Here is a 56,925-nt window from a genome sequence, read left to right on the forward strand (position 1 = left end):
TTTATGCTGTACTACAACCGATTGAGGTGGTGTTTGTGTTAAGTGGACAGGTCCGGTAATTATGGGAATTACTCGAATATCAAAAGATAATCTCAAGAGACTTAATATTGCCGCCACAAGCACAGTCCATAACTATTTTTGACGCTAAAAATGAACATTATCACCATTAACATTTTTAGCGAAAAATTTTAATAATTTAATTATGCATCATAGACCTGTGAGATCAATAACGCTCATACTGCTAATCACCGTGTTGAGTTTTGCCGTCGTTAATGTGGTTGAGGCGAAGACTTATACGATAAATTTTGCTGGAATCACCCAGTCCTATCCATATTTTAACGCTTATGAATACGATCACGAAAGCGGCACACCAAAAGGTAACCCCTCATCGGAAACAACTCCTCCTGGAACCTACGATGAATTCACCGATGCCGAGTATCAGCAGATCTGGTATCAGGACGGCGATATGGCTGATCCGGGTTACGAGACGCACTACTTTATTTTTAAACTACCGTCAGAGGAAAATGCAATTGATAGTATACGCATAAGGTGGTACGGGCGGGCAGATGATTCAAATGACGATGTTAGACTTTTCATCTACAACTGGAGTGTTGGGAGCTGGTTAAATACTAATGCTTACATTGATGGCACTTCTTCTCAGTGGATAGATTACACCCTTGCAAGTCCAGAGCATGATCCAGACAATTATATTTCACCCAATGGCTACCTCCACTTAGCATTTGTGGGATATTCTGACGGATGGTTTGATGGCGACGGCCAACCCCAGACAGACTACATCGAACTCATCGTAGAGGTTAACGATGCATACGTTCAGCAAGCGTGTGTGGATTACGATGCTTCAACTGTCCCGCGTGACTGGGATGGATTTTTTGATGACGATGCAATACGCGTGCAGGCAAGAGCAACAACCACAGAAGGCACACCAATTCCCTACTACCCGTCATTTTATCTCAAAGCAGAATGGGACGGTGGTAGTGGAACATTTGGAGGGGGTGCTATGGATTCGACTGGCTGGGCTACTGTTAGCGGAAGGCCGATTGATGGTGGAGTGACTGATAAGTGGCGTGTGACGCTCAATGTTGGTGTTGGCGATGGTATCGCTAACGGAGTGCCATATGAGGCCAGTTCTGCATGTAATGAAGAGGATTTTGCCAACAATATAGCCATAACCCCCGGAAGTTACGACATCACATTAATTGGCCGCTATTGGGACGTTGGTGGTGGGGATTGGGTAAGGATAAGATGGATTGCCGAACCGGAAGATGTTTCTCACGTTAACATTGGAGGATACAATATACCGGTAGCTCAGCACTTCGACAACTGGGACTTTTTGCTGTGGAAGATGGGCGTGGTTGACCCAAACAACGATAACGATGGTGAAACTGAAGGTGTCAACGGTAACACAAACGATATGGATTCTGAATGTTATCCTGCATGTGTAGGTCCCGACGACAGTCCATACTGCCCCGGAATGGATAGCTGCAGAAACGGTAGAGGGATAATCATAGCCACTTATCCTGCAGGATGCTGCATCAGGGAGCGTGATGGCAATGTGAGTGCTCATGACTGTGGAACTTATATGAGCGGATACAGGTTTGGACCACTTTTGCAATTCAACCTGCCGGATCACGCCCTAGGTGAAGTCGGAAAGTCGGCTATGTTTGTATGTAAGGAATACAACACTTTAAGCGGATTGCTTAGTACGACAGAGTATAGCGGTCATGAGGGTTGTGGAGGTGGAAATTGTAGACTTCATTGCACTCTCTTAGAGATATTAGGTGCCGATATTGGAATGTCTCCTGGTGCTACAGAGTATCTTGCAAAAAACGGTCTCACGCTTATAATACCTGTAATTAGACCCTGGCCCAACGGCGGCCTTGGTACCCTCAGCTTTATTGGCTTAGCTGCTGACAATCAGCATGTCGTTGGGCTGGTTATCGGCCATCGCTGGGGAATTCACCCATTTACAGCACTCGTTACATCCATGCCGAGCGGGAGTTATCCGGCAGATGATGATGTAGATGGCTGGCAGAACTTCTATCCAACGTGGATATACTACTTACTTCGCAACTTGGCCTACAACATAAAAGTCATAGGAGAGGAACTGTGGCACTGGAAGGATCGGTATCCTCAGAGTGGTGAAGATAACATTATACTTGCAAATAGGGCTTTTAACAAATTTTTGCTGGACTTCATACCTTACCTTGATGAGACACTATGGATACTTCAGGCCAGTGGAAATAACACAATTCATCCTTTTATCGTATCAATGTTTACCCAGCTATACGATAACGCAAGGATTGTCAAATACATAGTAACAAATTCCACTCTAAGGTCAGAATTTGCAAACACTGTAGGAACAGCCTTAACATACTTGCCAAACATAACCGGACCTGTGGATGGGTCAACATCTCTGAACTACTTCCTCAAGTACAGAGTACAGATGCCTTATGACGAGAAGGAGTCCGTAAATTATCAGTTGATGAAATTGCTAGATCAGATAACTTCCTTCGTTGTAACAATCCTGCACCACATCCCGATTATGGAATATGTCCCCAATTCACCCGGCTGGAGCTTCGGAAACTGGATATCTGACTATTAACACTTGCTTGCTAAGACATGTAGTATATTAGGTAGCCCACCAAAATTGCAACAGTAAGCAGAAAAACAGCCACTACTGGAGACGAGTTCGGTTCTTTTTCAACTATGTATGTGTTCGAGATTTTGACATTGTCCAATCCCTCATAAGTTTTTTCCCAAATCAGCTTTCCATCAAGGCTAAGTTTCCCAAGCCAGATGCAGGTAGTTCCATTACACTCCTTGCTACTCACAACCAAATACCCATCAGTACTATTTAGAATTCTCACAGTTCCAAACACAAATGATAGAAAAGTGAAATTTCTTTTTATTGTTTTATTCCATTCACCCATCGCACTAACCCAGATAAAGCCACTCTCATTCCCTCCAGAACCTGCAATAACCTTATCATCTTTGTTTGCAGTCACCGACCAACCGGCCGTAATCCTACCATACTTAAAAAATTTTTTCCAGTCCAAGTTTCCGTTTTTATCGAGTTTTAAAGCGATGGCTTTAACAGGAGTGGTCGTGTTTGCAAAATTCTCTACTTTTACATTCCACACTTCCCCAACGATTATGTATCCATCCTCTACTTCCGCCACATCCCATGCAATGTCGTCAAAGCCCGAAATCAAAGGTTCTGTTCCACTCCACTTCTCCTTTCCTGTTAAACTTCACCACCAAGATGTCGTAGTTGCCGTAGAGCCTAAGCCCTCCTCTGTAATCCCCCACGCTTCCAACACCAATATATCCCCCGTCTGCCGTCTTTTTAACTCGCTTGATACTGTCATAGTCTCTGTAATTAATTTCATTCTTCCACAGCTCTCTACCTCTCTCATCAAACTGCACAAACCATACATCCTCATTTATACAACCATCTTTACACGGTGCTATTGTAATCGATGCGATAACTCTCTTTCCATCTCCTACTATTGAAGTTGCGCTGTCTCCCTTACCACCGTAATCATACTTTTTCTGCCAAAGAACGTTGCCAGCATCATCTAACATTATAATCCAGGCATCATTACCATGACAACCCGTAACACCTCCAACCACATACCCTTTATCAACTCTATCAATATTCCACACCTGCGACCTGCACTCTCCAACATATGTTCTATTCCAGATCTCATTACCTTGCGAGTCGACCTTTATGAGCCATGCATAGCTCCACTTATAGTTCAGCCCGGTAGCACCAGCTATAATATATCCGCCATCGGGAGATTTTGCTATATCAAAAGCCATACTCCATCCTGAGGCAGGTATGGCAAGGGCCAAGACTACAAAAGGTAGCAGTAGTCTCACAATTTTATGCAGTGTGTTGAACAATTTAAATTTTCTTAACTTTCTGGATAAAGATTCGCTCCAACCGGTAGGGCGTTTTTGTGAAGTAACAACAATCAAAACACCACTTCCTACCAGAACTAAAAATATAAACCCCCAAGAACCAATAAACAAACATGATGCTGTACTTCTTCGACCCGATATACATGATGCTGGCGATGGTGGGCTATCTTGTGATGCTGCTCTTGGCCTCCACCATAGCCCCCAAGGTTGCCAGCAGAGTCTCGGGAAAGTTCTCCCTTTTCACGTCAATGGTTCTCTTAGCTGCGATGATTCTCTCAATCTCAGCCGCCATCATATACCTGATACTCGCCTATTCCGGAGTTTACATCAGCTTCTACGGCCTTATAATCTTCCTGCTCGCCATCAACCTCCTGATGTACCTTTTCTCCCCCTACATCATCAACCTGAGCTACGGGGCTGAGAGGGATGAAAGGCTCCAGATGGTCGTAAACAGCGTTGCCAGGAGGTTGAACATGAGGCCACCAAAGGCCGTCATTGTGAGAGCACCACCAAATGCCTTTGCGTACGGCAACTTCCTGACAGGCAAGTACGTTGCAGTCTCAGAATCATTGATGAGAATGCTCAGTCAGGAGGAGCTTGAAGCAGTAATAGGCCACGAACTCGGCCACCACAAGCACAAAGACAATGCGGTAATGCTCCTGTTCGGCTTGCTGCCCTCAGTAATATTCTACCTCGGTTACGCTCTGATTCACTCCTCATTTAGAGACGACAGAAGGGGTGCTCAGCTTGCGATAATCGGCATAGCGGCAGTTTTAATTTCCTTCATCGTGCAAATACTCGTTCTCGCCTTCAGCAGGCTCAGAGAATACTACGCGGACTTTGAAGGAGTCAGGGCGACGAACAAAGACGCCATGCAGAGGAGCTTAGCAAAGATACACCTCTTCTACCACCGCTACCCTGACTACCTCGCCCCTATACAGGACAGCAAGTTCAGAACTCTCTTCATATATGCATTCACCAACGCTGTGGCTGAGCCGATAACGAGAGCGGACATCGAGGCTCTTAAGAACATGAAGATAAGCCCGATACAGGAGTTCCTGTCAACACACCCACCACTGCCGAAGAGGTTAAGGTTTATTGAGAGCATCAGAGTTTTTTAAATTTTTGGAGCTTGTTGGGTTCAAAATTAGGAAAAATCTCAGGCACCCAGGCTGAAAATCGCCTGCCAGATTCTTTGCTCAATTCCGTATTCTTCCTCCTCTTCATATAGGTCGATTGCTGTAACAATTGCGGATATTTCCTCCCTTGAGAGGTCGCTCTCCATGAATATTTCGTCAAGCCTGGCCTTGATGGGTCTGAAGGCGGCCATGTATTCCTTGACATTCTCTGCTATGTTCCTCTCCTCCACGAATTTTGTGTGGATGTTGCCCTTCACATACTCCTCGTCGTTCATCACCGCAACGTGGAACGGTATGTTCGTCTCCACACCCTCTATGATGTACTCGTAGAGAGCCCTCTTCATCCTCGCAATAGCCTCCCTCCTTGTCTCGCCGTAGGCTATCAGCTTGGATATCATGCTGTCGTACTCCTCTGGAATTCTGTAACCCATGTGGATGCCACTATCAACTCTCACCCCTATCCCACCGGGACTTCTGTAGTGCACAATTCTGCCACTTCTCGGATAGAAGTTGACCGGGTCTTCAGCGTTTATTCTGCACTCAATCGCATGTCCCCGTATCTTCACATCTTCTTGCTTGTGCCTTAGTTCCTCTCCGCTGGCAATCAGAATTTGGTACTTAACGATGTCAATTCCGGTGACAATTTCCGTTATTGTGTGCTCCACCTGAAGCCTTGAGTTTATCTCAAGGAAGTAGAAGTTCCCGTACTCGTAGAGAAACTCAAAAGTCCCTGCGTTGGTGTATTCTATCTCCTTAGCACCCTTTACCGCCAGTTTCCCAATCCTTTCCCTCATCTCGTCATTCAGCGCCGGAGATGGGGCTTCCTCTATGAGCTTCTGATGCCTCCTTTGAATGCTGCACTCCCTCTCGCCCAGATGAATAACGTTTCCGTGATGGTCTGCGAGAATCTGCACCTCTATGTGCCTCGGCTTTGCAAGATACTTTTCGAGGTAAACGGTAGAGTCCTTGAAGTACCTCTCACCCAGCTTCTTCGACTTCCTGAACGCATCCTCAAGCTCTTCCGGGCTGTTAACAACAACAATGCCTATCCCGCCCCCTCCACCGGATGCTTTAAGGGCTACAGGATAGCCAATTTTCTCAGCCCACTCCCTCGCCTCATCAACACTCTCAACTCTCGGCGAACCCGGAATCACAGGCACTCCTGCTTTCTGCATCATCTCCCTTGATTTCACCTTTGAACCTGCGATGCGTATTACCTCAGGAGAGGGGCCTATAAATACGATCCCTTCCTCCTCGCACCTCTCCGCAAACTCCGCGTTTTCTGCCAGAAATCCGTAACCGGGATGAATTGCCTCTGCCCCGGATTTCTTCGCAACCTCGATAATCTTATCAATGTTGAGATAGCTGCTCCTCGGATCTGCTTTGCCTATGTAGTAACATTCATCCGCATAAACTCTGTGAAAGGCTCTTTTGTCTGCAGAACTGTAAACTGCAACGCTCTCTATCCCAAGCTCCCTGCACGCTCTCATCACTCTTACTGCAATTTCCCCCCTGTTTGCCACCAGAATTTTGCTGAACATCCAGTTTTAAGGCTAAAACCACCGGTTTAAAAACCTTTTTTCAAATAGAAGGAGAGAAATACGTAAAATGCAAGTAAACGCAACAGGAATACGTATTCAGTTTGTAGTAGATGTTCAGAATTTTATTTATCTCAATAAATTGTTATGTTGGATACCGAAAACAATTTACAGCCTGGCTTAGTTTCAACAGTGATGAACACTATCAAAGTTTTCGACACAACTCTAAGAGATGGAGAGCAGATGCCAGGAGTGTCGCTCCCGCAGGAGTACAAAATTAGAATAGCAAAGCAGCTCGACAAGCTCGGTGTTGACGTTATTGAGGCTGGATTCCCCTCAGCAACCAAAGGCGAGTTTGAGTCGGTTAAGGAGATAAGCTCCCTCGGTCTTAATGCAGAAGTTTGTGGTCTCGCGAGAATCGTTAAGGAGGATATCGATGCTGCTCTCAAGGCTAACGTTGATATGGTTCATATTTTCGTCCCAACTTCAAAAATTCAGATTGAACACACCGTAAAAATGTCAAGAGAGGAAATTATCGAGAAGTCGGTTGAGTGTGTTGAGTACATTAAGTCTCACGGCGTTAAATGCTTGTTTTCTGCCATGGATGCCACAAGAACGGAGGTTGAATACCTGAAGCAGATTTTCAAGGCCGTTGAGGAGGCAAAGGTTGACGTGGTGAACGTTCCCGACACCGTAGGTGTGGCAACCCCCTTCAAATTTTACGAGTTAATCAAGCAGCTCAGAGAGCATCTGAAGGTTCCGATAGATGTCCACTGCCACAACGATTTTGGTTTGGCTGTTGCCAACACCTACGCAGCGGTTATGGCTGGAGCTAATGAGGTGCAGGTTACCGTGAACGGAATAGGCGAGAGAGCAGGAAATGCAGACCTCGCTCAGGTAGTTATGATTCTTCACGCCATTGAGGGAATAAAGACTAACATTAAAACTGAACACCTTTTTGAAACTTCAAAGCTTGTTGAAAGGCTCACCGGAGTGAAGATGCCACCAAACCACCCCATTGTTGGGGAGAATGCTTTCAGCCACGAAAGCGGAATACACGCACACGGAGTGCTGAAAGAGTTCTCAACATTCGAACCGGGAGTTGTTACTCCTGAAATGGTTGGACACAGGAGGAGAATAGTAATAGGGAAGCATGCCGGGAGATACCAGATAAAGAAGATCCTTGAGGAGGCCGGCTACCACCTTGACGAGGAGCAGCTTAACCAGGTGTTCGAGAAGGTAAAGGAAATGGGAGATAAGGGTAAGAGGGTAACAGACCTGGACTTGTTCGCCATTGCGGAAGTTGTCATCGGTGAGCTGAAGAAAGAGGAAAAGGCAATTCTCGTTGATGAGGTTACGGTTCTGACAGGAAACAAGATCACTCCGACTGCGGTTCTGAACGCAGAGGTTTTTGGAAATAGGAAGGTGACGTCTGCTATCGGAGTTGGACCGGTTGACGCATCCCTCAAAGCCGTCACCTCGCTTGTAGGAGAGAGCATCAGAATAACGGAATTCAGGATGGATGCTATAACCGGAGGAAGCGATGCTTTGGCTGAGGTTTACGTTACGGTTGAGGATGATGAAGGACACACCTTCACCTCAAGAGGTGCTGCACAAGACATCGTCATGGCCTCAATCAATGCAGTCATTAATGCAGTTAACTACCTGCTGAGAATGAAGAGGAGAAAGCCTTGAGGTGGTAGATGGAATACATTCTCGTTTCGACTGGAGATAGAGCGGCAAGAATAGCCTCAAAGCTTCCCGACTGCATAATTATTGATAGAGATGCGAATTCAGCCAAGAGACTCGCTGAGAGGGGATTTGAGGTTTTAAACGAAGATGCCTCAAATCCAGAAGTTCTTGCAAGGTTTGATACAGATAGCAAGATAATTCTCGCAGATGATGATGAATTCAACCTGAAGGTTGCAAAGGTTGCCAAGCTACTCGGATTCGAAGTTTTCGCCATTGCGAGAGATGAGGAGAAGTGCTGGCTTTACGAATCAGAAGGAATATCGAGAATCTGTGGTTCAGTCGAGGCTTTGCTCTCGACAATTTTTGAGAAGAACAGATATTTCGAAATAAAGGTTGGAGAAGAGATGGACGGCAAGACGCTCAAAGAATACGATGCCGGCGAGGATTGCATGGTTATCTCCATTTTTCGAGATGGGAAAGTTCTGCAGCCCTTTCCGGAGCTTGAGATGAGGGCTGGGGACACCTTAGCGCTTGTCTGCGGTGAGCAGGTTAGGTTGACAAAGAACCCTTTCGACAACATACTCCTCCTCAAAAGTGAAATGACGGAAAAAGAAATAAAAGAAGCGGAGATGGTGGCAGAGAGGTTCGGAGCTAACCTTATTGTCTTCGAAAAGGTTGGTAATGCTTACGCCTGCGTTCTCGAAGGACGTTCAGATAGCGTGAACCTTGAAGAGGCTGTTAAGATTCTCAAGAGGAGCGATGAGTTTGACCTGATTGCAACTACGCTGAAAGAGAAAAATGAAGACGTTTTGAAGCTGCTCGTTTCGAGTTTTCCGACACTCATTTTATCGGGAAAGGAAGACTACAGGAAAATCCTTGCTCTGGTGAACAACTCAAACCCGGATGTGATGATAAACATTGCAAAGGCGTTCTCAAGGTTTTTTGGTAAGGTGAAGGTTCTGTTTCTCGATGAAGAGCAGATAAAGCATTTCTCGAAGTTCACAGAAACTGGCCTTGAGGTTGAGGTCTCAACTGGAAATCCGATGGTTGATGCGGTGAGGGAGTTCAAAAGCGGATACAACTTGGTAATTCTCTCCCTCACAAACGATGTTGGGAATATTGACAGAGGTATCCTCTGGAAAATTATTCTGGATAAGGAAACATCGGTTGTGGTGGTGGAGTGAGTGAGATAGAGCAGTTCACAACCATTGCCCTCATCTCCGTCATTGCCTTTATATCGCCCATAATAGCCGAAAAAATCAGAGTGCCGGCTGTTGTTCTGGAAATAATTCTCGGCATGGTTTTTGGTGTGAGCTTTCTTAACGTAATCTATTCTTCTGAGTGGCTCTCCTTCCTCTCCCTTTTTGGACTAATATTCCTCATGTTCCTTGCTGGACTTGAGATAGATGCTGAAACAGTTTTGAAAAGTGGACATCTTAAAAAGGTGGTCGCATTCTTCATCCTTTCACTCTCCCTCAGTGCCGCTTTTACCATTTTAGCAGGATTAAGCTTTTTTTACGCGATAATTCTGACCAATGTTGCCGTCGGTGTGGTTGTTTCGGTGTTAAGAGAAATTGGAACTGATAAAGAGGAGTTCGGCCAGCTGAACATCGTTGCAGCCCTCGTTTCTGATTTCTCGACAATGTTTCTCCTCTCGATTTACTTCCTCACTGGTTATTTGCAGATCGCTTTCGCGTTCGCCATAATTCTGGTTTTCCTCGCAGCATACAGATTCGGCAAGCTGGTTATATGGTACTTCCCGGAATTCATATCAAAGTGGTTCTCCGACGAGCCGTCTGAGATTGGTGTGAGGGGGAGCTTGGCAATCATGATTCTCTTCGTCGGTCTGAGCTCTTTTCTGGGAGTTGAGGCAATTCTCGGAGCATTCCTTGCCGGAGTTCTGCTTTCGATAACATTCAGGGGTGGGAAAAAGCTCTACGACAAGCTGTACGGCATGGGGTTCGGCTTCTTCATTCCCATATTTTTCATCAAAACGGGCAGTGAGCTTAACATCGCTCAAGCCGAAGAGGGTTTGGATCTTATTCTGCTTCTTCTTGCCGTCTCTTTTGCTGTTAAGATCATCCCATCAATGATTTTCATTCCGAATTTCGGTCTGAGAAGGGCGATGTCCATGGGTTTTCTCCAATCAACAAAACTAAGCCTCACAATTGCCGGTGTAGCGATTGGTATAGCATCTGGAGTCATCTCCGAGCTGGAAGCTACAGCACTCGTCTCATTCACGATAATATCCTGTCTGCTGTCTCCAACGCTATTCCGCCTGCTTTATCCCAGATACCATAACGGGTTGTAAGCTTCCATGCAGTTTGCTGTATCCAATTTGACACATGATAGTAAAATACTTATATCAGAGATAACAAGTCAATGTGGTGATTACATGTGGAAGAGAGTTTGTGTCTTCTTAGTTGCGCTGGTTGTGTTGAGCTGTACAGCGAGAGTGGTAGCTACCGACGTAACGAGCATACACAGCGCAGAATCGGTTTCAAAAACGGCGATTTGCATTCACTTTCACTATCCCGAAGGTTGGCATGCCGGAGATCCGCTACCTCAAAAAGACGTTCAGATGATCCAGAAAGCCAAGGATCTGAATGCCAAGTACATTCGATTCGATATTTGGTGGAAGGATATTGAGCCTCAAAAAGATCAGTTCAATGAGAATGCGATTGCTTACTACAGAGCAATAATAAACAAAATTCATCAGGAGGGGATGGATGCCATCGTAGTTCTTGGAAGCAGTGGAGGATTTCCCAACTGGGTTAGGAATTTGCTGGTTTCAAAATCTGGAACGATTGAAGCAAAGATAAATGGAAAAACAGTTAAAATTCCAAGAGGTGAGGTTGAGGTTAATGAGACGATGAAGCTGGCAAAGGAGAGCAAAATACCAGTAAGAAACCTTTACGTTGTGAATGGAAAGGCAATAATACAAGCTCAAGTTACCCAGGGCTTCTTGCTTGAAGCAAAACAGTATGCTGCCAAAATAGCTCAGGAGTACTGGTATCTTCTCGTGTATTATCAGCTCGGAAATGAGTTGAACCATCCAACTGATCCAATAGACTGGTACGATGACCACGAATACATTAAAGCTTTACACGACGGGCTTGATGAATATGAAATTTACTACAAGACAATAGTCAATGGTTTCGCAGACTGGTCTGAGTGGGACTACTGGCTTGAGTACTGGCTTGATAGGGCTGGTAGTTGCATAGATATAATTGCTATCGACCATTATCCCGGAACTTGGAGTGATCAACCATACAATCACTGGAATGAGCTTGATACATTGTTTAACATAGCGGATCAACATGGAAAACAGGCTGCAGTGATGGAGACAGGGTTTTCTACATACTCTGACTTAGTAGGTCACGGAGAAGACGAGCAGCGGAATTTCATTAACTCGGCTTTACCAGCAATAAGACAGAAGGCGCAGCGACATTATTTGGCTTTTGTTACATGGTACGAGTTAGTTGATGAGCCTTGGCAATCACCGGTAACAGTAGAGTGGTACTTTGGAATTTGCAGGGATAACCTGTTACCAAAACTAGGATACAACGATTTGAAGTATCAATTTAGCCTTTTTGGAGGGTGAACGATGAAAGGCAAGCTACTCTTCATTTTTAATAGGGTCTGCCTTTATGGATACTTTGTAGGCATTTTTATTTTGGTAGTATGTCTGACTCCATACTCTCTGTTGGACTGGATTTTAATTCTCCCAATCTTTGCAGCTTTCATTTTTCCGCTCGGAAGCTTTGTAGGTGTTATCCCCTACGGATTTTTTCGCTGGAACACTCCAATTTCATATCAACAAATATTCTCCAGTTATTCTTTGTATTACCCGCTTCTAACAATTTCTATTGCCATGCAGACGTATATCGCCTTTCAAATATTCAAAAACAAATTAGATAAAATCTATTTTATTGTTGTATTTCACCATTTTGGCGTGGGTTTATTTTATCTTACGAACTTTACAATTATCCCCTTGATCACTCACGAGGCACGCATATCTGGAATTTTACTCGGAATCTATGGGTTGTTGCTAAACCTCTTGGCTGTGTTCTCCTTTAAACGGGGAAAGAATACATTTCTGTGATCCGCAATCGTTTTTTGTTTTAGTTACCGTTTAACCTAACGAGAAGCAACCACACTACCCCAGATACCTTCCAAAAACAAGATAGCCAGTATGCCAGACCTTTGTTGAGGTTCTCGTTCCAACTCTTTTAATGTCCAGATCAACTCTCAGAAGCTCGAAAGCCTCAAGCTCCTTGAATCCCTGCTTCTCCATCTCCCTGTATACATCCCTCGCCGCCTCAATGTATGGGTTGTAGACCACAACATGACCTCCGGGTTTCAGTATTTCTTTCGCTTTCCTGATAAAGGCCACATCATCCTTCATGTCCAGAGTTATGAGGTCAAATTTGACCTTAAGGCCATCTGCCACCTGCAAGGCATCTCCCACAATCTGGTGGATGTTCTTAAGCCCCGCAGTCTCGAAGTTCTTCCTGGCAATTTTCGCGAAGTCTGGCCTTTTCTCCACCGTAACAACTTCACCGTACTTGTTGAAGTAAGCGAGGTATGCAGCGAGAATTCCACTGCCGGTTCCGGCATCAAAAATCAGCGAGTCGGGAGAGAGGCCGGTATAGGTGATAATAGCACCTATGTCCTTTGGCATTATCGGTGTAGCTCCTCTTTTGAAGTGTCTGAAAAAATCTGCGGGGTTGAAAGGGACTATGCGGTACTTAACGCCGAGATGCGTTCTTACCTCTTCCCCGTAATTTTTCCCTTTAAGCTCCTCAAGGTCTATTATACCGTGATGGGTGTGGAGCTTTCCCTCAAACTTTTCAACGAGAAAGCTGTGCTTTCCCCTCGATAAGACGACTGGGGGCTTCATTCTTGCAGCTTCATCAAAGCCTCAGCCAAGTCTCCTCCTGCCTCTTCAAGAGCTTTTCTCGCAGTCTCCTTGTCAACATTTGCCTGCTCCATGATTAGCTTTACATCCTCCTCGCTGATTTTCGGTGGTCTTTTTACTACCTCATACTCCCCAACAACCTGGAAGGTCTCAACCCCCCTCGCCGAAATCTTGGAGACCGTGGGACTGCGGAAAATGAGTTCTTCATCGCTCGTTCTGATGATAACCTCTTCAGCGTCAATCTCCTCCATCTCTATGCCCATCTGCTTCATCATCTTTTTCATCTGCTTGGGATTCATTGGAAGCATGAGGAAAATAGTAGAGGAGGTTAAAAAAGTTTTTACTGCTTTCTCCTCTTCCGCACAATTGCTGCAGCTATCAGAAAGCCAATTGCAGCAATAAAAATCGCAGCATACAGTATGTAGGGTGGGGAAGGCTTCACATCCAGCGATATCACAATTGAGTTCGATGTGTGCTCGTAGTTTGATTCATCGTAGTACCTTACTTTGATCGAAGCGGGATAGCTCCCTTCGCCTGCATCCTTGTCAACTTCAACCCTGAACTTAGCTGTAACTGTCTCTCCAGGATTCACAGTTCCAACGAAGTACTCTCCGGGTTTCGATTCTCCAAGCATTCCGCCAAAAGTACCTGTCCCTGCAATGCTAAGCGGTGGAGAAACTTCCAGCATCACCACTGCGTTGTATATCTCCGCGCTTCCAGCATTCTTAAGCTCAATCACAACTTCTCCTGTAGAGTCGGGCACCAAATCGCTCTTCACCGATACAACCTGAAATGCCGCAAGCTTCGGAGCAATGTAGATCGCAAATTCCTCAACACTGACAAGATCGCTTGCATACTCATCATCAAAAGTTTCGACGAGGTAAAGGATGTGCTTACCTGCAACAGCGTCATCGGATACCTTTACTCTGAAGGTCGCGGTGTCACCAGAACCTTCAACGTATGATGAAGACGTTGCGGGACTGACGGTTGAGTCCGGAGAGAGCAGGTATAACTTGACGTTTCTCGCATCAGACTCGGCAAAGCTGAGCTTGACCTCTCCAACAAGTCCGATGCCGAGATTGGAAGTCTTAACCTCCGAAACACTCAAAGCAGGCTCCGGCTTCACCTCAACATTAATGTAAATTTTCGGACCGAAAGCCTCATCTCCGTACTCGTCCTTGTATTTTATCACCACATAGCCGAGATAGCTTCCCGGTGGAGCGGTGGATGTGATGTAGAACACAACATCCCTGCTCTCCCCCTTGTCCAAATCTCCAAGGTACGGTGTGCTCGTGGATTTCAACAGAGGGTTGTCGAAGGTCAGCATGGCAAACGCATCCCTGATTTTTTCGCCTGTGTTGGTTATTCTCAACGCTATGTAACCTCTTGAAGGAATGGTAACAATGTTGCTCATTTTTTGCTCTGAGCTTTGCTGAAAGCTCTGCTGAAGCATCGGAATAGAAGGGATCTGGACGCTCTGCTCAACTCTCAGAGTTTTTGCAGGGCTAAGAAATTCTCCAATCTTCTCGACCTCGAAATAACCAACGCCCTCGATTTTCAGTCCGACGGGTTTTGAAACCTTATATGGCATTCCTGAAGAAGTTCTGAAGACCGCTACAACCTCAGCGGGATAAGACTGCTGGAAAACGCCTTCAGGAACATAAACCTTGAACATCGCCTCAAACGATTCTCCAACGTCAAGATTCCCGGCATAGACGCTCATAGCTTTTGGCTCAACCACCAGCGGAGGTGTTGCATTCAACATGAATACGGCATTTTCCAGTGGCTTTTCTCCGGTGTTTTCCACCTTAACTTTAAGGACTCCTTCTCTCCCTGTAACAAGGTCCGATGAAACTGAAACGACTTCAAAATCGTAGTCTTTCTTTTTAATTTCGAATTCGACCTCCACACTGTCCTGCTCCTCAGAGTAGCTTAGAGTATAGTTCTTTCCATCAAAATTAAGTACTGTTTTTGAATAATCCACATCGAAGTGTAGCTTGTGCTTTCCTTCGTAGGCGTTCTTATCAACCTCAACAACAATGTTTACCGGCCTCACAATTCCGCACGGCAAATCGCCAACAAGTATTGTTTCACTCTCGACCTCAATTATCGAGCTATGAGGGTCGAGAATAACCGATTTTGCTGTTGAGAGCATTGGAATCATTTCAGATGTGTTCTCGTTTATCGGGAGGCTATCAAGTCCTCCTGTAACCTCACACGAGAGCAGAATCGTCACCGCTTTCTTATCTCCTGGATGTAACACGTTGCTTCCCGCCACGCTTGCGTGAAAATCAATGTTTGCCGAAATCTGCTGAGCGCTTGCTACTGCGGGATACATGAGCAGAGATAAGAGGGTTAAAGTAAATATCAACGCACGCATGTTTCATTTCAAACCAAAAAAGTTTATAATTTTGTTGTTACCCTCGTAGTAACAATGGATGAAACTGTGGAGGTTCTCAAGAAGCTGGGATTCAGGGACTATGAGGCAAGGGTTTACGCAACTCTCGCGATGAAGGGAGAGGCTACGGCGAGTGAAATTCACAGAATGAGCGGCGTTCCCAGAAACAAAGTTTATGAGGTGCTCAGGTCGCTTGAGGATAAGGGTATGGTAGAGACGGTAAAGAGTTCTCCAGCCGTTTTCAGGGCGATTGATCCAGAAAGTTTTCTTGAGGAGTACAAGGAGCAGTTTGTAACTGCGGTTGACACTGCAATCAGGAGCATAAAGGAATCCGAGGACTTTTCCCTCCTTCATCCGGTGTGGTGTGTGAGGGGGGTAGCAGGAATAAAGAACAGAGCAAAGGCGATGCTGCAGAAAAGCGACGAGGTATTCGTTATCACATCAAAGAGAGCTTACCTTGATATGATTCTCAAAACTAAGAATCCTGAGGAAATCACGGTTGTTACCGATGATGTCAAGAAGTTTTCTGGGCTAAATGTAAAAATACTTGAGCTTAAAAAGGAGTTTTCGGGGATTTTTAACGATGCGGTCATAGATGGAGTGTGTTACAGATTCGAGCTCCTTCTAATATCCGGTTACGAGTCTTTTGGAGTATACAGGGCTGGTGATGAGCTTCTGGGTGTAAGCATAAACCTCCCCATAATCATACTCTTCCAGAAAATGATATTTCTCGGACTTCTGGCAAAGTGATTTATTCCCCTACTATACTTAGACCATGCAGGAAATCCAGAAGTTGAGGAGCAGAGTCAACATTGACGATTACATTGAAAGAGTGAAGCCTATTGTTGAGGCTGTAAGAAAAGAGGGAGATAAGGCCGTAATTCGCTTTACCAAAGAGTTTGACGGCGTTGAGCTTGAACAACTGAGAGTTGCAGAGGAGGAGTTTGACAGGGCATACGACGCCGTTGATGACAACCTCATAGACGCCCTTGAGGTCGCGAAGGAGAACATCCACAGATTCCACTACGTCACCACCGTTGAGAGGGAGATGAAGGTGGAGTTCGAAGGCTGCGTTATGGGGAAAATCTACACTCCCATCGAGAAGGTTGGTGCCTACATTCCAGGTGGGAGAGCCAGCTACCCCTCAACAGCCCTCATGATAGGCGTTCCCGCAAAAATAGCCGGAGTTGAGAAGCTCGTTGCCTGCACACCTCCAGATAAAGACGGCAGAATTAACCCTCTCACCCTTGTTGCTCTCGACATTGCCGACTTCGACGAAGTTTACAAAGCTGGAGGTGCACAGGCAATAGCTGCGATGGCATACGGAACAGAGACTGTGGAGAAAGTTTACAAGATTGTGGGACCCGGAAACATCTATGTGACAGCAGCGAAGCTTCTTGTGGCGAAGGACGTTGCCATAGACATGCCAGCCGGCCCTTCAGAGATTCTTGTCATTGCTGATGAGACAGCCGATGCGGAGCTCATAGCCTACGACTGCCTAGCCCAGCTTGAGCACGACCCCATGGCAGTTGCGGTGGTTATAACCAATTCCCAAGAAGTTGCCAAGAAGGTTAAGGAGAAAATCAGCTCTGTGGGTGAATTTGAAAACTTTGCAGTTCTTTTGGTTGAAGACCTTGCTGAAGCATTTGATATCGCCAATGAGTTTGCCCCGGAGCATCTGACCGTTGCAGTAGAAAAACCGGAGGAATGGCTGGGGAAAATTAAAAATGCAGGGAGCGTTTTTCTTGGAAACTTCTCTCCTGTTGCTGCAGGAGATTACGCCTCAGGAACCAACCACGTGTTGCCAACTGCCGGCTATGCAAAGATGTATGGTGGGCTGAGCGTTGAGAGTTTTATGAAGCACTTCACCTTTCAGATGCTTAGCGAGGAGACAATGAAAAGAATTGGCGACGCCATACTAAAAATTGCAGAGGCTGAAGGGTTGAGATGTCACGCTGAGAGCGTCAAAAAAAGGCTGGAAAAAATTTAGTACTCCAAAACCTCCTCGTAGAATCTTTTCACCATTCTTTTGTCTTCCAGCAATTCTTTCTCCTTGAGTATTTCTCTTTCGAGCTTCTTGAGTGCTACATGTACAGCATACTCCACTCCCCAGCTCTCTCCGCTCACCATGAAATTGCCTTTCTCACTTGCAAGCTTTAACCTGACGTGAATCAGAGGCAGGTTGCGGAAGTGCTCCTTGTGCCTCTTTATGTAAACGAACAGGTAGGACTCTCCAAGGAAGTCTGCAAACTTTCTCATCAGCTTTTCAAAGTCCTCCATTATCGCCTCTCTGTCAAACTCATCCAGAGATATGTCAGAAGTTGTAATCTGAACATTGAACTCCTTCTTCGACTCCTTCCTCAGGTAGTATTCAAGAATGTCCTTCTTTATGACTATACCGTCAGGTAAGCCGTCTCTCGTAACAACGACGCTTGAAATTCTGTTTTCCACCATAAGCTCGATAACTTCTGCAACGGAGTCGTTTCTCGTAACTGAAACTACGGGAGCACTCATTATGCTTTCCACCATGATTGAAAGCGTCTTTTCCTTCTCTCCGCTTGAGTCTCCCATTCTTGCTCTTTTTCTCGGTGAAATAACTCTGTCAACAACATCCTTTCCAGTCAAAATGCCTATTACCTTGTTGTTTTCATCCACAACAACGACTCTGTCTATTCCGTGGTTTCTCATCACTGAGAGAGCCTTTGCAGCACTGTCGAACCTCCTTACTGTTATCACCTCAGGATTCATCACTTCTCTAACCTTTACATCCTTAAATTCGTCCTTTATGGCGTTGAGGAAGTCGTTAATGTAAATCACCCCAACCTTTTTCTCGTCAAGCTGAACAATCACAAAAGGAGTGGAATCCTCCACAAACCTTCTCGCAACCTTGAAGGGGTCAATCTCATTCAAATCAATTTTTCCGGTTCTTACGAGAAGGGACTTAACCTTCGTTTCGTGAGGGTTTTTCAAAACACTCCCCCTAATCAAATCCTTCTCCCTTACAACACCAACTATCTTTCCATCCTCCTCTACAAGTATTGCGTTTGCCTTATCCCTGTCCAGCTTCTCAAGCAATGGGAACAGTTTTGAAACCGTTTCACTTGCGTTAATAACCTCGAAATCATCCCTGATTAGCTCTTTTAATGTCTCTGCGTCCATAACAATCACCTCCTTTTAAGCAATGAATCTCAACATTGTGCTTAACAAATAGTTTGTGGCTGCGAATGCTAAAAAGGTTGCGATGAGTCTTCTTGCCTTTTTCTCAACAGCCACCTCGCTATCCCTCAAAAGTTTCTCCCCCATCACCTTTATTCTCACTCTCTCTTCACTGTAGCTAAAAACTGTCTCTTTAAGCTCAGCATTCCTGCAGCTTTCAACAAGTCTTTCTGCAATCTCCCAGTCCTTAGAGTCCCCACCTGCGGGTTTGTAAGCCAGCTTAGCCCTAACACCCGTTTTTGCATGGTTGTCTGTTGAAACAACAATGGCTCTGTATCCGATTTCACCGAAAAGATTCTCGACATGCCTTCTGAACTTCAAATCGACGTTGTTGGCGTCGAAAACAACAATGGCATATTTTTCTCCGGAGTAATCAAGCAGGATGGCTGCCACATAACCACACAAGCTTTCGGTCTCAGCATCAATCCGAACTAAGGCTGATTTTACCTCCGCTGGCTGAGAAGCTCTTTCTTCGGCTTCCCTGACGAGGGACTGTATCTCTTCCACATCCTTGTTGTCCGGGTCATAGCCCTCCTCGAAAGCGTTGTGGCAGTCAACGACGAAACTTTTTGAGGTGACAATAAAATCATCGATGTGCTTTTTCCCGCTAACGAGAATTATTCTCTGCTCGCCGAATGGAAAACAGTAAACCTCGAAATTATCGCCCTCAATCCTGAAAGGTTTTTTGGGGGTGAGGCTTTTTCCTGAGCATTTAACGCTGGAAACTATTTTCTCCACCTCTCCAGAACTCACGGGATTCCTCGCGTGGGATGTTGGGGAATGGAGATAGACGGCATTGCCAGCAGATAGCATCTCCACAAGCCTCGCACCACCGACGTTTCTGAAGGGTCCGGGATGAAAGTCTGTCTGGACAACTCTTGCATTGTTTACAGTAAGACACCTCACTCTGCCCTCAAACTCCTCAGCAGAACCTTCGAGGAACTTCTCCATATATTTAGGATTGGATGTGAGCCAGAAAAGAACGAAATTCTCGACGAAGTCCCTAATCCTGACAACACCAACTTTCACATCCAGCATTTTGAGATAAATCACCACGAATATGGCTGAAATCAGCAGTAGAAGCAGAGTCGAGATGTTTGGAGAGAGAACAAGGTATGGGACTGACGCAAGCGGGATTGAGAGCGATTTCTTTTCAGAGCAGAAGTAATATACAAGGAATAAGAGGAAGGCTGTTGCCGTCACACTTCCATTCACGAGAACTGCTGGTAGAGTGATGACGGTAATCAGGAATGAGAGGAACGAGATTCTCTTCAGGACGAATTTCAGGTTAATGGCTTTCACAGCAACAATCGAAACAGCAAATAACAGAGCCCAAAAGTATAACAAGATTTCGTCGAGTAGAGAGAGCATGAGAGCTGACAAAAAGGAGACTGCTACCATTATTTCAGCTCTCGGAATCGAGAAAAGCTTCTGGTAAAGGCTCTCGACACCCTTCATAAAACCATATTCTTTATTTCGCTCCAGAACTCATCAACCCTCTTCTTAACCTCTGCATCCATCTCAACAGCATCGGGCCATTCTCGATCGTAACCCTCCTCCTTCCACTTTTTGGTCGCATCTATCCCCAACTTTCCTGCAAGGTTGGGGATGTAGGCAGCGTGGTCGAGAGAGTCGGTTGGAGAGGGTGGAAGGAGAATGACATCTCTTGCCGGATCAAAGCGTGATGTAACGGCCCAGATTACCTCTCGGATGTCATGCACATTGACGTCATCATCCACAACCAAAACGATTTTCGTGAGGGATAGCATTCCCGTTCCCCAGATTGCGTACATTACCTTCTTCGCCTGCCCCGGATACCTCTTTCTGATTGAAACGATTGCGAGGTTGTGGAAAGCTCCCTCAACGGGGAGGTTCATATCAACTATTTCTGGATGCATCATGCGGATTATCGGCAGAAAAATTCTTTCAGTGGCTTTGCCAAGCCATGCATCCTCCATCGGCGGTTTTCCAACCACAGTTGCGTGGTAGATTGGGTTTTCTCTGTGGGTGATGTGGGTTATGTGAAAAACGGGATAGGGCTCAGGAGGCGTGTAGTAGCCAGTGTGGTCTCCAAAAGGCCCCTCTATCCGGAATTCATCAGCTTTAACGTATCCCTCAAGGACGATTTCAGCATTGGCAGGAACGAGGAGGTCGACAGTCTCGCATTCCGTCACCTTCAGCCTCTCCCTTCTTATGAAACCTGCAAACATCAGCTCGCTTATGCCAGCAGGAAGAGGGGCTGTTGCAGCGTAGAGGGTTGCGGGGTCAACTCCAATAGCTACAGCAACCTCTATTTTCCCCTCAGCTTTCTCCGCCATCTTCCTGAAGTGCTCCGCACCGTGCTTGTGAATCTGCCAGTGCATTCCCGTTGTTTTACCATCAAAAACCTGCATCCTGTACATTCCTGCATTCATCTCGCCAGTTTCAGGGTCTTTTGTTATCACAACTGGCAAAGTTATGAACCTGCCCGCATCCTTCGGCCAGCACTTCAGGATTGGGAACTTATCCAAGCTTTCAGCTTCTACCTCCTTGCACGGAGCCCTATTAGTCTTCTTGGGGATGAAGGACATGAAGTCCTTGAGCATTCCAACACCTTTCAGCGCATCCATAAAAGAGGATGGTTTGAACTCCAGTGCGGACAGCAGTCTCTCCCCTATCTCCTCAAATCTCTCCACTTCAAGGGCGAGCTTCATCCTCCTCTCAGTCCCAAAGGCGTTGAGCAAAACTGGAATGTTATAGCCCTTAGGTTTTTCAAAAAGCAGAGCTTTACCACCAGCCTTTACAGTTCTATCAGCAATCTCAGTCATTTCAAGAGTTGGGCTGACTTCATGCTTTATCCTTGCCAGTTCCCCCTCTGCATCAAGCCTGTCGATAAACTCCCTGAGGTCCTCGTAGGCCATCGCTCTTCATAGCCTTCAGGTAAAAAAGTTTTATTGGTTTATATAAAGACCTAAATCTTTCCAAAAAGATGTGGCAGTTAAGCTTATTAATAATTAATTACACTTATAACCATAATGAGTATCTACTTAATGACTGCGCTTTCACTGTTTGAGCTGATGCTATTCGCCGTAAATTACTACTACGGTTTGCCATCGCATATATTCCTTACCATAATATATATATTCATTATTTTCCTTACAATACTAGCCTTCATCACCTCGGCATTCTTGGCAAGGGCATCTAAGGGTGAGAGACGGACATTGTTTTTTACTGTTGCATTTTTCTCTGGATTTCTGCTACTTTCAATATTTACAGTCGGTCAGATGGTGTGGCTAACGAACGACTTTGAGCTGAAAGTTGGACATTTTGATTACTTTGTTCCAGTTTACCTTGTGGCATTAACTCCAATTCTCGGATACTTCATCTGGAAAACTTTGAGAGAAGTAAGCTATTTCAATGTAAAACACTTCCTGCCTGCAATAATTGCCCTCCCCATTCTGATCTTTTCCATCTATGAACTGGTAGGCATCGAATTCAAAGACTTATCTACCTTTATACTTCTAGAAACTCTGATTTGCGACATGGCAATCATACTTTCTCTTTTAACGCTTACTTCGGCATATATGAAAACAGAGTCGGCTGTCTACTACGAATCTTTTCTTTTCTATTTTATTTTGAAATACATCAGTGACATTGCTTTTTTGGCGTCTTTCAAGGGCATGTTGGACTTTGAATACTTAATTGCAGTCTTTACTCTTTCAAATATCGTACTTTTTACGATCCTTTACAGGTTCTACACCACAGAAATAACCTTGCTCAGCTACCACGAACTCGATGCGGAGAGAAAAAGATATGCAGAGCTTTATGCTCAGGTTAACGAATTGCAGGAGATTCTCAAGCTAATAAACAGAATGCTGAGACACGACATACTGAACAAGCTGCAGATCATCTCAGGATACGTCGAGACGTATCGTATGACGGAAAAAGAGGAGCTCCTTGACAAAATCATGAAGGCCGTGGACGAGAGCGTTGCCTACATAGACAAAATTAGAGAGCTTGAAAAAATTGTATCAACGAGGAGTGAAAAGCTGAAACCTGTAAATCTGCGGAAAGTTGCAGATGAAGTGGCAAAATCGTTCAACATTGCAATAAACATAAAGGGCGGATGCGTTGCATTTGCAGACGAGGCAGTTTACTCGGTTATTGAGAATCTCCTGTCCAACGCAATCAAACATGGAAAGGTCGATAAGGTGGACATACTGCTGAGTGAGCTTGAGGACGAGTGCGAGATAAGAGTTGTTGACTACGGCGTCGGTATACCTTCAGAAATCAGAGGGCAGATTTTCAACGAGAGCTTCCGATATGGAGAGGCAGGAGGAACGGGTCTGGGCCTTTACATAGTAAAGAAGCTTGTGGAAAGGTACGGTGGAAAGATCTGGGTTGAGGACACTAAACCTCACGGAGCAACTTTTGTGATAAGATTAAAAGCTGCAAGGGTAAAGCTTGATGAGCGATGATGAAAGGGCCCCTCTGACAGGTGATGAGGGTTTTGAGTTCTGAGCTCAAATCTGCTCTAAAAGGGTGTTGCAGGCAGCTATAATCTTTTCATTAGCTTTTTTAACTGCCTCAAGCGGATTAACGCCGCTGGTTTTTATGTAAATCTCTGGCTCGCCGATGAGAGGGTGGGGGATGTTGTACCTCGCAACAATAACGTCGTCATCTTCAACCAGGTAGTGCTGAAGGAGATTGAGGTATGTGTGTCCTTCTCCTTTAATCACGAGCCTTACATAATCATCTCCAATGTCAACAATCTTTACCTCCATACTACCACTCACCTTTGCCATAATCTCTCGAAAGTTTTCTCTTCTCCACCTTACCACACTCCGGACATTTAAGGGTGTCGCCCTCTCTCACCATTTCCGTTTTGCAGTTACTACACAAAGCCCTTAGAACGCCCATTTCCTCCTCTTTCGTTGAAAGTCTCAGGTTGTCGCCTATGACTCTCGCCTTCAGGATGTCGAGGTAGCCGACAGCTTCCGAAATGTCCTTAACGTATCCCTCATCAACATTTGAAACGTGCAAAATACCAATCCCTCTGTTGCTTGGCCCTCTCTCCTCTCCCTTTTTGTTTGAAACTTCTATAAGAGCAATTGAATTTCTGAGGTCGATGACTCTACCAAGAACGACATCCCCTTTGACTATTTCAGGAATTGGAGAGACGCTCTCCACCTTCACGACTCTGTCTTTAACGATGAGCTTTCCCGCCACTGCGGCAAATAGCTCTCCTTCTTCCTCATACACTCCTTCTCCCTTGATGTATTCTTCCGCAGAACCTATCCTATCTCCCGGCATCACGAATTTCATGTTTCTCAATCCTGAACACTTCTACGGGTATATACTTAAATGCTTTTTCGTGGAATGAGTATGTTTTCTTGAGAGGTATTGAGAAGTTCCACTGGTGGGTGACAGTGAAGCCATGTTCTTCAGAAAGCCTTCTGACGAATTTTGAGCTTCCTGCGGAATGGATTGTGTAAATGACCTTTGAAATTTCAAATGCTTTGAGAAGAAAAGGTCTGTCTGCGTGTTTCCTCTGTATGCCAAAAGGCGGGTTCATTACCGTCGTAACTTCTTTCTTGCACTGGAATTTGGATACATCAGTTTTTACGAAGTCTGCTTCAACACCTAGCTTGATTGCGTTCTCCCTTGCTATTTTCAAAGCCTCGATATCCAAATCCACTCCAACGGAGTAGTGGCCGAGCAAAGAGCACGCTATCGTCAGAATCCCAGTCCCGCATCCCAAATCCACAACCAGCTCCAAATCACCGTTAAGCTCTGCGGTTGTTGCTATGAATGCAGCAAGGGATGGGGGGGTGGTGTACTGCTCAAGCTCTATTTTTGGATTCTCAAAACCTCTAAGTTTTTCCAGAACGATCTCCAGTTTCCTCTTTTTCATGCTCCAGACCGGCAGTCAAAAAAGCTTTGACCTCCTCCACATCAACCTCTGTATCTACACAACCTGTTTTTCGCAGAGGGACGCACTGATGCGGGATATCCTTCAGCGATAACCTCTCACTCGCCTCACACAGCTCTGGAAGACATGCAACGCCGAGACAGGCAAAGGAATCCATATCGAGGTTTTTCAGGATTCTGTAAATCATGCTCCCTCCCGGAACTATGTAGATGTGCTTGTAACCAAGACTTTCAGCCTTCTCCACTATCTCAGCAATGTCGCAGCTCCCACATTTCTTGCAAACGTATCCCTTCTCCGTCAACTCTGCCTGACAGTTCTTGGAGTTCCTGAGGCACTGGGGAAGGAAAACCAATCTCCTGTCAACCGGAAGCTCGGCCCAATCTCTCCTGTAAGCCCTATTCTTTACAAGAATGTAAATGTAATCTGCAAGACCCTCATCCTCCCCCAGAATCTTGAGCGCCCCTTTTATTGCATTCTTTGAGCTTAAATCTGCCCCCGTCGAGATTAGCCTTGATATGATTTTGTCTATCATTTGATAGGGATTATTTGTTGAGGATTTAAAGTTTGCTTTTCAGGAGGTTGTAGAGCAGGCAGACTGAAGGAATCCGCCTATCCTGTATGCCTGTAAAAAATAAAATTCTGAAAACTTATTTTAAAGGCTCAAAGTAAAGAATGTCAGTAATCTTCCCCTCTCTTTCCTCCTTCCACACCGCTTTAACTCTCGTTCCCGGCTTAAAGGTTTCGTGGACTTTCCGCCATTCTGAAAGGTCTACCCCTCCGAGGAAGCAGAGCATTCCTGTATCAGCCCCATCCAGCTTCACAACTCCGATAGCGTAGGGAGGGTCAGGAAGGCCGGTAAACTTCATGTAGGTCACTGTTAAGGTTTCAACCACTCCCTCATCACTCACCTCAACCCAGTCGTTAGTTTCAACATGGCATCTCTCGCAGAAAGCTCTTGGAGGGACGAGGACTCTTCCGCACCTCTCACATCTCACCCCAAGAATCTTTCCATCCTTCAACCCCTCAAAGAACTTCGTTGCATGCAAACCAGCGGAATGTTTGAAGGGAATTTTCCACCAAATCTCAAACTCCTTAACTTCCATTAACATCACCCCAGCTTTTTCTTCGATGATAGCACAGCGAGGGTATGGAACTGTAGCGTCCCACCCCATGCATGGGCTAAAGCAACTTCAGCACCATCAACCTGATTCACAGCCTCACCCATCACCTGAAGAGCTGCTTCTCCAAACCTCACCAATCCTGTAGCCCCAATCGGATTTGTGCACAGCACTCCCCCTGAGGGGTTGGTTGGCATATCCCCATCGATAAAAGTTACACCCTCTCTTGCGAGCTCCTTTCCTCTGCCTTTCTCCGCAAATCCAAGCGCTTCAAGCTCCAAAATCTCCTGAATTGTGAAGGGAGAGTAAAGCTCTGCTACGTCAATGTCCTTAACAGGATTCTCTATACCTGCATCCCTGAAAAGTCTCCTTCCGGCAATAGCAAGAGAATCCCACTCCGCAAAGCTCAGTCTGTCCCCGAGGTAGTAGCTGTCACTGATTGTGGTTTCTGCAACAATCCATGCCGGGTTATCTCTTATCTTCTTTGCCAAATCCTCGGAGGCAAAAATCACAGCAGCGGCCCCATCACTCCTCGGACAGCACTCCAGAAGCTTCAGCGGAGAGCAGACAACCCTGCTTTTGAGAACATCATCAACACCCAAATCCATTTTGATGTGCGCATAAGGGTTTTTCAGTGCATTTTTGTGATCCTTAACACTCACCCACGCCAGATCCTCCTCAGTTGCCCCATACTTTTCCATGTAGGCTGTTGCCTGGAAAGAAGCAATGTGAATGGCCCCTAATCCTGAATGCCTTTCGTAGATGGGATCAACAGCCGTATTTAGCACTGGCTGCGCATCAACGCACTCACCAACCCTTTGAACGCACACTGCCATGACCAGATCGAACAGCCCACTGGCCACATGCTCGTAGGCTGCCAAGGCAGTGGTCATCCCTGTCGTTCCACCCGTGGAGATTTTCATCATCGGCTTTTCAAGACTGCATGCAGTAGCATCCCATCTTTCAGGGCAGTAGATACCATCAAAGGGGTCCATAGACCCATAAGCTACAGCCTCTATATCCTTCAACTCCAATCCAGCATGCTCCAGTGCAGCATTAACAGCCTCAAAGGCGATTTCCGGGTGGGTTTTATCCTTCCTCTTCGTTCTGAAATGTGTCTGACCGAAACCGACAACTGCAACACTCATACTACCCCTCCAGAATTGCAACGCATGACCTCTGAGCGTAGCCGCTCATTGACTGAACAAGGCCGCAGTCTATCTCACCCTTCCTGATCCTTTCCACGATGCTGGCGAGCAGAAAGGCTCCCGTGGAGCCGTAGGCGTTAGTGCAGAGGGCACCCCCAGAATGGTTCACGTCTCCATTGTAGTCCCACCCCCTTCCCTCTTCCGCAAATCCAAGAGCCTCCAGAATCATGCAGTGGTAATCGGCAGTAAGATCGCAAATTTCAAGAGCTTCCACATCTCCCCTATCCTTTCCTGCCATTTTGAATGCCATCTCGGCACTTTTGGCTACAAAAGGAAGTTTCTGAAATTCTCTGTCGAAGTAGTAGTTTTCCAAACTCCAACCTAACCCGCTAACCCATACAGGGCTGTCGGTAAGCCTTCTTGCAACAGTTTCCTCAGCGAGAATAAAGGCAACGCATCCATCACACCACTCTGCAATCTCAAGCCGTCTTAGTGGTGAGGAAACGATTTCAGAGCTTAAAACGTCCTCTACTCTTACCTTATCCCTTACAAAGGCTCTGGGATTCTCTGACCCATTTTCCCTCTCCTTCACCACCACCTCAGCTATCTTTTCCTCATCAACACCATACCTCCTCCTGTAAGCGTAACTCTGCATGGCGAAAAATGCTGGAAGAGATAGGTTGAGGGGGCGGTGGAAGAAGGGGTCGAGGCTCTGCAGCTCAACAAGCTCAATCGGTGTTTCAGAACTGTGACCGAAAGCGAGGAGCATCGTTACATCCGACCTGTGCCTCAGCCTCATGCAGGCTAAAGGCAGGGCAAACAGGGCATCATCGCTCACCCTGATTTCGTGCCTCAGATACGCCCCTGCCGCTGGAGCGGTGTACATGTTTGAGATCGTTCTCCCCACTCCAAGATTGTCGTAACCGCCAAGGATGAAGCTGTCCACCTCCCCTCTTTCAATTCCCGCATCCTCCAGAGCCCTTTTCGCCGCTGTGAATGCAATATTGTAAAAGGGCTCCTTATGGATGCCAAACTCCGTAAAACCTACACCAACAATACCGATTCTCAAAAAATCACCTCCTGTACATCTCCTCAATAAATTTCTCGTACCGCTTCAAAATCACGTGTCTTCGCTTTTTCATCGTTGGAGTGACCTCTCCTTTCTCTATTGTGAAAGCCTCAGGCAACAGTTTAAACTTCTTAATCCTCTCATGAGCTGCGAATTTGCTGTTAACTTCTTCAACAATTCTACCGTAAATCTTCAAAATCTCTGGGTTCTCCACAAGCTTCTCGTCAACTGCAACAACTTCTTCTTCCCCGGAAATACCCCTCACAGTGCTCGTCTTGGTTCTGTCGTAGTCTATCTTACCTTCCTCGGCAATATTAATAAGCATTTCAAAGTTCGGAACTATTAAAGCAGTAATGTATGGCTTCCTGTCTCCAATAATGACGGCATCTGAGATGAGCGGATTTTTGAGCAGCTCCTCCTCTATGGGAATTGGGGAAACGTTTTTTCCTGTGTCAAGCACTATTATGTGCTTCTTCCTTCCGAGAAAAATGAGATAACCATCTTCATCAAACTCACCCAAATCACCAGTCTTCAACCACCCATCGGGAGTGAAAGCTTTTTTTGTTTCATCATCTTTCTTCCAGTAACCTTTCATCACGTTTTCTCCCTTAACGAGAATTTCTCCATCCTCCGCAATCGCCTCCTCCACACCTGGAATCGGGGGCCCTACTGTTCCGGGTTTGAACCTGCCCACCGGGTTGAGATTGGATGGCGCAGCGGTTTCTGTCATACCGTAACCCTCTATGACGGGGATACCCATTCCGTTGAACATGTAAGCCAGTTCCTTCTGGAGCTCTGCCGCAGAGGAACAGATGAACCTGACTCTCTGGAATCCCAGATTTTCTCTTATCTTGCTGTAGACGAGCTTGTCAGCCAAAAAACTCTTTAAGCTGAGCCATAATCCATATCCTTCTCCCCTGCTCATCATCCTCCCGTACTCTATCGCAACGTTTCTCGACCAGTAGAACAGTTTTTTAGCAAGCTTGGATGACTTCTCAACCCTTTCAATTATGCCCGCGTTAACCCTCTCAAGTATCCTCGGCACAACCACTAAGCCGACTGGTTTTACAGCCCTTGAGGTTTCAAGAAACTGCTGAGGAGTGCAGAAAACTGCTGTTGCAGCTCTTGAAATGCCCGCAAAGAAGACGAGCCGCTGGTAAACATGGCTGAGGGGGAGATAGCAGATGTGCGGTTCGCCGGGATAAAAAGGAGTGATGGACATCACGGATAAGGCATTAAATCTCCAGTTCCAGTGTGTGAGCATCGCACCTTTCGGCTCTCCGGTTGTTCCCGAAGTGTAAACTATGCTCGCCACGTCATCCGGCTTTATACTCCTCCACCTTTCCTCGTATTCCTCATCCGCTGCCTCTTCTCTGCTCAACTTGCTGATTTCATCAAGAAAAAACACCTCAACATCCTCTGGAAGGTTGTCAGCATACTTTTTCTCTGTGAAAACCAATTTGCTCTCTGAGTCTCTCAAAATATATTCAACCTGCTGTCGGTTAAGCACGCTGTGGACTGTTACGACAATCCCACCGGCAGTCAGAATTGCGAGGTCTGCTATCTCCCACTCGTATCTTGTGTCAGCGTAAATAGCCACTCTGTCTCCCTTTCTAAGCCCGTAGGAAATCAGAAACTTCGCCAGCTTTCCGACTCTACCACCGAACTCCCTGTAGCTGATGTACTTCAACTCTCCGTCACTCCAGTATCCAATTGCTGGCACATCTGAGTGGTCAGCAATTACGCTCCAGAACATCTTATTGAGTGTCTCCTTTCGCTCTACTTTGAGTTCCTCGCCTTTAGCTGTCTTTCTAACTCTTGTCATATCTCTAAATTCTGTAACTCCTCGGCATTCCGAGTATGTGCTCTGCTATGTAATTAAGAGCCATCTGCTGTGTTATTGGAGCCAATCGGAGCAGATTAACCTCTCTCCACCACCTCTCAACATCATACTCCTTGGCATATCCGTATCCACCGAAGGTCTGCATCGCCCAGTAAACTGCCTTGAGAGAATTCTCAACCGCCACAGCTTTAGCCATGTTTGCGGCATCCCCTATTTCTCTGAAAACTTCAGCCATCTCCACCCTTTTCTTCGGATCCTTCACATCCTCGCTCTTAAACTTTGTATCGTACAACCAAGCAGCCTTGTACATCATAAGCCGAGCGCACTCCAATGCTGCGTAAGCTTCAGCCAATGGAAACTGCAAGCCCTGATAGCTCCCAATTGGATCGGCAAAAACTTTCCTCTGCTTTGAATACTCAACCGCCTTGTTTATCGCCAGCTTTGCCCCGCCAACCGCACCTGCAGAAGCACTCATCCTCTCCGGATTCAGAACATCAAGCAGGAGATACCATCCCAAGTCCTTCTCGCCGAGAATGGCATCCTCCCCAACTCTCAGATTGTTTATGCTCACCTCACAGGTTTTTGAGAAGTTTATGGCGTGTTTTGGAATTGGGTTCCATTTAACCGCATCGTTTGGCAAATCTACCAGAAACAGTGTTATGCCGAGAGTTCTACGCGGAGCTTTTTCTGGAGGAGTTGTTCTCGCAACAAGAAGCATTCCCTTCGCCCTGTCAACTCCGCTGATGAAAATCTTGTTCCCGTTGATGATATACTCTTCTCCATCCTTTTCGGCAAAGGTCTTTATCCTGAGCGTGTTTGTCCCTGCATCAGGCTCAGTTAAGGCCATGCAGAACTCCATCTCACCTTTTGCAATTTTCGGCAAATACTTCTCCTTCTGCTCCTCCGTTCCGTATCTCACTATGGGCAATGCTCCGAAAACTTCAGTCAAAACGAAGTACCACACCCCACCAGCTCCACAGCCATTCGCTGCAAGCTCCTCCATCGCTATCAGCAGCTCGGTTATTCCGTAGCCTCCACCACCGTACTCCTCCGGAATCACTATGCCCATGAAGCCCGCATCGCTTATTGCCTTGAAGAACTCCTCAGCAAACTCCCCATTCTCCTCCTTCTCCCTCCAGTACTCAGGCGGGAAGTCCTTGGCTATGTCCCTTGCAGCGTTGGCAATCATCCTCTGCTCTTCGTTAAATTCAAAGTTCATGCTATCACCTTCTACTCCTTTTTCTTCACAGCCACCCTCAGAATGCAGTTCAGAACCACGTCTCCGGTCTGCTTAGCCAAGTTTGTCTCAATCTTCACGACTCCAAACTGCCCTCTGTCCTGTTTCTCCACAACCTTTACCCTCGCCTTTATCGTATCTCCAATAAAAACAGGATTGGTGAAGCGAAGTCTGTCAATGCCGTAAAAAGCAACCACAGTCTCCTCTAAAAAGCCGAGCCTCATCAGTAATCCGCTCATAATGGAGAGAGTCAGCAGTCCGTGGGCAATTCTCTGCCCGAAGATCGTGTTTTTTGCATACTCGGCATCAACATGTATGGGATTCCAGTCTCCAGTTAAGGCAGCGAACATCACAATATCAGCTTCTGTTACAGTTCTGCCGGCAGTCTCAAGCTCCATTCCCTCCTGAAAATCTTCAAAATACAGACTCTGCATTTAACTCTCCTCCAGCTGCTCCACGTAGGGCTTTGCAGCTTCAACAACCTTGAAAACGGCATCAGGATTCATGATGCTGTCCAGATTGACCGCCTTATCCACCTCCCATCCAAGGAGAATCTTTTTGGTCGGCACCTCCAGCTTCTTGTAGTTGAGTGTCATCGGAATGTCAGGAACCTGAATTATGTAGTCGGCAACAAAGTACGCTCCCAGGTTCTCCCTCAAAGCCTTGTTGATTTTTTCCTTAAGCTCCTCAGTAAGCTCCAATCCGTGTGCTAGGACTACGAACAGGAATATCTTGCCTTTCACCTCAACCACAAGGCTGTTTATCACTTCATCAAGCCCCTCGACAACCTTGTAGAAGTCGAGAGTGCCCATTCTGACTCCCTTTCTCTTAATCGTTGAGTCTGAGCGACCGAAGATTATTGCTGTCCCTCTGTCCGTGATCATCAGCCAGTCTCCATGCCACCAAACGCCTGGAAACATGCTGAAGTAGCTTTCTTTATACCAGCTGTAGCCCTCATCATTCCAGAAGTAGAGAGGCATTGACGGCATTGGCAGCTCTACAACAAGCTCCCCCACCTCGTTTATTACCGGCTTACCTTCGATGTTGTAGGCCTCAACTTTCGTTCCGAGCCACCTGCACTGCAGTTCTCCACTCCAGACTGGAAGAATTGGGCAGCCTCCAACAAAGCCCGTCATCACATCCGTTCCTCCACTTGAAGAACTCAGCCAGACGTCCTCTTTGACCTTCTTATAGACCCATTCAAATCCTTCAGGCGAGAGTGGGGCTGCAGTTGAGCCGATCATTTTAACACTGCTCAAATCGTATTGTGAGCTAGGCTGAAGTCCAAATTTCATGCATCCATGCAAGAAAGGAGCACTCGTTCCGAAGATGTTCAGTTTCTCCTTCTCACAGAGTTGCCACAATGGCTGAAGGAAGTTGTAAAGTGGACTTCCGTCGTAGAATACAATTGTAGCCCCAGCTAACAGACCACTCACAACGGTGTTCCACATCATCCAGGATGGTGGAGAGTACCAGAGGAACCTGTCTCCCTCCTTGAAGTCCATGTGGAAGGAACCCTTGAAGATCTCAACTGTAATCCCTCCATGCCCGTGCACAATTGACTTTGGAATTCCCGTAGTTCCTGAAGTGTAGAGAACCCAAAGCGGATGGTCAAAAGGCAAAGGCTCAAACGTCAGTTTCTCTTTTCTATCAACTGTCTCCTGCCAGTAGTGGACGGGAATGTTCAGCTTCAAATCGTGGGATTCATAGAGGTTAGGGACTAAAACAACCCTTTCAAGGCTCGGAATACCATTGGCAACCGTCTCTATGTCCTCAAGCTTGTTGAATTCCTTTCCGTTGTAAAAGTGTCCGTCAGATGCGATAAGAACCTTTGGATCAAGCTGCTTGAACCTGTCAATGACTGCTCTTGGCGCAACTTCACCACCAACAGCTGCCCATATTGCACCGATGCTTGCGGTTGCCAGCAATGCAACTACTGCTTCTGGCACCTGACTGCAGTAAGCAACAACTCTATCTCCCTTCTTAACTCCCATCTCCTTCAGCCAGGCTGCAAAGGCTGCAGTCTGCTTCTCCAGCTCACTCCAGCTAAAAGCCCTTCTCAACCCATCCTCCCTGACATATACAACCGCTTCACCCTCTCCAGCTTTTAAAAATGCGTGTTCAGCGTAGTTCAGCGTCGCTCCCTCAAACCACTTCGCTCCCGGCATCTTCCGCTCATCCAGCACAGTCTTGTAGTCGCTGTAACTCTTGACCTCAAAGAACTCCCAGATGCCCTCCCAGAAGTCTTCAAGCTTCTCCACCGACCAGTTCCAGAGATTCTTGTAGTTCTCAACATTCTCCCTCGCATTTTCCGAAACTACAAGGTCCAGTCCCTTGTTTGCGGAAAGCCATTCAGCGAACTCAGCCAGATTCGAGTTCTTTATGAAATCTGAATCTGGCTCCCACAAAATTTTCGGTTCCATAATCTCACCTATTTATAACATTTAATGAGCATATTTAAATCCATTATCATCTTAAAAAATGAATTTATGCTCAAGGTATGAGCATTATGGAAGCACTAAATCCTTGTACTTCTCCCTTATCGCTTTCTTGTTTATCTTGCCAACAGTTGTTCTTGGCATCTCCTCAACAACAAAAACCCTGTCGGGAAGCCACCACTTTGGAATCTTTCCCGTCTCAACGTAGTTCTGCGTCAGGAAGTCAATTATCTCCTTCTCGGTCACGTTCATTCCCGGTTTGGGAACAACCACTGCAATTGGCCTCTCACTCCACTTCTCACTCCTCGCAGCAACCACAGCAGCCTCTCCAACAGCAGGATGCTCCATAATCAGACCTTCAAGCCTAACCGAGCTTATCCACTCGCCACCGCTCTTTATCACATCCTTTGCCCTGTCAAGAATTAGAATGTAACCTTCTTCATCCCACACTCCCAGATCTCCTGTGTGGAACCAACCCTCACTGTCCCAGGATTCAGCGGTTTTCTCAGGATTCTTCCAGTAGCCCTCTGTTAAGCCCGGGCTGCGGATGAGAATCTCACCCATCGTTTTGAAGTCCCTCGGCACCTCCTTGCCCTCATCGTCAACGATTCTGACTTCAACAAAGGGGGCAGGCAGTCCAGCCTTGTTTAAGTACTCCACCTGCTTATCCCAGTCCCAGTCGAGCATGTGGTCCTTAAGCACCGCAAATGTGAAGCCCACCCCCTCAGACATCCCGAACGCCTCGATCATCTTGATTCCAAGCTGCCTCGCCCTCTCAAACAGTACTCTCTGCGGATGCTCACCATCACACACATACTTGAACTTTGACAGCGCATCCTTGTAGTTCTCCACCTCAGGATAGTCGAGGAGCATTTTCAGAAATACAGGAACTCCACCTGCATAAGTGACACCTTCGTTCTTAATGAGGTCGAGCATAACCTTCGGTTCGTATCTTCCTGGCAGAACTTGCTTCATTCCTAGCATTGTCGCCAGATACGGAAATGTCCAGCCCATTCCGTGGAAGAATGGAGGAATGTGCATGATCACATCTGTAGAACTCATTTTCGCTGGAGACTCGTTTACAGAAAGAGGAAGGCCGTTGATTATGCACTGCATTACAATCTGCCTGTGAGAGAAATATACAGCCTTGGGCAAGCCTGTTGTGCCTGAAGTAAAGTAGACGATTGCCGTCTCATTCTCATCAAGCTCTGGGAAGTCATAATCGGAGCCTTCTTTAATCAGATCTTCCCATATGTAAACTGGTTTCAAGCTGGTGTCAACCTTGTCCACATCGTCTCCTGTCACAATCCATCCTTTAACTGATGGGATGTGGGGTGCGAGTTTCTCTGCCAGCGGGAGAAATTCATCCCTTATCACAACAAAATCGTCTTCTACGTATCGCATTGTGTAAACTATTTCCTCTGGAGCCAGTCTCAAATTGATGCAGTGCAGAATGGAGCCCATCATAGGAATGGCGAACATCCCTTCCAGATACTGGTGGGTGTTCCAGTCAATGAAGGCAACCTTTGCTCCCTTAGCCCCTATGTTTTCGAGAGAGTTGGCTATTCTCTGCAATCTCTCATAAAATCTTTTGTAGGTGTACCTGTACACGTCTCTGTAGACTATCTCCTTGTTCGGATATGCATGCAGGGGGAAAAAGAGGGTTTTCTTAATTGAGAGGTTGTACCTCATACCACCACCTCATTTTTCTTGAATAATTATTTCATATGAGTATTCTTAAATACTTTATCATCACAGATAAGTTTTGAATGCTCAGAACTTGTTCATCAAATTGCACCGGTCAGAGTACATAGAAGCAAGGGTTCTTGGAGCATGTGGCTGAAGTCGTTCATTTTCGTGTGGGTAGATGTGCTCCTCGTGTGGCTGAAGGCAGAGTGTTGTGAAAAAGGAAAGGAATAATAACGACTTATATCATAGTCTTTTTTGTTACAAAACATAATTAAATTTTCGAATGGAAAATTTTTAAAGTTGCTAAATGAGGGAACATCATGCCAGAAATTCTGATGTACGGGCTGTCAACCTGCCCCCACTGCAAGAGAACCTTAGAATTTCTTAAGAAATCAGGAGCAGATTTTGAGGTTATATGGATTGATAAGCTGGAAGGGGAGGAGAGAAAGAAGGTTATAGAGAAAGTTCACAAGATATCCGGGAGTTATTCCGTGCCAGTCATCGTCAAAGGAAATAAACACGTTTTGGGCTACAACGAAGAGAAGCTCAGAGAGCTTCTCAGCAGTTAATGGTGGCATTATGGACGTGGAAGAATACCTCCGGATTTTCGAAAGGGTGGCTGAAAAGAGGGGCTGGAGAGTAAATCCAGACACAGAGCTTGTTAAGGATTTTGCAAGGGGTCTGATTGAGAACAAGAAAAATTACGGGATCGCAACCTGCCCATGCAGACTTGTAACAGGAAAGAAGGAAATAGACAGGCTAATAATCTGCCCGTGCGTTTATGCTGAAGAAGACATCAAGAAATACGGAAGGTGCTACTGCGGGCTTTATCTGAGCAGAGAGAAGGAGCCGGCTGACAGCCTTCCGGACAGGCACGCGAGATACTATCTGGAGATTTGAAAAAATACTACACGAAACTCGTTGGGGAGATTCTGGCTTTATAGTTGCATAAAGAGCTTTTAGGGCGATAAAGGGACAGAAGTTTCAGCATTTTTCGACTAATACATCCCAATACCGGAAAACCTGCTTCTTGCTTTGATTACTGGTTTGGTGGCAGCGATAGCCATACCGCTACTTGCAGCTTTCTATGCTCTCGTTAAGAGTTCTTGGAGTTTTCCTGCCTTTCTTTTTAAATACAACCATACACAAAAATATAAATCAAATCGATCTGAAAAAGAACTCATAGTCATTTACCTTTACCTTCAGATTGGCACCCCTGCTCACAGCGTAAACCTCCCACGGTTTTTCACCACAGCAGTAAACAGCAGGAGCCCTGTATCCAGTTTTCAAATCGCACATTGAGAGAAGGACGTATTCTCCTCTTTTTGAAACAATGTTTTTGGCGTATTTTTCAGCCTCCTCAAGGCTGACATCTTTTTTAAGATTTATTTTATTATCTCTTCCATATTCACGATTTTAACTTATGAAATATTAAAGCCTTTCCCATTATTTACTGCAAATCAAAAATTAAAACACATAAAAAATCAGCAGCGTGCATTTATGGTTGCTGCATTCTCAACACCTCATCGCATGTACAGATTCAATGCAGTCATCGCAACATTCAAGATAGAGCAGAAAGAAATTTTTCATGAGAGTTTCTTTTGATTCATGCCAACACCCGAAAATGATAAAAACAATACGCCGAACATATGTTCGATGAAGCTGCTGGAAGGAGTAATAATTATTGCTGCGATGCTGGTTCCGTTTGTGGCGATAAAAAGCCATGATATGACAACTTATCTGTACTGGACGGCTGTAGCGGCTGCATATCTGATATATATCACGATTAAGAGGTGGTGATAATGAACGTCTTTCTCTACGCATTCGCTGGATACGTAGTGCTCGGAACTGTGATTGCCCTGATGGCGATGAAGGGCTTGAAGACGCAGGAAGAGTACTACATTGCAGGGAGAAAAGTCAGCGGAGTTGTTTCAGCCCTCACCTATGCCGCAACTACTTACTCAGCCTTCATGATGGTCGGCCTCGTTGGGCTTAGCTATGCGAGCGGTGTAGGCGCTCTTGGATTCGAGCTTTTCTACCTTGTGGGCACACTTTTCCTCCTCTCATACTATGCCCCAAAAGTGTGGGAGATGGCGAAGGAGAGGGGCTACATCACTCCAGGAGACATGATTGCCGAAAGATACGGCAGAGAGGTTGCGGTTGTGATGTCTGTGGTGGCAACTATTGCCCTAATCCCTTACCTCTCCGTTCAGCTGATAGGAGTGGGGCTGATTCTGGACAAAACCTCCGCAATGAGCTTTTCTTACGGCATTGCGGCTTCTGCCATACTTATCGCTCTCTGGGCGTTTCTGGGTGGGTTGAGGGGTGTGGCATGGACGGATGCAATTCAGGGAGTTTTCATGCTGGTGATGGCACTCGCGGCAATTTACTGGGTTAATAGCAACGGTTTCGGCGACAAAAACTTCTTTGCAGAAGTCACAAGACTTGGAGAGCTGCTTGTCGTGCCAAACAGTGTCTGGACACCTGTAAGGTTCGTCTCTCTCACGCTCCCGTGGTTCTTCTTCGCTCTGACGAATCCGCAGGTTTTTCAGCGCCTGTACATCCCCAAGGACAGAGCATCGCTGAGAAGGATGGTTATACTCTTCGGCTTCTTCGGGTTGGTTTATACGGTAATAGTCACGCTCATCGGCCTTGAACTGAGAACAATGACCGAGATGGGGGCTTTCCCGAGGGTTGAGGACAGGGATGCGGTAACGCCAACCTTACTCGGCTTAATGCCTCCTTTGCTTGGAGCGGCAATTTCTCTCAGCATCTTTGCAGCAGCAATAACAACAGCCAACTCCATTGTTTTGACGCTCTCCTCGATGCTTTCAAGAGACCTGTTCGGGAGCGAGAGAGTTGGGACAGGGAGAGTTATAATTGTCTTCCTTACACTCGCCCTGACCTTGTTCGCGTACTCAAGGCCGAATTACATAGTGGAGCTTAGCGTTCTTAGCTCAACGATTCTCCTCGCCCAGCTTCCGCTGATTCTCGGAGTTTTCCACTTCAAAGGAGGGGCAAAAGTTGCGGGAATTTCAACGCTCCTCGCAGGTTTTACAACCGCAGTAGTGCTGAGCTTTGCAAAACTCTCACCGCTTGGAATCCCTGCATCAGTCTGGACATTCATCGTTTCGTTCGTAGTGTTCTTTGCAGCTTCAAGACTTGACAGATGACTTCCAGACTCTCGGATAAACGCCCCTCTCCATCAAGACTCTCTGAATGTCAGCAGCCACACCCTTCTTTAGCCTGTAAATGTCCTCAGCATCCATCAGAGCCCTGCCAATCGCCACCAGCTCGTTTTTCAGCGTGAAGATTGCGACGGTGCTGTCCTTTCTAACGTTTTTCTCAACGTATGCCACTCCCCTCACAGACAGATTCGCTCCGTGGCATATCGCATCGACTGCTGAATCCTTGATTACGATTTTTGGTAAATCAGCAGCAGCGACCTCCATGGGCTTTATTATCTCTCTGAGGTACTTCTCTTCCCCCTCTTCCTTCCAGAAAATGTAAGCGTCAAGCAAATCCTGCAGAGTGTAGCACATATCTTCTCCAAACCTGCCAGTCCTCGTCCTCCTCAGCTCCTGCATGTGTGCTCCAGTTCCGAGAATCTCTCCGATGTCCCTGCAGAGCTTTCTGATGTATGTTCCTGACTCGGTAACGACTCTGAAAAGGATATCTCTTCCCTCCATTTCCAGAAGCTCGATTTCGTAAATCTCTCTTATCCTCAGCACCTTTTTTACGGCCGATTTTAGAGGGGGACGCTGGTAAATTCTCCCGACAAATTTTTTCATCACTCTCTCGACGTCTTCTCTTTTTGCATCTCCATGTAGTCTCATGAGACAAACGTATTCCTTGCTCGACTCCTGAAGGAACTTGACCATTTTGGTGGCGTTTTCGATGAAAATTGGGAGAACACCTGTAACCCTCGGGTCGAGAGTGCCGGCATGCCCGGTTTTGCTGACGTTTAGAATTTTCCTGACCCAGACGACAACTTCATGACTGCTCGGCCCCATTGGCTTGTCAATGCATACTAGCCCCTTCCTGATGTACTCCTCTATCGGCCTCTTTGTGGGGTAGCAGCCGTAATTCTCATCGGTGCTCGCGTCATCCTTGATGTAGTAGTTTTCCAGCTTCACATTTCCCTTAGTTTCCCGCAACTTTTTAACCTTTTAGTCGACCGGATTTTTGGGGAATAAAACGGTTTTAGTGTTCTTACTTATCCTTTCAAAGCTCACCACATATAACCGCACCAGCGAAACCAGTAATCGAAAACATTTTAAATGCTATTTTTGTAAAGCCAACGTGAAGTTCAAGTGCGTCCTCTACACTTGGGATGAAATTCGAGAGCTATGCAAAGAGCTTGCCTTGAAGGTTAGGGAAAGCGGTTACAAACCCGATGCTGTCGTGGCCATTGCAAGAGGTGGCTGGGTTCCTGCTAGGATTGTTTGTGATTATTTAGATATCAGGGAGCTTTACAGTGTTAAAACAGAGCACTGGGATGTAGCACAGAGAAGAGAGGAGGCCAAAATTACTCAGCCGCTGAATGTTGATGTAAGCGGCAAGAAAGTTCTCATCGTTGACGACGTTGCCGATACGGGAGAGACGATCAAGGTAGTTGTAGACCACGTGAGCCAGTACAATCCTGCTGAGATTAGAGTGGCGGTTGTGGACTACAAAAGCACGTCGAAGTTCGTTCCCGACTACTACGCTGCCAAGATGGAGGCTTGGAGGTGGATAGTCTATCCTTGGAGCGTTAAGGAGGAGTTAAGAGAGCTGATTGACAAGGTAAATGCCAAAACCGTTGATGAAGCTGTCAAAGCTCTCAAGGAGGAGTTTGATCTGGAAGTTGATGAGGAACTCGTGAGGGATGTCCTCACCGACTGCTGATATCAACAAGCTGAGAAAGATTATCGAGGTCGCGAGAGGCGACAGAAGGGCTGAGTTTGTTATTAAAAACGCTCAAATTGTTGATTTAATCAATGAAGAGATTTTTAGCGGAGATATTGCCATAGCCGAGGGATTTGTAGCCGGGGTTGGGAGTTACTCCGGTATTGAGGAGCTTGAGGCCTCAGGCTTAATTGCCGTGCCGGGTTTGATTGATGCCCACACTCACGTTGAGATGTCGATGCTCACAATTACAGAGTTTGCGAGGCTTGTTGTGCCCCGCGGAACGACAGCAGTTGTCGCCGACCCCCATGAGATTGCCAATGTTCTTGGGAAAGAGGGAGTAAGGCTGATGATTCATGAAGCGAGGCAAAGCCCGCTAAGGTTCTACTGCATGGTGCCATCATGCGTCCCCTCTTCTCCCCTCGAAACTTCAGGGGCGAAAATAGGTGTCGAGGAAATCAGGGAGCTCCTGCAGGAGGATGAGGTTCTTGGACTTGCTGAGATGATGAATTTTCCGGGTGTAATTGATGCTGAAGAAGAAGTACTTCAGAAAATCGTTCTGGCAAAGCTTGTGGATGGACATGCCCCGGGTGTGAGGGGGAAGAGGTTAAACGCTTACATTGCTGCTGGCATCTCTTCAGACCACGAAACAACTGCAATAGACGAGGCAAAGGAGAAGCTCAGACTTGGCATGTGGGTGATGATAAGGGAAGGCTCTGCAGCGAGAAATCTCTCAGCCCTGAAGAATGTGGCAGGAAACAGACACACAATGCTTGTAACTGACGGCGACAGGAGTGTGAAGGACATTGTGGAGGAAGGTTATCTCGACCATGTTTTCAGAAGAGCGATTGAGGAGGGTGTGGACGAGATTAAAGCCCTGCAAATGCTCACAATGAATCCGGCAGAGTACTTCGGAATCAACGCAGGTCTGATCTCTCCCTCCCGACTGGCTGATATTGTGCTACTCAAAGACCTGAGGAAATTTGAGGTCAAGAAGGTCTTTGTGGGAGGAAAAAGACCGGAATTCAGGAGCTATTCTCATCCTGAGTGGGCGAAGAGGATGGTCAATGCCAGAAAAATAACTCCTGAGAGCCTTAAAATTGAAGGGGGGAAAGTGAGAGTTATCGAGGTCTATGACGGGGAGATAGTGACTGGCGAGAGTGTGGAGAACGTTCAGGGTGTTGATGTAGAGCGCGACATTCTGAAGGCAGTTGTGGTTGAGAGGCACAGGGGAAGTGGGAGGATTGGAAAGGCCTACGTCAGGGGCTTTGGATTGAAGAGGGGTGCAATAGCCCAGAGCATAGCCCATGACGCCCACAACATCGTGAGCGTGGGTGCTGACGACATCAGCATATGCGAGGCTGTGAACAGAGTTATAGAACTGCAGGGAGGGATAGTTGTTGCAGATTCTGAAATAAAAGCGGAGTTGGCCCTGCCAGTTGCCGGGATAATGACCGACGAGAAGGCCGAAGCTGTAATTGAGAAGCTAACGAAAGTTGAGGATGAAATCAGAAAGCTGGGATGCAGGCTAAAATCTCCGATAATAACACTCTCATTCATCGCACTCCCGGTAATTCCAAAATTGAAGCTAACAGACCTCGGACTGGTGGACGTTGAAGCCTTCAAAGTTGTTGACCTGCATACCGATTAACGCAGTCAATCTCAGGAGAGTACATCTTTATGTCGATTACAGGTGAGTTATCGAGAGCATCCAGCCATCTGACCTTCAGCCTGTTTCTCTCAACTTCAAGAACCTCTACAACGCAGAATCCTATCGGGTTTGGCCTGCTCGGAGAGCGGGTGGTGAAAACTCCCCTTTCCTCACTCTCGCCCGGCGGTATTACTCTCAGCTTTTCTCTGCTTGCTCTGTCCATCCAGTAGAGGACGATTAGATACCGGAAATTCTCGATTTTGTACAGTCCATCCGCATACTCATCGAAGATTACTATTTCGGACACGGCATCCGAGAACCTTCCCTGCCTCGGAGCATCACTCTGGGTTTTGAAGGGCGACTTAACAACTCCAATAGGTTTGAGGTCCATATTTCGGCTCTCTCAAAAGTTTTTTATTCTTTTTTGAGCAAACACAGAGAGATGAAAATCATAATAATGGCAGGTGGTTACGCAACGAGGCTCTGGCCGATAACCAAGACCAAGGCTAAGCCCCTACTTCCAGTTGGAACCAAGAGAATAGTCGACCACGTTTACGAGAAGGTGCTGAAGTTCAATTCGCCCATTCTGCTGTCCACAAACAAGAGGTTTGAGGAAGATTTCAGGAAGTGGGCTGAGGGAAAGGACGTTGAAGTGGTTGTTGAGGACACCATGAGGGAGGAGGAAAAGCTGGGGGCTGTTAAGGCACTCGCTCAGGTTGTTGAGAATATTGATGACGATTTCCTGGTCGTTGCTGGAGACAACATTTTCTCCTTCGACCTCAATCCGCTTGTAGAGCTTTTCAGGGAGAAAAAAGCACCCGTCACGGCCCTCTACGATGTCGGAGATTACGAGCTGGCTAAAAGGTATGGTGTGGCGGAGCTTGAGGAAGAAATCGTAAGGAAGTTCTACGAGAAACCTGAAAAACCACCTTCCACGCTCGTTGGGATAGCCATATACGCCTTTCCGAAAGAGATTGCCGAGATACTTGTTGAATATGTCGGTGGAAATGAAAAGAGCGATAATCTCGGAGACTTTCTCAGCTTCCTCTGCCAGAAAATGGATGTATACGGATGTATTTTCAACAACGGAAACTGGTACGATGTTGGAAATCCCGATTCCTATATCGAGGCTTTCAAGTTCTACACAGACAGTTCTGTCCACGAGTCGGTTGAAATCGCGAAGGCGGCCAAGATAATAGAGCCAGTTGTGATAGAGAAGGATGTTGTGATAAAGGGCAGGTCAATAGTGGGGCCTTACGCGTACATCGGTGAGGGTTGCGAGATCGATTCCTCGGATGTTAGCGAGAGTGTGGTTTTCTCAAAGACCGTTTTGAAGAGGGTTAGGCTCTGGAGGAGCATAATCGACGACGATTGTGAAATAAGAAACATTGAGCTGAGCGGGTCTATAATAGGCGGTCACGCAAAAATCCAGAGGGGATGAAAGCTGCGATAATCGACGGATACGTTGACGAACCCTCCTGCCTCGGAGTTCCCCCTTACGTCGCTCCTTATCCGAGATACATATACGGAATGCTGAAATCTGCCGGTTTTGAGCCAAAGTACTTCACCATCGACTACCTGAGAGAACATCCAGAGGTGATTGAGAAGCTCAAAAGCTTTGATTTGGCCGTAATCATTGCGGGTATAGCCGTTCCCGGCAAATATCTTGGGGGGAAGCCTTTAAGCAAGAAGGAGCTTTTTTCGATGAATGTTGCGAGGAGAAACATACTCGTCGGACCCATAACCCTGGAACTTTCAGATAAAGACCGAAGAATGCTCGAAGACGTTGAAGTTGAAGTCTTAGATTTCCCATTCGAAAAAAGGCTATTTGAAAAGCTTGAAGGGAAGAAATTCGACCTGAATGCTTTTGCTGTTCGTGGAGCAGAGGTGGTAAGGCAGCATCCCGATTTTCCGCACATCATCTGCGAGATCGAGACCTACAGGGGATGCTACTGGGGCAGATGCAGCTTCTGCATCGAAAGAGTCCACAAGCTGTGGTTCCGCAGTCCAGAAGACGTTCTGAAGGAGATAAAGGCTCTTTACGATTGTGGAGTGAGGTACTTCCGTCTCGGCAGACAGACGGACTTTTTCAGCTTTTTGGGCGAGTTTGAGGAAGGCGTACCAAAACCGAATCCCGAAGAAATGAAGAAGTTTCACAGGGCCATATGGGATCTATGCCCGAAAATAAAAACCCTCCATCTTGACAACGTGAATCCGAAAACGATAGCCGAGCATCCGGAAGAATCTGCTGAAATCATCAAGACGATTGTGATGTATCAGACTCCAGGAAATGTTGCAGCGATGGGGCTTGAGAGTGCTGATGAGAGAGTTGTGAGGAAAAACAGCCTCGCAGCTACTCCAGAGGAGGTCATGTTCGCCATTGAGCTTATCAACAAGTACGGCAGACACCCCTCCTACAACGGCCTTCCGTACTTCCTGCCGGGAATAAACTTCGTGATAGGGCTGAAAGGCGAGACAAAAGAAACTTTCGAGATAAACTATGAGTTCCTTGAGGAGGTCATGAAAAGAAACCTTCTGCTGAGGAGGATCAACATAAGGCAGGTTAAGATTTTCCCGGGAACTCCTATGGAGAAAGAGGGTGACAGAAGGCTGAAGAAGCACAGAAAGGAGTTTCTTAGCTTCAAAAACAGAGTCAGAGAGAATGTAGACACTCCAATGCTCGAAAAAATGCTACCGAAGGGAAGGAAAATAACTGATCTGAGGGTGGAGGTTGAAGGGAAAATAAGCTACGCAAGGCAGCTTGCCACCTACCCAATTCTTGTAGGACTGGTTGGAATGTATCCCAGAAACCTCTATGTTGACGCCAGAGTTGTTGACTACGGCCATAGGAGCATCACAGCTGTTGAAGCAGACCTTGACGTGAACAAAGCCACCTTGGAGCAGCTTGAGCTTCTGCTGGGAAAAGTTGGTCGTGAAGTTTATATTCGGAGACCCATAGGAAGTGATGCTGAACTTGAAACAATAGCTGGAAGGGAAGCCCTGCTTTACCTCAAAGTTGGTTGAGGATAATTAACGACTGATTTCATTAAACTCTCAGCAGTGAATATGATTCAATTGTAAATAAAAAAAATTGAGAATGGTAAAAGCTTTATACGGAGAGGAATAAGGCAAATCTGGTGGTTGAATGAATATCTTTGAAAATATTTTGAGTTCAGCGACAATATTTAAAAATAGAGACGTTTTAAGGCATAGTTACACTCCAGAAAAGCTTCCACACAGGGAGGAGCAGATCAATCAGCTTGCGTTACTGCTCTCCCCGATGCTTAGAGGTGGTACACCTTCAAACATTTTCATTTATGGAAAAACCGGAACGGGAAAAACGGCTACTGTGCTTTTCGTGGGCAGACAGCTTGAGGAAGCGAGCAAGAAGGCCAGGCTCAACGTTGCTGTGCACTACATAAACTGCGAGATTGTAGATACAGCCTACAGAGTTCTAGCCAGCCTTGCAAGGAAGTTTGGAAGCAACGTCCCAATGACAGGCTGGCCTACGGATCAGGTCTATGATGAGGTGAAGAAGGTTCTTGAAAGGAGAGGTGCGAGAGTACTCGTTATTCTCGACGAGATCGACAAGCTCGTGAAGAAAGCGGAGGAGGCTCTGTATGGTCTGACAAGGATAAACTCGGAGCTTGAGAAGTCGAGCATATGTCTCATAGGGATATCAAACAATCTGAAGTTTAAGGAATACTTAGACGCGAGGGTTTTGAGCTCGCTCAGTGAGGAAGAAATTGTTTTCCCTCCATACAATGCCGAGCAGCTTGAGGATATCCTTCAGCAGAGAGCAAAGCTGGCCTTTGAAGATGGAGTGCTTGAAGAAGGTGTGATTCAGCTCTGTGCTGCAATAGCTGCTCAAGAGCATGGAGACGCGAGAAAAGCGCTTGATTTGCTGAGGGTGAGTGCTGAGATTGCTGAGAGGGAGAGGGACAGCATGGTGAGAGTTGAGCATGTTAAAAAGGCAGTGAGGAAGATTGAGACAGACTACATGATTGAGACTGTCAGAACCCTTCCCGTGCACAGCAAGATTCTGCTGTACAGCATGTCTCTAATCTCGGAGAACACACCGAAGTTCACAACAGGAGAAGTATATTGCGTTTACAAAAAGCTCTGCAATAAGGTAGGGATTAACCCCCTCACTCAGAGGAGGATAAGCGACCTGATTTCTGAACTGGACATGCTGGGTGTGCTTAACTCTGTTGTGATATCAAAGGGTAGATATGGAAGAACGAGAGAGATGAAGCTTGAAGCCGATAGAAAAACTCTGAGAAAAGCTCTGGAAGAGGACTATAGACTTCAAAATCTGCGTAAGTTTGAAGGGGAGTTGAAGAAGTTTGCAAACCTCAACCTTTTCCAGTTTTAGAAAGCTTTTTATTTTCTTTAACCAACCACTTTTTACCCCGGCGTGCCCGCCAGCCATGCGTTCCCTGAACAGTGAGGGGAATTCCACTTGGCGGGCTACAGTTTTCAATTTTAGTTCTTTGCATAACATCCGAGAGGTTTGCCCTCGAAGATTGCTGTAAGGCAGAGGTTGCAGGATTTGCAGTCTGAAGCATCTACCTCTCCTTCCATCATCTTCCTCGGAAGGTAGGGGTCTCTGATCAGCGGTCTGGACATCGAAACGAATTCAACCTTTTTAAGGAGTATTTCAGCAGTCTTTCTGCTCTTTATCCCGCCGACACACATAACGGGGATGCTTACGGCATCCTTTATTTTGAAGGCATAGTCCTTGAAGTAAGCCTCTCCGCTCTTCGCCACCTTCTGACTTACAACATTATAGCGATTGTGGTAGATTGACTCGTACATCCCGCCGCTAACCTCAATTGCCTCAAATCCTGCGTCATCGAGCAGCTTTGCTATCCTCACAGCCTCATCAACCTCAAGCCCTCCCGGAACGAAGTCGCAGGCGTTCATCTTGATCATCACAGGAATTCTGCTTTTCTCTCTAATTCTTTCAAAAATGTCGAGCAGAATTTTTGCCCTCTCCTTACCATACTCATCCTTTCTTCTGTTGGTGTGTGGAGATATGAACTCGCTCAACAGGTAACCGTGGGCTGCATGAAGCTGAATGGCATCAAAGCCAGCTTTCTCAGCCCTCAAAGCAGCATTGACAAATGCCTCGATTACTCTCTCGATATCCTCCTTAGTCATCTCTCTTGGCTCAACGCCCGTGTAGGGGTCCCTTACAGCTGAAGGGGCGATTGCGTTGCCGAGTATTGTTTGTCTTCCTGCGTGAGCAAGCTGTGCAACAAAAACGACGTCATTCGCAACATTCTTCACCTCTTCAACGAGCCTTCTCAGTCCATCAATATGCCTATCCTCACTGATGCCCGTCATCTTGTATGAAGCCCTTCCATCTTCGCTTACGAACATGTAGCCGGTAATAATCGTGCCAGCTCCACCTTCCGCTAGCTTCTTGTAAAGCTCTATCAGCTCATCAGTCACAAATCCTTCCTTGGTGGCCATGGACTCAGCTGTTGCCGACCTCACGAGTCGGTTCTTCATTTTCAGATTTTCGGTTTCTGCTGGTGTGAAAAGCATGATACATTTGTTGAATATTAATTGAAAAAATTTCCGTTTTATTGTCTGTGTTAATTCCGAGATGGCAGGAACTAACTGGCTGACAGACAGCTAACTTTTTAAAAACAATTTTTTAAAATGAAAAAACAAGCTATTCTACCTCTATAACGAAAAAGGTTTATTACTTTAACTCTGCTGGTAGAGTGGTGAGAGCCGAAGAGATTTCAAAGAAAGTGAATATTGAAAGACTGGCAACCAGCTCAGGTGAGATATCAGCAGTTGGTATGGACATGGAATTTGCAGCTAAGTTGAAAGAACTTGTTGACTTTCTCGTTCCAGCCGAGAAATTTCAGGGTTACCTTTCGATTGATGGTGAGTACGTGGTTTTCAGGAGGGACGGAAGAGGGTGTATTCTGGCGATTGTTGAGGAAGAAAGAGTTAGGTGGTGCCTTAAAAAGCTTGAGGAGGTCCTGAATGGAAGCTGAATACGCCTATGTTGAAGGAGAGAAGATAAAAGGAAATTCCAATGTTGCTGTTTCTTATTTGGAGGCGATTAGAGAGCTTGTTGAGGAACTTGAGGTAAAAGAGCTCGTTTTCCAGACTGATGACTATTCTGGTGCGCTTTTAAGCGAGCCAGTAATGATTTTTGTGAAAGTTAGGGGAGATATCTCTCTCGCCAAGGCACAGGCAAGAAGAATACTTAGAGAACTCGGATACGTCAAAAAAGACGATCTTGAGGAAGCTTTTGAGCTGGCAGAAAAAATTGAGTCTATGCCAATTGAAGAAGTCGTGAGAATTCTTAAAAAATAAGACTCTTTACAGCCCTGAAACTCTTAGCAACTTCGTGCCTGTTCTTAACAAAGATTGGGAGTGCAAGAATGATGTATACTCCCGATATAGCATACCTAACCTCAACACCGGGAAACATTAGCTGAACCACGAAAAGTGTAAGCAGGGCGAAAGCTTCCTTCCAGCTTATTTTGAGGTCGAGTAGAATTGCAACTGCAAAAATGGATTGAGCAGCGGTTAGCAAAACCTCTTCACTCTGCCTTGCATCCAATGGTAGGCTCTGCAGCTTGAAGGCGGAGATGCTGTAGATTACTGCGATTGTCCCGATAAGCAGAGTCCACTGGTTGACTTTTGATGATATTAAGGCGTTCATCGATGCGGTAACTCTCATTCTTTTTACAAAGTAGACTGCAACAATTAACTCAGGAGACTCGCTGGCGAGAGGGGCGATCCACTGCACTGCCAAGAACTCATCAACTCCAAAAATTCTGGCAGTTTCAAGCAGACCCTCTGAGAAGGCTTCAACGCTCAACAGGATGACTGATCCGGCGAAGAGGAAAAGTAATACAACAGATAATCTCCTTTGTCCGGTTTTCAGGCTGCAGAGATATGCTGGTACACCTCCCATTTCCACTTCTTCTCTCTCGGCCTTTGTTGCAAGGAAAACGTAGGCTGCGTAGAGAGAAACAAAAACGATTGCATCAAAAGGTGAAATGCTTCCCTTAAGAGGTATAGTGAACGCGTAGAGCGTTGCAAGCAAAAGGAATAAGATTTCAAGCCTGATTCCCTCATCAAGCTTTACTTCCTTGGTCTTCATGGCCTTGAATGCAAGAAAAGCTATGAGGGACCATCCGATGCCGATCAACAACCTGTTTGCACCCGTCATGTTGGCGGTTGCGTAGTGCACATAATCCCCACCAACGCTTCCCGCCTTCCACGCAAAGTATCCATCCACAGCATATTCTGGCAGCACCGCAAGAAGTGCAACAATTGCCAGGCTGAAAGACCTCGGAACGTCCATTTCAGCCGTCTCAGCAGCCCATGAAATGAGAAAGCTTGCAGAGATAACAGCCATACCTGAAAGGAAGGTCTGGATAATGGGTAGATGGGGATAATCAAGAGTGAGAGAAATTAGCCAAGGCAAAGATAATGATGCGATAAGAAGTAGCTGAGACTTCTCTTTCCTGAAATCCATGGTGGTAGGCTTTTGGAGGGTATTTAAAGTTAAGGCGGAAACGGTTATTTACTCATACCTCCAACAGCATTCATGAAAAGGAGACTCCTTGAAATTCTCGCCTGTCCCCTTTGCAAGTCTGATCTGGAGTTAGAGGTTACTGAAGAAAACGATGAGGAGATTATATCCGGAAAGCTCGTTTGCAGCAGTTGTAAGGAAGAGTTTCCCATTGAAGATGGCATTCCTGACTTGCGTCCACCGGAGTTGAGAAAATGAAGTACATCGTTGTTACCGGAGGAGTGATGAGCGGACTTGGCAAAGGAATTACAGCAGCATCAATTGGTAGGCTCTTTGTGGACATGGGTTACAAGGTTGTGCCCATAAAGATCGATCCTTACATCAACATCGACGCCGGAACGATGAATCCATTCCAGCATGGAGAGGTTTACGTTCTTAAAGACGGAACCGAGGTTGACCTCGATCTCGGCCACTACGAGAGGTTTATTGGAGAGGAGGTCACGGGAGACCACAATATCACAACCGGCAAGATATACAGGAAGGTAATTGAAAAGGAGAGGAGAGGAGATTATCTCGGCCAGACCGTGCAAATTATCCCCCATGTCACGGACGAGATTAAAAACTGGGTAAGAAGGGTTGCAAGGGAGAGCAATGCGGAGATATGCCTCATCGAAATTGGAGGAACGGTTGGAGACATAGAGGGGATGCCGTTTCTTGAGGCTATAAGGCAGATGCACAATGAAGAAAGGGATGAGGACTTTGCCCTCGTTCACGTGACTCTAGTTCCGTTAGATGCTGGAGGTGAGCAGAAAACAAAGCCCACACAGCACAGCGTAAAGGAACTGAGGGAGCTGGGTCTGCATCCAGACGTGATAGTCGGCAGGTGCTCGGAAAAGCTAAAACCTTCAACGAAGAAGAAAATAGCTCTCTTCTGTGATGTGCTTGAGGAGGCGGTTATAAGCAATGAAGACGCTGAAGACATTTACGAGGTGCCTTTGATTTTCAAGAGGGAGAAGCTCGACGAGTACTTGATGAAAAAGCTGAAGTTGGAGCCAAGAGATAGCAGGAAAGAGTGGGAAGACATGGTAAAGAGGATGAAAACGCTATACGAGGAGGTTTCAATAGCCATTGTAGGGAAGTATGTTGACGTCAGGGATGCGTATCTAAGCATCAAGGAGGCTTTAAAGCACGGGGGAATAGAAGCGGGATGCAAGGTTAACATTGTCTGGGTTGACAGCGAGGATCTGGAAGAGGTCGGTGACTTCACACTTGATGTGGATGGGATATTAGTTCCGGGAGGTTTCGGTTCAAGAGGGGCTGAGGGGAAGATTAGAGCAATCAAATACGCCAGAGAGAACGACATACCTTTCCTCGGAATCTGCTTCGGATTCCAGCTTGCGGTGATAGAGTTTGCAAGGAATGTTGTTGGTCTCAGCGGTGCCAACAGCACCGAGCTTGATGAGAACACACCCCATCCGGTCATTGACCTACTGCCAGAACAGAGAGGTATTGATGAGAAAGGCGGGACAATGAGGCTCGGAGACATCGAGGTAACAATAAAGCCCGGAACAATCGCATACAGCCTTTATGGAAGTGAGAAGGTCATCGAGAGGCACAGACACAGGTTCGAAGTCAACCCAGAATACATTGAGAAAATAGAGAGCAAAGGACTTGTTTTCAGTGCCTACTCAGATGGGGGCAGAAGAATGGAAATTGCAGAGCTTCCAGACCACACCTTTTTCTTCGCAACTCAATTCCACCCGGAGTTTAAATCAAGACCCTACAAACCTTCCCCGCCGTTCGTCGGGTTTGTGAAAGCCGCGCTGAAATACAGAAGGGAGGAGGAGATTTGATGGACGTGCAGAAGTTTGTCGAAAACGCAATTAAGGAGATCAGGGAGAAAGTAAAAGACGGAAAAGCCATTATAGCACTCTCAGGTGGTGTAGATAGCTCCGTCTGTACAGTTTTGGCCTACAAAGCCATAGGAGACCGACTCATTCCTGTTTTTGTGGACACAGGCTTAATGAGGGAAGGTGAGCCGGAGAGAATCAAGGAAATTTTCGGGAACATGGGGCTTGTTTTCATAGACGCGAAGGATGAATTTTTCAAGGCTCTCAAGGGTGTCACAGACCCCGAAGAAAAGAGAAAGGTGATAGGAGAGCTTTTTGTCAGGATATTCGAGAGGGTTGCGGAAGAGCACAACGCAGAGTATCTGATCCAGGGAACAATCTATCCAGATATCATCGAGAGCCAGGGAGGGATTAAGAGTCACCACAACGTCGGTGGATTTCCTACCAAATACAAGTTCAAGGACGTCATTGAACCGCTCAGAGAGCTTTACAAGGACGAGGTGAGGGAGGTAGCGAGATATCTCGGCTTACCGGAGGAGATTTCAGAAAGGATGCCTTTCCCCGGCCCAGGTTTGGCTGTGAGAATCGTCGGAGAGGTAACTCCAGAGAAGGTTGAGATAGTCAGGAAGGCGAACAAAATTGTAGAGGAGGAACTTGCCGACTACGAGAAGTGGCAGTGCTTTGCCGCACTTATTGGCAAGGCGACCGGTGTAAAGGGAGATGTGAGAGTATGGGGGTACATAATCTCGATTAGGGCTGTGGAGTCAAGAGACGGGATGACTGCGGATCCAATAAAAATAGAGTATGAAAAGCTGAGAAGGATAGCACTGAGGATTACGGGTGAAATAGATAGAGTCTCAAGAGTTGTCTACGACGTTACTCCGAAGCCTCCAGCAACTATCGAGTACGAGTAGCTAGGGCATTCCGAGCTTCCTGAATATGTTCCTCGCAGCGACGACGAGAGGATCCCATACTCTCGATACGGGCGGATAGTAGGGGAAATCCGTGAAGAACAGGTCTCTCACATTTCCATTTTTATGCAGAAGGGCAGATGCTGCATAAACTCTCATCGCCACATCCTTGCCAACAGCCTGCAAGCCAAGAAGCTTCCCGTTTCTGTCAGCGACGACTTTCAGATGGATCAACCCACCCGGAAGATAGCGAGCAGACGTTCTTGAAGTTATGAATGCTGAAACGATCTCGTATCCCTGCCTTATCGCCTCATTCTCACTCAAACCTGCTTTTCCTATTTCTATGTTCCTAAAACCAGTCAGCTGACTTTTCAGCGAGCCGGGATAATGCATTTCAAATCCAGCCATGTTGACTCCCGCAACGTACCCCATTTTGTTTGCCGGAGCGGCAAGAGGAATCCAGTCCTCCTTTCCCGTAACGACGTTGACCGACTCAGCACAATCTCCTGCCGCGTAAACGTTTTCTCTGCTCGTCTCCATCCTGCTGTTCGTCTTAATGGCTCCTTTAACCCCAAGTTCAACTAGGCCTTTAGCAAGATCGGTGTTAGGGACAACTCCTACTGCGATAATTGCAAGCTCGCAGGGGTATTCACCCTTGTTCGTGATGACCTTCTCAACTCTGTCTTTCCCCTCAAAAGCCGTCACTCTTTCACTCAATCTGAGATTTACGTACTTTTCCATCTCCGATTTGATTATTGCAGCAATTTCTGCATCATATTCCGGCAGGGGACGCTCCATAACCTCAATAACAGTTACGTTTTTTCCAAGTCTGGTGATGGCGTCTGCCATTTCAACCCCAATGTAGCCTGAGCCAACAACAACAACGTTATCAACTTTCGCCGCTTCCATTTTCACTCTCTCGGCATTTTCGATGTCATCAACGTAAATTACACCGTCGAGATCTTCCCCCTCAACACCAAGCCTTACCGCCTTGGAGCCAGTGGCAAATAGCAGCTTATCCCACTCGTAAGTCGTTTCCTTTCCACCTTCATTCACCCTCAGAATTCCATCATCAACCTCTATCACTCTCGCGCCGGTATGAACGCCAATCCCTCTCTCACGCCTGAAGTAGTCGATATCGTAAGCGCAAAGATCATCAAATTTCTCCACAGCCCCTCCAACGAAGAAGGGGATCCCACAGGGAGCGTGACTAACCCACCTTGACTTCTCAAATACCTTAACATCCCAATCAGGCTGCAAAGCTTTAACTCTCGAAGCTGCACTCATTCCTGCCGCTCCACCGCCGATAATTGCGACTTTCACAAGCTCAATAGATTTGGAATTTTTTAAAGGTTTTCCAACTCATGATGTTTATACGGGCAGAATTACAAAAACCGCAGCGCAAATGTTCAGCAGCGCCGGGGGTGGGATTCGAACCCACGCGGGCAACGCCCAGGAGATCTCGAGTCTCCCGCAGTGGCCTGGCTCTGCAACCCCGGCTTAGCTCTTGTTGGTAAGTCTGATTTTAAACTTTCCTTCGAAAAATATTTCTGAAGTTTGGTTTCATGCAAAAGGATGATCAGTCTGAGCAAGCTGATTGCAGGAGAGGCGACGGTTTCAAGGCATATAACCTACGGAGGAGATTCCAGCTTTATCCCAAAAAAACTGAAGGAATTTGCCTCCTCTCTTCGCCCAATCGTCGTTTGGAATGTTACGAACAGGTGCAATCTGCGGTGCATTCACTGCTACGCTTCTGCCAATTTCGACATTAACGAGCTAACAACAGAGCAGTGTTTCCAGATTGTGGATTCTCTCGCCGAGTTTAAGGTCCCGTTGATCCTTTTCAGCGGCGGAGAACCCCTCTTAAGAAAGGATATTTTTGAAATTGCCGAGTATGCCAAGAAAAAGGGGATAAAGTCGGTTCTCTCAACTAACGGAACTCTAATCGACAAAGACGTGGCGGAAAACCTCAAAGTTTTTGAGTATGTTGGAGTCAGCCTTGATGGTTTAGCTTCGACAAACGACAGGTTTAGAGGTGTTGAGGGAGCTTATGAGAGGGCATTTAACGGACTGCTCAGAGCATCCGAAGTCGTACTGTCAGGAATCAGATTCACGGTGAGCAAATACAACTACGACGATGTTCTACCACTCATAGAGCTGGCGAGGGAGCATGAGATACCGAGGTTCTGCCTTTACCATCTCGTCCCGTCTGGAAGGGCGGATTTTAAGGACGACATCACAAATGAGGAAAGGCGGGCACTCATAGATAACCTTCTCAGGGAAGCTGAAAAAGAAGGGTTGGAGATTATGACAGTTGACAATCCCGCTGACGGAATCTACACGTATCTCAGGCTAAAAGAAATTGATCCAGAAAAGGCTGAGATGGCAATCGAGTTTCTGAAGTTCAGAGGAGGTGACAGCAGCGGGATAAGGTTAGCTTGTATTGACCATCAGGGCAACGTTCATCCAAACCAGTTCTGGTGGGATTACACCATTGGAAACGTCTTGAATAAGCCCTTTGAGCAAATATGGATGGGAGAAGACGAACTATTGAAAAAGCTGAGGGAGAAAACAAAATATTTGCGAGGAAAATGCGGGAGGTGCAGGTATAAGGAAATATGCGGTGGATTTAGAGTGAGGGCATACAGGTATGGTGATCTCTGGGGAACAGATCCAAGCTGCTATCTAACTGAGGAAGAGATATAGTAGTCTACAGCCTCCTCAGGAGTTTCGACAACTTTCATTCCTTTAACCACGACTGGAGGTTCAATGGAGGCTACCTTTTTCCCTTCTTTCAGCGCTATAGCAATCTCAGAAATCGTGCCGTATCCACCACCAACGGAAATCAGGGCGTCGCTGGAGTGAACAATAATAATGTTTCTCGCATGCCCCATATCCGTTGCAATCCTTATGTCGGCAAATTCGTTGCACAAATCCTTTTTTCTTGGCAGAATCGCTACAACCAGACCACCTTTGCTTTTTGCTCCTCTCGCACTGGCTTCCATTACCCCACCCAGACCACCGTTTACAAGAACATGCCCCTTCTCCGCTACAAGCTCTCCTACTCTGTACGCAATTCTATAAATTTCCTCGTCGCACTCACCAGCACCTATAACACCTATCTGCATTTTTCCACCCCCTCATGCATCGAAACCGTTTTTAGTCCTACGAAGGGAGAACATTAAAAATTAACATGCGGCAAAGATTTAAATTCCGTGGTGTAACGGTCAGAACTACGCTGAGGTGTAGTTGACATGAGCAAGATAAGGAAGTTGCAGAAGAGGAAGTCTAATCCAAACCTCGTTACTCTCATCGATGTACTGCTAAGCGAGTCTGCGAGGAATGAAGCACCGATATGGAAAGAGGTAGCAGAGAGGCTGGCAAAACCTAGGAGACTGCATGCAGAGGTAAACGTATCGAAGATTGAAAAGTACGCGAAGCCGAACGAGTATGTCGTTGTGCCAGGAAAGGTACTGGGCACGGGGAGCATCACGAAGCCTGTAAAGGTTGCAGCGCTCAACTTTTCGGAAAAGGCAGCGAGCAAAATCAAAGAAGCAGGAGGGGCTTGTATGAAAATAGAGGAGCTTTTGAGGGAAAATCCAAAGGGCAGCGGCGTAAGGCTGATGGTCTGAGGTGGTTGGAATGGCCGTTAACGTTAGCAGGGTTATAAAAACTCTTGGTGATGACTTCACAGTTATTGATGCTTCTGGCCATATTCTTGGAAGGCTTTCCAGCAAGATTGCAAAGAGGTTGCTTAAGGGGGAGAGAATTGTTGTTGTGAACGCTGAGAAGGCTGTAATTACAGGAGACAAGTACATGGTCTTTGAAAGGTACAAGGAAAAGTACGATAGGGGAAGCAAGGAGAAGGGGCCGTACTTCCCGAGGCATCCGGAGAGAATATTCAAGAGAACTGTCAGAGGGATGCTCCCGTGGAAGAGTTCGAGGGGGAGAGACGCCTACAGGCGGCTAAGAGTTTTCATGGGTGTTCCCGAGGAGCTTCAGGGCAGGGAGTTCGAGAGAATTGATGACGCCCTGCTGGAGAAAGTTTCAAAAACAGACAAATACGTCACTCTTGCAGAGGTAAGCAGATATCTCGGATTCAGGGGTGTCTAAAATGAAGATTGTTGTAACGAGCGGTAAGAGAAAAACGGCCACTGCAAGGGCTGTTATAAAGCCGGGCAAGGGGAGAGTGAGGATAAACAGCGTCCCGGTGGAGATTCACCAGCCTGAACTGGCGAGAATGAAGATAATGGAACCTCTAATCATAGCAAAGGAGCTTGCAGAGAAGGTTGATATTGAAGTCAAGACCTGGGGAGGAGGGTTCATGGCACAGGCTGAGGCAGCGAGAACTGCAATAGCGAGAGCTCTTCTTGAGTTCAGCGGTGATGAGGAGCTTAGAAAAGCATTCTTGGAGTACGATAGAACTCTTCTGGTTAACGATGTAAGGAGAAAGCTTCCGAAGATTCAGGGTGGAAGAGGAGCAAGAGCGAGGAGACAGACGTCCTACAGGTGAAAACAGATGGACATTCCAAAAAATGAGAATTCCAGCGATTTCCCAATTCGCTGTTTTTCATGCGGGGCAGTGATAGGCCACCTCTACGACGAGTACAAGAAGAAGCTTCACGAAGGCAAAAGTCCGAAGGAAGCTCTGGACGAGCTTGGAATCGAGAGATACTGCTGCAGGAGAATGTTCATAACTCATAAGTCTGTAATTAAGGAGCTATCCCGCTTTCATGGGGCCGTGGGGTAGCCTGGTGATCCTGCGGCGTTCGGGACGCCGTGACCCGAGTTCAAATCTCGGCGGCCCCATC

The 56,925-nt window shown here is 46.5% G+C and carries 56 protein-coding genes and 2 tRNA genes; 29 read left to right on the top strand and 29 right to left on the bottom strand.

Translation table 11 applies throughout. The annotated features are described in order from the left end of the window. The first annotated feature begins 742 nt into the window (after window positions 1-742). Window positions 743-2,623 (top strand): hypothetical protein, encoded by a 1,881-nt coding sequence (locus tag H0Z19_RS04665; RefSeq protein ID WP_290724315.1) that lies wholly within the window; start codon window positions 743-745, stop codon window positions 2,621-2,623. Between the two features lie 10 nt (window positions 2,624-2,633). Here H0Z19_RS04665 and H0Z19_RS04670 read toward each other — a convergent pair whose 3' ends face one another. Both H0Z19_RS04670 and H0Z19_RS04675 read right to left on the bottom strand, forming a co-directional pair. Then, window positions 2,634-3,200, bottom strand: coding sequence for a hypothetical protein (locus H0Z19_RS04670; RefSeq protein WP_290724318.1), 567 nt, complete (start codon window positions 3,198-3,200; stop codon window positions 2,634-2,636). A 16-nt stretch (window positions 3,201-3,216) separates the two neighbouring features. Continuing rightward, window positions 3,217-3,903, bottom strand: a complete 687-nt coding sequence (locus H0Z19_RS04675) for a hypothetical protein (protein ID WP_290724321.1) — start codon at window positions 3,901-3,903, stop codon at window positions 3,217-3,219. A 155-nt stretch (window positions 3,904-4,058) separates the two neighbouring features. Between H0Z19_RS04675 and H0Z19_RS04680 the strand changes: the two genes are divergently transcribed. Then, the gene (locus H0Z19_RS04680) at window positions 4,059-5,066 is read left to right on the top strand and encodes a zinc metalloprotease HtpX (protein ID WP_290724323.1); all 1,008 of its coding nucleotides are present in this window, start codon (window positions 4,059-4,061) and stop codon (window positions 5,064-5,066) included. A 38-nt stretch (window positions 5,067-5,104) separates the two neighbouring features. Here the strand turns inward: H0Z19_RS04680 and H0Z19_RS04685 are convergent, their stop codons facing one another. Then, entirely contained in the window at window positions 5,105-6,625 is a 1,521-nt protein-coding gene (locus tag H0Z19_RS04685) for an acetyl-CoA carboxylase biotin carboxylase subunit (RefSeq protein ID WP_290724325.1), read from the bottom strand. Between the two features lie 192 nt (window positions 6,626-6,817). On the opposite strand from H0Z19_RS04685, the gene H0Z19_RS04690 reads away from it, so the two are divergent. The 4 genes from H0Z19_RS04690 (at window position 6,818) to H0Z19_RS04705 (ending at window position 11,918) form a co-directional block, all read left to right on the top strand. Beyond that, entirely contained in the window at window positions 6,818-8,317 is a 1,500-nt protein-coding gene (locus H0Z19_RS04690) for a 2-isopropylmalate synthase (RefSeq protein WP_290724328.1), read from the top strand. Between the two features lie 8 nt (window positions 8,318-8,325). Then, on the top strand, window positions 8,326-9,498 hold the full coding sequence (locus H0Z19_RS04695) for an NAD-binding protein (protein ID WP_290724331.1): 1,173 nt from the start codon (window positions 8,326-8,328) through the stop codon (window positions 9,496-9,498). After that, a complete protein-coding gene (locus H0Z19_RS04700; RefSeq protein ID WP_290724333.1) occupies window positions 9,495-10,625 on the top strand; it encodes a cation:proton antiporter in 1,131 nt (376 codons plus the stop codon). The genes H0Z19_RS04695 and H0Z19_RS04700 overlap by 4 nt, the downstream gene beginning before the upstream one ends. 84 nt (window positions 10,626-10,709) lie before the next feature. After that, window positions 10,710-11,918: a hypothetical protein gene (locus tag H0Z19_RS04705; protein ID WP_290724336.1), complete on the top strand. Its 1,209-nt coding sequence runs from the start codon at window positions 10,710-10,712 to the stop codon at window positions 11,916-11,918. 555 nt (window positions 11,919-12,473) lie between these two features. On the opposite strand, the gene H0Z19_RS04710 is transcribed toward H0Z19_RS04705, so the two are convergent. From H0Z19_RS04710 to H0Z19_RS04720, 3 genes are read right to left on the bottom strand one after another with little or no spacing between them, the layout of a single operon-like run. Then, window positions 12,474-13,217 (bottom strand): tRNA (adenine-N1)-methyltransferase, encoded by a 744-nt coding sequence (locus H0Z19_RS04710; RefSeq protein ID WP_290724338.1) that lies wholly within the window; start codon window positions 13,215-13,217, stop codon window positions 12,474-12,476. Then, window positions 13,214-13,543, bottom strand: coding sequence for a nascent polypeptide-associated complex protein (locus tag H0Z19_RS04715; protein WP_290724340.1), 330 nt, complete (start codon window positions 13,541-13,543; stop codon window positions 13,214-13,216). The genes H0Z19_RS04710 and H0Z19_RS04715 overlap by 4 nt, the downstream gene beginning before the upstream one ends. 32 nt (window positions 13,544-13,575) lie before the next feature. Next, complete coding sequence (locus H0Z19_RS04720) at window positions 13,576-15,615, bottom strand: COG1361 S-layer family protein (RefSeq protein ID WP_290724342.1); 2,040 nt, start codon at window positions 15,613-15,615, stop codon at window positions 13,576-13,578. A gap of 54 nt (window positions 15,616-15,669) precedes the next feature. On the opposite strand from H0Z19_RS04720, the gene H0Z19_RS04725 reads away from it, so the two are divergent. Then, a complete protein-coding gene (locus H0Z19_RS04725) occupies window positions 15,670-16,383 on the top strand; it encodes a TrmB family transcriptional regulator (protein ID WP_290724344.1) in 714 nt (237 codons plus the stop codon). A gap of 25 nt (window positions 16,384-16,408) precedes the next feature. After that, window positions 16,409-17,623 carry a histidinol dehydrogenase gene (gene hisD / locus H0Z19_RS04730; protein WP_290724346.1) on the top strand — a complete coding sequence of 405 codons (1,215 nt, stop codon included), beginning with the start codon at window positions 16,409-16,411 and terminating at the stop codon, window positions 17,621-17,623. Here hisD and H0Z19_RS04735 read toward each other — a convergent pair. The 3 genes from H0Z19_RS04735 to H0Z19_RS04745 are packed head-to-tail and all read right to left on the bottom strand — an operon-like array spanning window position 17,620 to window position 21,749. Then, entirely contained in the window at window positions 17,620-18,792 is a 1,173-nt protein-coding gene (locus H0Z19_RS04735) for a CBS domain-containing protein (protein WP_290724348.1), read from the bottom strand. The genes hisD and H0Z19_RS04735 overlap by 4 nt on opposite strands. Window positions 18,793-18,807: 15 nt before the next feature. Continuing rightward, window positions 18,808-20,307, bottom strand: coding sequence for a DUF2070 family protein (locus tag H0Z19_RS04740; protein ID WP_290724350.1), 1,500 nt, complete (start codon window positions 20,305-20,307; stop codon window positions 18,808-18,810). Continuing rightward, entirely contained in the window at window positions 20,304-21,749 is a 1,446-nt protein-coding gene (locus H0Z19_RS04745; protein ID WP_290724352.1) for a menaquinone biosynthesis decarboxylase, read from the bottom strand. Before H0Z19_RS04745 ends, H0Z19_RS04740 begins: the two co-directional genes overlap by 4 nt. A gap of 114 nt (window positions 21,750-21,863) precedes the next feature. On the opposite strand from H0Z19_RS04745, the gene H0Z19_RS04750 reads away from it, so the two are divergent. Further along, window positions 21,864-23,306 (top strand): HAMP domain-containing sensor histidine kinase, encoded by a 1,443-nt coding sequence (locus tag H0Z19_RS04750; protein WP_290724354.1) that lies wholly within the window; start codon window positions 21,864-21,866, stop codon window positions 23,304-23,306. Window positions 23,307-23,351: 45 nt separating this feature from the next. Here the strand turns inward: H0Z19_RS04750 and H0Z19_RS04755 are convergent, their stop codons facing one another. The 12 genes from H0Z19_RS04755 to H0Z19_RS04810 all read right to left on the bottom strand — a co-directional run bounded on the left by H0Z19_RS04755 (window position 23,352) and on the right by H0Z19_RS04810 (window position 35,305). Next, the gene (locus tag H0Z19_RS04755; protein WP_290724356.1) at window positions 23,352-23,612 is read right to left on the bottom strand and encodes an RpoL/Rpb11 RNA polymerase subunit family protein; all 261 of its coding nucleotides are present in this window, start codon (window positions 23,610-23,612) and stop codon (window positions 23,352-23,354) included. 1 nt (window position 23,613) lies between these two features. Next, window positions 23,614-24,153, bottom strand: a complete 540-nt coding sequence (locus H0Z19_RS04760) for an exosome complex RNA-binding protein Csl4 (protein ID WP_290724358.1) — start codon at window positions 24,151-24,153, stop codon at window positions 23,614-23,616. After that, window positions 24,128-24,742, bottom strand: a complete 615-nt coding sequence (locus tag H0Z19_RS04765; RefSeq protein ID WP_290724359.1) for an METTL5 family protein — start codon at window positions 24,740-24,742, stop codon at window positions 24,128-24,130. The genes H0Z19_RS04760 and H0Z19_RS04765 overlap by 26 nt, the downstream gene beginning before the upstream one ends. Continuing rightward, entirely contained in the window at window positions 24,702-25,292 is a 591-nt protein-coding gene (locus tag H0Z19_RS04770) for a DUF116 domain-containing protein (RefSeq protein ID WP_290724361.1), read from the bottom strand. Before H0Z19_RS04770 ends, H0Z19_RS04765 begins: the two co-directional genes overlap by 41 nt. Before the next feature lie 115 nt (window positions 25,293-25,407). Beyond that, window positions 25,408-25,863 carry a Zn-ribbon domain-containing OB-fold protein gene (locus tag H0Z19_RS04775; protein WP_290724364.1) on the bottom strand — a complete coding sequence of 152 codons (456 nt, stop codon included), beginning with the start codon at window positions 25,861-25,863 and terminating at the stop codon, window positions 25,408-25,410. Window positions 25,864-25,868: 5 nt separating this feature from the next. Beyond that, window positions 25,869-27,026 (bottom strand): thiolase family protein, encoded by a 1,158-nt coding sequence (locus tag H0Z19_RS04780; RefSeq protein WP_290724366.1) that lies wholly within the window; start codon window positions 27,024-27,026, stop codon window positions 25,869-25,871. 1 nt (window position 27,027) lies between these two features. Then, window positions 27,028-28,095: a thiolase family protein gene (locus H0Z19_RS04785; protein ID WP_290724367.1), complete on the bottom strand. Its 1,068-nt coding sequence runs from the start codon at window positions 28,093-28,095 to the stop codon at window positions 27,028-27,030. A 4-nt stretch (window positions 28,096-28,099) separates the two neighbouring features. Then, complete coding sequence (locus H0Z19_RS04790) at window positions 28,100-29,920, bottom strand: long-chain fatty acid--CoA ligase (protein ID WP_290724369.1); 1,821 nt, start codon at window positions 29,918-29,920, stop codon at window positions 28,100-28,102. A 4-nt stretch (window positions 29,921-29,924) separates the two neighbouring features. Next, window positions 29,925-31,157 carry an acyl-CoA dehydrogenase family protein gene (locus tag H0Z19_RS04795; protein WP_290724370.1) on the bottom strand — a complete coding sequence of 411 codons (1,233 nt, stop codon included), beginning with the start codon at window positions 31,155-31,157 and terminating at the stop codon, window positions 29,925-29,927. 11 nt (window positions 31,158-31,168) lie between these two features. Further along, window positions 31,169-31,609, bottom strand: a complete 441-nt coding sequence (locus H0Z19_RS04800) for a MaoC/PaaZ C-terminal domain-containing protein (protein ID WP_290724372.1) — start codon at window positions 31,607-31,609, stop codon at window positions 31,169-31,171. Next, window positions 31,610-33,598: an acetoacetate--CoA ligase gene (locus H0Z19_RS04805; protein WP_290724374.1), complete on the bottom strand. Its 1,989-nt coding sequence runs from the start codon at window positions 33,596-33,598 to the stop codon at window positions 31,610-31,612. Between the two features lie 84 nt (window positions 33,599-33,682). Beyond that, entirely contained in the window at window positions 33,683-35,305 is a 1,623-nt protein-coding gene (locus tag H0Z19_RS04810) for a long-chain-fatty-acid--CoA ligase (protein ID WP_290724376.1), read from the bottom strand. Between the two features lie 317 nt (window positions 35,306-35,622). On the opposite strand from H0Z19_RS04810, the gene H0Z19_RS04815 reads away from it, so the two are divergent. Together H0Z19_RS04815 and H0Z19_RS04820 are read left to right on the top strand one after the other, a co-directional pair. Beyond that, window positions 35,623-35,871, top strand: a complete 249-nt coding sequence (locus tag H0Z19_RS04815; RefSeq protein WP_290724377.1) for a glutaredoxin family protein — start codon at window positions 35,623-35,625, stop codon at window positions 35,869-35,871. Window positions 35,872-35,881: 10 nt separating this feature from the next. Next, window positions 35,882-36,202, top strand: a complete 321-nt coding sequence (locus H0Z19_RS04820) for a ferredoxin-thioredoxin reductase catalytic domain-containing protein (RefSeq protein ID WP_290724378.1) — start codon at window positions 35,882-35,884, stop codon at window positions 36,200-36,202. 258 nt (window positions 36,203-36,460) lie between these two features. Here the strand turns inward: H0Z19_RS04820 and H0Z19_RS04825 are convergent, their stop codons facing one another. Next, window positions 36,461-36,691 (bottom strand): AF1514 family protein, encoded by a 231-nt coding sequence (locus H0Z19_RS04825; RefSeq protein ID WP_290724406.1) that lies wholly within the window; start codon window positions 36,689-36,691, stop codon window positions 36,461-36,463. Between the two features lie 267 nt (window positions 36,692-36,958). Between H0Z19_RS04825 and H0Z19_RS04830 the strand changes: the two genes are divergently transcribed. Further along, window positions 36,959-37,102 carry a hypothetical protein gene (locus tag H0Z19_RS04830; RefSeq protein ID WP_290724379.1) on the top strand — a complete coding sequence of 48 codons (144 nt, stop codon included), beginning with the start codon at window positions 36,959-36,961 and terminating at the stop codon, window positions 37,100-37,102. A gap of 2 nt (window positions 37,103-37,104) precedes the next feature. After that, on the top strand, window positions 37,105-38,475 hold the full coding sequence (locus tag H0Z19_RS04835) for a sodium:solute symporter family protein (protein WP_290724380.1): 1,371 nt from the start codon (window positions 37,105-37,107) through the stop codon (window positions 38,473-38,475). Here the strand turns inward: H0Z19_RS04835 and H0Z19_RS04840 are convergent. Then, on the bottom strand, window positions 38,458-39,438 hold the full coding sequence (locus H0Z19_RS04840) for an RNA-guided pseudouridylation complex pseudouridine synthase subunit Cbf5 (protein WP_290724381.1): 981 nt from the start codon (window positions 39,436-39,438) through the stop codon (window positions 38,458-38,460). The genes H0Z19_RS04835 and H0Z19_RS04840 overlap by 18 nt on opposite strands. A gap of 166 nt (window positions 39,439-39,604) precedes the next feature. Here H0Z19_RS04840 and H0Z19_RS04845 point away from each other — a divergent pair, with 166 nt between their 5' ends. Together H0Z19_RS04845 and ade are read left to right on the top strand one after the other, a co-directional pair. After that, window positions 39,605-40,189 (top strand): phosphoribosyltransferase, encoded by a 585-nt coding sequence (locus H0Z19_RS04845; protein WP_290724382.1) that lies wholly within the window; start codon window positions 39,605-39,607, stop codon window positions 40,187-40,189. Next, window positions 40,170-41,840 carry an adenine deaminase gene (gene ade / locus H0Z19_RS04850; RefSeq protein WP_290724383.1) on the top strand — a complete coding sequence of 557 codons (1,671 nt, stop codon included), beginning with the start codon at window positions 40,170-40,172 and terminating at the stop codon, window positions 41,838-41,840. Before H0Z19_RS04845 ends, ade begins: the two co-directional genes overlap by 20 nt. Here the strand turns inward: ade and tsaA are convergent. Continuing rightward, entirely contained in the window at window positions 41,812-42,231 is a 420-nt protein-coding gene (gene tsaA, locus H0Z19_RS04855; RefSeq protein ID WP_290724384.1) for a tRNA (N6-threonylcarbamoyladenosine(37)-N6)-methyltransferase TrmO, read from the bottom strand. The genes ade and tsaA overlap by 29 nt on opposite strands. Before the next feature lie 51 nt (window positions 42,232-42,282). Here tsaA and H0Z19_RS04860 point away from each other — a divergent pair, with 51 nt between their 5' ends. The 3 genes from H0Z19_RS04860 (at window position 42,283) to H0Z19_RS04870 (ending at window position 46,215) form a co-directional block, all read left to right on the top strand. Continuing rightward, a complete protein-coding gene (locus tag H0Z19_RS04860; RefSeq protein ID WP_290724385.1) occupies window positions 42,283-43,281 on the top strand; it encodes an NDP-sugar synthase in 999 nt (332 codons plus the stop codon). Beyond that, window positions 43,278-44,864: a radical SAM protein gene (locus H0Z19_RS04865; RefSeq protein ID WP_290724386.1), complete on the top strand. Its 1,587-nt coding sequence runs from the start codon at window positions 43,278-43,280 to the stop codon at window positions 44,862-44,864. Before H0Z19_RS04860 ends, H0Z19_RS04865 begins: the two co-directional genes overlap by 4 nt. Before the next feature lie 121 nt (window positions 44,865-44,985). After that, entirely contained in the window at window positions 44,986-46,215 is a 1,230-nt protein-coding gene (locus H0Z19_RS04870; RefSeq protein ID WP_290724387.1) for an ORC1-type DNA replication protein, read from the top strand. A gap of 110 nt (window positions 46,216-46,325) precedes the next feature. Here the strand turns inward: H0Z19_RS04870 and H0Z19_RS04875 are convergent, their stop codons facing one another. After that, window positions 46,326-47,393, bottom strand: coding sequence for an NADH:flavin oxidoreductase (locus H0Z19_RS04875; RefSeq protein WP_290724388.1), 1,068 nt, complete (start codon window positions 47,391-47,393; stop codon window positions 46,326-46,328). 185 nt (window positions 47,394-47,578) lie between these two features. Here H0Z19_RS04875 and H0Z19_RS04880 point away from each other — a divergent pair, with 185 nt between their 5' ends. Together H0Z19_RS04880 and H0Z19_RS04885 are read left to right on the top strand one after the other, a co-directional pair. Then, entirely contained in the window at window positions 47,579-47,857 is a 279-nt protein-coding gene (locus H0Z19_RS04880; RefSeq protein WP_290724389.1) for a hypothetical protein, read from the top strand. Beyond that, window positions 47,847-48,182, top strand: coding sequence for a hypothetical protein (locus H0Z19_RS04885; protein WP_290724390.1), 336 nt, complete (start codon window positions 47,847-47,849; stop codon window positions 48,180-48,182). Before H0Z19_RS04880 ends, H0Z19_RS04885 begins: the two co-directional genes overlap by 11 nt. Here the strand turns inward: H0Z19_RS04885 and H0Z19_RS04890 are convergent. Further along, window positions 48,172-49,356, bottom strand: a complete 1,185-nt coding sequence (locus tag H0Z19_RS04890) for a sodium:calcium antiporter (RefSeq protein WP_290724391.1) — start codon at window positions 49,354-49,356, stop codon at window positions 48,172-48,174. The two genes, H0Z19_RS04885 and H0Z19_RS04890, sit on opposite strands and share 11 nt — an antisense overlap. A 72-nt stretch (window positions 49,357-49,428) precedes the next feature. Between H0Z19_RS04890 and H0Z19_RS04895 the strand changes: the two genes are divergently transcribed. The 3 genes from H0Z19_RS04895 to guaA are packed head-to-tail and all read left to right on the top strand — an operon-like array spanning window position 49,429 to window position 52,117. Then, entirely contained in the window at window positions 49,429-49,611 is a 183-nt protein-coding gene (locus H0Z19_RS04895; protein WP_290724392.1) for a methytransferase partner Trm112, read from the top strand. Further along, on the top strand, window positions 49,608-51,206 hold the full coding sequence (pyrG, locus tag H0Z19_RS04900) for a glutamine hydrolyzing CTP synthase (RefSeq protein WP_290724393.1): 1,599 nt from the start codon (window positions 49,608-49,610) through the stop codon (window positions 51,204-51,206). Before H0Z19_RS04895 ends, pyrG begins: the two co-directional genes overlap by 4 nt. Further along, window positions 51,206-52,117 (top strand): glutamine-hydrolyzing GMP synthase, encoded by a 912-nt coding sequence (gene guaA, locus H0Z19_RS04905; protein ID WP_290724394.1) that lies wholly within the window; start codon window positions 51,206-51,208, stop codon window positions 52,115-52,117. Before pyrG ends, guaA begins: the two co-directional genes overlap by 1 nt. On the opposite strand, the gene H0Z19_RS04910 is transcribed toward guaA, so the two are convergent. Then, window positions 52,118-53,446, bottom strand: coding sequence for an FAD-dependent oxidoreductase (locus tag H0Z19_RS04910; RefSeq protein ID WP_365892392.1), 1,329 nt, complete (start codon window positions 53,444-53,446; stop codon window positions 52,118-52,120). It abuts the gene before it with no gap. Window positions 53,447-53,530: 84 nt separating this feature from the next. Beyond that, window positions 53,531-53,614, bottom strand: a tRNA-Ser gene (locus H0Z19_RS04915). Window positions 53,615-53,689: 75 nt separating this feature from the next. Here H0Z19_RS04915 and H0Z19_RS04920 point away from each other — a divergent pair. Continuing rightward, the gene (locus H0Z19_RS04920; protein ID WP_290724396.1) at window positions 53,690-54,820 is read left to right on the top strand and encodes a radical SAM protein; all 1,131 of its coding nucleotides are present in this window, start codon (window positions 53,690-53,692) and stop codon (window positions 54,818-54,820) included. On the opposite strand, the gene H0Z19_RS04925 is transcribed toward H0Z19_RS04920, so the two are convergent. After that, window positions 54,796-55,242 carry a TIGR00725 family protein gene (locus H0Z19_RS04925; protein WP_290724397.1) on the bottom strand — a complete coding sequence of 149 codons (447 nt, stop codon included), beginning with the start codon at window positions 55,240-55,242 and terminating at the stop codon, window positions 54,796-54,798. The two genes, H0Z19_RS04920 and H0Z19_RS04925, sit on opposite strands and share 25 nt — an antisense overlap. Window positions 55,243-55,368: 126 nt before the next feature. Between H0Z19_RS04925 and H0Z19_RS04930 the strand changes: the two genes are divergently transcribed. The 5 genes from H0Z19_RS04930 (at window position 55,369) to H0Z19_RS04950 (ending at window position 56,923) form a co-directional block, all read left to right on the top strand. After that, on the top strand, window positions 55,369-55,746 hold the full coding sequence (locus tag H0Z19_RS04930) for a 50S ribosomal protein L18e (protein WP_290724398.1): 378 nt from the start codon (window positions 55,369-55,371) through the stop codon (window positions 55,744-55,746). Window positions 55,747-55,756: 10 nt separating this feature from the next. Next, window positions 55,757-56,227, top strand: a complete 471-nt coding sequence (rplM, locus tag H0Z19_RS04935; RefSeq protein WP_290724399.1) for a 50S ribosomal protein L13 — start codon at window positions 55,757-55,759, stop codon at window positions 56,225-56,227. 1 nt (window position 56,228) lies between these two features. Next, on the top strand, window positions 56,229-56,627 hold the full coding sequence (locus tag H0Z19_RS04940; RefSeq protein WP_048064334.1) for a 30S ribosomal protein S9: 399 nt from the start codon (window positions 56,229-56,231) through the stop codon (window positions 56,625-56,627). Between the two features lie 6 nt (window positions 56,628-56,633). After that, window positions 56,634-56,864: a DNA-directed RNA polymerase subunit N gene (locus tag H0Z19_RS04945; RefSeq protein WP_290724401.1), complete on the top strand. Its 231-nt coding sequence runs from the start codon at window positions 56,634-56,636 to the stop codon at window positions 56,862-56,864. Next, a tRNA-Pro gene (locus H0Z19_RS04950) sits at window positions 56,850-56,923 on the top strand. The genes H0Z19_RS04945 and H0Z19_RS04950 overlap by 15 nt, the downstream gene beginning before the upstream one ends. Window positions 56,924-56,925 lie beyond the last annotated feature (2 nt).

The sequence above is a fragment of the Archaeoglobus sp. genome (assembly GCF_017656475.1).
Taxonomy (GTDB): domain Archaea; phylum Halobacteriota; class Archaeoglobi; order Archaeoglobales; family Archaeoglobaceae; genus Archaeoglobus.

Bases quoted from the DNA above. Each gene is read 5' to 3' on its own strand.
- H0Z19_RS04710 (WP_290724338.1), bottom strand. From the start codon at position 13,217: ATGAAGCCCCCAGTCGTCTTATCGAGGGGAAAGCACAGCTTTCTCGTT.
- H0Z19_RS04695 (WP_290724331.1), top strand. From the start codon at position 8,326: ATGGAATACATTCTCGTTTCGACTGGAGATAGAGCGGCAAGAATAGCC.
- H0Z19_RS04860 (WP_290724385.1), top strand. From the start codon at position 42,283: ATGAAAATCATAATAATGGCAGGTGGTTACGCAACGAGGCTCTGGCCG.
- H0Z19_RS04725 (WP_290724344.1), top strand. From the start codon at position 15,670: ATGGATGAAACTGTGGAGGTTCTCAAGAAGCTGGGATTCAGGGACTAT.
- ade (WP_290724383.1), top strand. From the start codon at position 40,170: ATGTCCTCACCGACTGCTGATATCAACAAGCTGAGAAAGATTATCGAG.
- H0Z19_RS04930 (WP_290724398.1), top strand. From the start codon at position 55,369: ATGAGCAAGATAAGGAAGTTGCAGAAGAGGAAGTCTAATCCAAACCTC.
- H0Z19_RS04920 (WP_290724396.1), top strand. From the start codon at position 53,690: ATGATCAGTCTGAGCAAGCTGATTGCAGGAGAGGCGACGGTTTCAAGG.
- H0Z19_RS04720 (WP_290724342.1), bottom strand. From the start codon at position 15,615: ATGCGTGCGTTGATATTTACTTTAACCCTCTTATCTCTGCTCATGTAT.
- H0Z19_RS04770 (WP_290724361.1), bottom strand. From the start codon at position 25,292: ATGATAGACAAAATCATATCAAGGCTAATCTCGACGGGGGCAGATTTA.
- H0Z19_RS04925 (WP_290724397.1), bottom strand. From the start codon at position 55,242: ATGCAGATAGGTGTTATAGGTGCTGGTGAGTGCGACGAGGAAATTTAT.
- H0Z19_RS04830 (WP_290724379.1), top strand. From the start codon at position 36,959: ATGAAGCTGCTGGAAGGAGTAATAATTATTGCTGCGATGCTGGTTCCG.
- H0Z19_RS04780 (WP_290724366.1), bottom strand. From the start codon at position 27,026: ATGAGTGTTGCAGTTGTCGGTTTCGGTCAGACACATTTCAGAACGAAG.
- H0Z19_RS04885 (WP_290724390.1), top strand. From the start codon at position 47,847: ATGGAAGCTGAATACGCCTATGTTGAAGGAGAGAAGATAAAAGGAAAT.
- H0Z19_RS04795 (WP_290724370.1), bottom strand. From the start codon at position 31,157: ATGAACTTTGAATTTAACGAAGAGCAGAGGATGATTGCCAACGCTGCA.
- H0Z19_RS04815 (WP_290724377.1), top strand. From the start codon at position 35,623: ATGCCAGAAATTCTGATGTACGGGCTGTCAACCTGCCCCCACTGCAAG.
- H0Z19_RS04945 (WP_290724401.1), top strand. From the start codon at position 56,634: ATGGACATTCCAAAAAATGAGAATTCCAGCGATTTCCCAATTCGCTGT.
- H0Z19_RS04750 (WP_290724354.1), top strand. From the start codon at position 21,864: ATGAGTATCTACTTAATGACTGCGCTTTCACTGTTTGAGCTGATGCTA.
- H0Z19_RS04870 (WP_290724387.1), top strand. From the start codon at position 44,986: ATGAATATCTTTGAAAATATTTTGAGTTCAGCGACAATATTTAAAAAT.
- H0Z19_RS04685 (WP_290724325.1), bottom strand. From the start codon at position 6,625: ATGTTCAGCAAAATTCTGGTGGCAAACAGGGGGGAAATTGCAGTAAGA.
- H0Z19_RS04755 (WP_290724356.1), bottom strand. From the start codon at position 23,612: ATGGAGGTAAAGATTGTTGACATTGGAGATGATTATGTAAGGCTCGTG.
- H0Z19_RS04940 (WP_048064334.1), top strand. From the start codon at position 56,229: ATGAAGATTGTTGTAACGAGCGGTAAGAGAAAAACGGCCACTGCAAGG.
- H0Z19_RS04865 (WP_290724386.1), top strand. From the start codon at position 43,278: ATGAAAGCTGCGATAATCGACGGATACGTTGACGAACCCTCCTGCCTC.
- tsaA (WP_290724384.1), bottom strand. From the start codon at position 42,231: ATGGACCTCAAACCTATTGGAGTTGTTAAGTCGCCCTTCAAAACCCAG.
- H0Z19_RS04690 (WP_290724328.1), top strand. From the start codon at position 6,818: ATGAACACTATCAAAGTTTTCGACACAACTCTAAGAGATGGAGAGCAG.
- H0Z19_RS04800 (WP_290724372.1), bottom strand. From the start codon at position 31,609: ATGCAGAGTCTGTATTTTGAAGATTTTCAGGAGGGAATGGAGCTTGAG.
- H0Z19_RS04705 (WP_290724336.1), top strand. From the start codon at position 10,710: ATGTGGAAGAGAGTTTGTGTCTTCTTAGTTGCGCTGGTTGTGTTGAGC.
- rplM (WP_290724399.1), top strand. From the start codon at position 55,757: ATGGCCGTTAACGTTAGCAGGGTTATAAAAACTCTTGGTGATGACTTC.
- H0Z19_RS04805 (WP_290724374.1), bottom strand. From the start codon at position 33,598: ATGGAACCGAAAATTTTGTGGGAGCCAGATTCAGATTTCATAAAGAAC.
- H0Z19_RS04715 (WP_290724340.1), bottom strand. From the start codon at position 13,543: ATGCTTCCAATGAATCCCAAGCAGATGAAAAAGATGATGAAGCAGATG.
- H0Z19_RS04820 (WP_290724378.1), top strand. From the start codon at position 35,882: ATGGACGTGGAAGAATACCTCCGGATTTTCGAAAGGGTGGCTGAAAAG.
- H0Z19_RS04790 (WP_290724369.1), bottom strand. From the start codon at position 29,920: ATGACAAGAGTTAGAAAGACAGCTAAAGGCGAGGAACTCAAAGTAGAG.
- H0Z19_RS04835 (WP_290724380.1), top strand. From the start codon at position 37,105: ATGAACGTCTTTCTCTACGCATTCGCTGGATACGTAGTGCTCGGAACT.
- pyrG (WP_290724393.1), top strand. From the start codon at position 49,608: ATGAAGTACATCGTTGTTACCGGAGGAGTGATGAGCGGACTTGGCAAA.
- H0Z19_RS04890 (WP_290724391.1), bottom strand. From the start codon at position 49,356: ATGGATTTCAGGAAAGAGAAGTCTCAGCTACTTCTTATCGCATCATTA.
- H0Z19_RS04745 (WP_290724352.1), bottom strand. From the start codon at position 21,749: ATGGCCTACGAGGACCTCAGGGAGTTTATCGACAGGCTTGATGCAGAG.
- H0Z19_RS04740 (WP_290724350.1), bottom strand. From the start codon at position 20,307: ATGAAGGGTGTCGAGAGCCTTTACCAGAAGCTTTTCTCGATTCCGAGA.
- guaA (WP_290724394.1), top strand. From the start codon at position 51,206: ATGGACGTGCAGAAGTTTGTCGAAAACGCAATTAAGGAGATCAGGGAG.
- H0Z19_RS04680 (WP_290724323.1), top strand. From the start codon at position 4,059: ATGATGCTGTACTTCTTCGACCCGATATACATGATGCTGGCGATGGTG.
- hisD (WP_290724346.1), top strand. From the start codon at position 16,409: ATGCAGGAAATCCAGAAGTTGAGGAGCAGAGTCAACATTGACGATTAC.
- H0Z19_RS04735 (WP_290724348.1), bottom strand. From the start codon at position 18,792: ATGGACGCAGAGACATTAAAAGAGCTAATCAGGGATGATTTCGAGGTT.
- H0Z19_RS04775 (WP_290724364.1), bottom strand. From the start codon at position 25,863: ATGGAAGTTAAGGAGTTTGAGATTTGGTGGAAAATTCCCTTCAAACAT.
- H0Z19_RS04765 (WP_290724359.1), bottom strand. From the start codon at position 24,742: ATGAAAAAGAGGAAACTGGAGATCGTTCTGGAAAAACTTAGAGGTTTT.
- H0Z19_RS04895 (WP_290724392.1), top strand. From the start codon at position 49,429: ATGAAAAGGAGACTCCTTGAAATTCTCGCCTGTCCCCTTTGCAAGTCT.
- H0Z19_RS04760 (WP_290724358.1), bottom strand. From the start codon at position 24,153: ATGAAATTCGTGATGCCGGGAGATAGGATAGGTTCTGCGGAAGAATAC.
- H0Z19_RS04875 (WP_290724388.1), bottom strand. From the start codon at position 47,393: ATGCTTTTCACACCAGCAGAAACCGAAAATCTGAAAATGAAGAACCGA.
- H0Z19_RS04810 (WP_290724376.1), bottom strand. From the start codon at position 35,305: ATGAGGTACAACCTCTCAATTAAGAAAACCCTCTTTTTCCCCCTGCAT.